The organism is Promicromonospora alba, assembly GCF_042654905.1.
GTDB classification, from domain to species: domain Bacteria; phylum Actinomycetota; class Actinomycetes; order Actinomycetales; family Cellulomonadaceae; genus Promicromonospora; species Promicromonospora alba.
The window spans coordinates 516,275-573,709 of the sequence record NZ_JBHSFI010000004.1; the positions used below are offsets into that span (position 1 = coordinate 516,275).

General features: G+C 71.9%; 46 protein-coding genes. 10 read left to right on the top strand and 36 right to left on the bottom strand.

The annotated features are described in order from the left end of the window. Nucleotides 1-10 precede the first annotated feature (10 nt). The 8 genes from ACFO6V_RS13300 to ACFO6V_RS13335 all read right to left on the bottom strand — a co-directional run bounded on the left by ACFO6V_RS13300 (nucleotide 11) and on the right by ACFO6V_RS13335 (nucleotide 12,010). Nucleotides 11-1,459: a S1 family peptidase gene (locus ACFO6V_RS13300; protein ID WP_377136090.1), complete on the bottom strand. Its 1,449-nt coding sequence runs from the start codon at nucleotides 1,457-1,459 to the stop codon at nucleotides 11-13. Between the two features lie 186 nt (nucleotides 1,460-1,645). Next, complete coding sequence (locus tag ACFO6V_RS13305) at nucleotides 1,646-2,770, bottom strand: S1 family peptidase (RefSeq protein WP_377136092.1); 1,125 nt, start codon at nucleotides 2,768-2,770, stop codon at nucleotides 1,646-1,648. A 193-nt stretch (nucleotides 2,771-2,963) separates the two neighbouring features. Next, a complete protein-coding gene (locus tag ACFO6V_RS13310) occupies nucleotides 2,964-3,905 on the bottom strand; it encodes a LysR family transcriptional regulator (protein ID WP_377136094.1) in 942 nt (313 codons plus the stop codon). A gap of 143 nt (nucleotides 3,906-4,048) precedes the next feature. After that, nucleotides 4,049-5,632 carry a DUF7059 domain-containing protein gene (locus tag ACFO6V_RS13315; protein ID WP_377136096.1) on the bottom strand — a complete coding sequence of 528 codons (1,584 nt, stop codon included), beginning with the start codon at nucleotides 5,630-5,632 and terminating at the stop codon, nucleotides 4,049-4,051. A 45-nt stretch (nucleotides 5,633-5,677) separates the two neighbouring features. Further along, nucleotides 5,678-6,937: a hypothetical protein gene (locus ACFO6V_RS13320; RefSeq protein ID WP_377136098.1), complete on the bottom strand. Its 1,260-nt coding sequence runs from the start codon at nucleotides 6,935-6,937 to the stop codon at nucleotides 5,678-5,680. Nucleotides 6,938-7,016: 79 nt separating this feature from the next. After that, nucleotides 7,017-7,349 carry a CD225/dispanin family protein gene (locus tag ACFO6V_RS13325; RefSeq protein ID WP_377136100.1) on the bottom strand — a complete coding sequence of 111 codons (333 nt, stop codon included), beginning with the start codon at nucleotides 7,347-7,349 and terminating at the stop codon, nucleotides 7,017-7,019. 67 nt (nucleotides 7,350-7,416) lie between these two features. Further along, nucleotides 7,417-9,159, bottom strand: coding sequence for a M20/M25/M40 family metallo-hydrolase (locus ACFO6V_RS13330; RefSeq protein WP_377136102.1), 1,743 nt, complete (start codon nucleotides 9,157-9,159; stop codon nucleotides 7,417-7,419). A 190-nt stretch (nucleotides 9,160-9,349) separates the two neighbouring features. Continuing rightward, entirely contained in the window at nucleotides 9,350-12,010 is a 2,661-nt protein-coding gene (locus ACFO6V_RS13335) for a M14 family zinc carboxypeptidase (RefSeq protein ID WP_377136104.1), read from the bottom strand. A gap of 156 nt (nucleotides 12,011-12,166) precedes the next feature. Between ACFO6V_RS13335 and ACFO6V_RS13340 the strand changes: the two genes are divergently transcribed. Further along, entirely contained in the window at nucleotides 12,167-12,745 is a 579-nt protein-coding gene (locus ACFO6V_RS13340; RefSeq protein ID WP_377136106.1) for a DinB family protein, read from the top strand. A gap of 96 nt (nucleotides 12,746-12,841) precedes the next feature. On the opposite strand, the gene ACFO6V_RS13345 is transcribed toward ACFO6V_RS13340, so the two are convergent. From ACFO6V_RS13345 to ACFO6V_RS13370, 6 genes are all read right to left on the bottom strand, one after another. Then, nucleotides 12,842-15,154, bottom strand: a complete 2,313-nt coding sequence (locus tag ACFO6V_RS13345) for a sodium-translocating pyrophosphatase (RefSeq protein ID WP_377136108.1) — start codon at nucleotides 15,152-15,154, stop codon at nucleotides 12,842-12,844. Between the two features lie 160 nt (nucleotides 15,155-15,314). After that, complete coding sequence (locus tag ACFO6V_RS13350; RefSeq protein ID WP_377136110.1) at nucleotides 15,315-16,067, bottom strand: HAD family hydrolase; 753 nt, start codon at nucleotides 16,065-16,067, stop codon at nucleotides 15,315-15,317. Continuing rightward, the gene (locus ACFO6V_RS13355) at nucleotides 16,064-17,581 is read right to left on the bottom strand and encodes a helix-turn-helix domain-containing protein (protein ID WP_377136112.1); all 1,518 of its coding nucleotides are present in this window, start codon (nucleotides 17,579-17,581) and stop codon (nucleotides 16,064-16,066) included. The genes ACFO6V_RS13350 and ACFO6V_RS13355 overlap by 4 nt, the downstream gene beginning before the upstream one ends. A gap of 401 nt (nucleotides 17,582-17,982) precedes the next feature. Then, on the bottom strand, nucleotides 17,983-19,317 hold the full coding sequence (locus ACFO6V_RS13360) for a M18 family aminopeptidase (RefSeq protein WP_377136114.1): 1,335 nt from the start codon (nucleotides 19,315-19,317) through the stop codon (nucleotides 17,983-17,985). Between the two features lie 89 nt (nucleotides 19,318-19,406). Continuing rightward, nucleotides 19,407-20,642: a hypothetical protein gene (locus ACFO6V_RS13365; protein WP_377136116.1), complete on the bottom strand. Its 1,236-nt coding sequence runs from the start codon at nucleotides 20,640-20,642 to the stop codon at nucleotides 19,407-19,409. Then, nucleotides 20,639-21,241, bottom strand: a complete 603-nt coding sequence (locus tag ACFO6V_RS13370) for a sigma-70 family RNA polymerase sigma factor (RefSeq protein WP_377136118.1) — start codon at nucleotides 21,239-21,241, stop codon at nucleotides 20,639-20,641. Before ACFO6V_RS13370 ends, ACFO6V_RS13365 begins: the two co-directional genes overlap by 4 nt. A 114-nt stretch (nucleotides 21,242-21,355) precedes the next feature. Between ACFO6V_RS13370 and ACFO6V_RS13375 the strand changes: the two genes are divergently transcribed. Further along, complete coding sequence (locus ACFO6V_RS13375) at nucleotides 21,356-22,750, top strand: oxygenase MpaB family protein (RefSeq protein ID WP_377136120.1); 1,395 nt, start codon at nucleotides 21,356-21,358, stop codon at nucleotides 22,748-22,750. Nucleotides 22,751-22,813: 63 nt separating this feature from the next. On the opposite strand, the gene ACFO6V_RS13380 is transcribed toward ACFO6V_RS13375, so the two are convergent. The 9 genes from ACFO6V_RS13380 to nirB form a co-directional block, all read right to left on the bottom strand. Next, the gene (locus ACFO6V_RS13380) at nucleotides 22,814-23,821 is read right to left on the bottom strand and encodes a hypothetical protein (protein ID WP_377136122.1); all 1,008 of its coding nucleotides are present in this window, start codon (nucleotides 23,819-23,821) and stop codon (nucleotides 22,814-22,816) included. Then, nucleotides 23,818-24,369, bottom strand: a complete 552-nt coding sequence (locus ACFO6V_RS13385; protein ID WP_377136124.1) for a sigma-70 family RNA polymerase sigma factor — start codon at nucleotides 24,367-24,369, stop codon at nucleotides 23,818-23,820. The genes ACFO6V_RS13380 and ACFO6V_RS13385 overlap by 4 nt, the downstream gene beginning before the upstream one ends. Before the next feature lie 150 nt (nucleotides 24,370-24,519). After that, nucleotides 24,520-26,280 (bottom strand): hypothetical protein, encoded by a 1,761-nt coding sequence (locus tag ACFO6V_RS13390; RefSeq protein ID WP_377136126.1) that lies wholly within the window; start codon nucleotides 26,278-26,280, stop codon nucleotides 24,520-24,522. Further along, nucleotides 26,277-26,855, bottom strand: a complete 579-nt coding sequence (locus ACFO6V_RS13395; protein ID WP_377136128.1) for a sigma-70 family RNA polymerase sigma factor — start codon at nucleotides 26,853-26,855, stop codon at nucleotides 26,277-26,279. Before ACFO6V_RS13395 ends, ACFO6V_RS13390 begins: the two co-directional genes overlap by 4 nt. A gap of 104 nt (nucleotides 26,856-26,959) precedes the next feature. Continuing rightward, entirely contained in the window at nucleotides 26,960-28,747 is a 1,788-nt protein-coding gene (locus ACFO6V_RS13400; RefSeq protein WP_377136130.1) for an RNA polymerase sigma factor, read from the bottom strand. 99 nt (nucleotides 28,748-28,846) lie between these two features. Beyond that, nucleotides 28,847-29,938: a uroporphyrinogen-III synthase gene (locus ACFO6V_RS13405; protein WP_377136610.1), complete on the bottom strand. Its 1,092-nt coding sequence runs from the start codon at nucleotides 29,936-29,938 to the stop codon at nucleotides 28,847-28,849. 52 nt (nucleotides 29,939-29,990) lie between these two features. Continuing rightward, on the bottom strand, nucleotides 29,991-30,791 hold the full coding sequence (gene cobA / locus ACFO6V_RS13410) for a uroporphyrinogen-III C-methyltransferase (RefSeq protein ID WP_377136132.1): 801 nt from the start codon (nucleotides 30,789-30,791) through the stop codon (nucleotides 29,991-29,993). Nucleotides 30,792-30,826: 35 nt separating this feature from the next. Beyond that, nucleotides 30,827-31,267 (bottom strand): nitrite reductase (NAD(P)H) small subunit family protein, encoded by a 441-nt coding sequence (locus tag ACFO6V_RS13415; protein WP_377136134.1) that lies wholly within the window; start codon nucleotides 31,265-31,267, stop codon nucleotides 30,827-30,829. Next, complete coding sequence (nirB, locus tag ACFO6V_RS13420) at nucleotides 31,264-33,855, bottom strand: nitrite reductase large subunit NirB (protein ID WP_377136136.1); 2,592 nt, start codon at nucleotides 33,853-33,855, stop codon at nucleotides 31,264-31,266. Before nirB ends, ACFO6V_RS13415 begins: the two co-directional genes overlap by 4 nt. Before the next feature lie 190 nt (nucleotides 33,856-34,045). Here nirB and ACFO6V_RS13425 point away from each other — a divergent pair, with 190 nt between their 5' ends. Further along, entirely contained in the window at nucleotides 34,046-34,723 is a 678-nt protein-coding gene (locus tag ACFO6V_RS13425; RefSeq protein ID WP_377136138.1) for a class I SAM-dependent methyltransferase, read from the top strand. 86 nt (nucleotides 34,724-34,809) lie between these two features. Here ACFO6V_RS13425 and ACFO6V_RS13430 read toward each other — a convergent pair whose 3' ends face one another. The 4 genes from ACFO6V_RS13430 to ACFO6V_RS13445 form a co-directional block, all read right to left on the bottom strand. Continuing rightward, nucleotides 34,810-36,474, bottom strand: a complete 1,665-nt coding sequence (locus tag ACFO6V_RS13430) for an FAD-dependent oxidoreductase (protein ID WP_377136140.1) — start codon at nucleotides 36,472-36,474, stop codon at nucleotides 34,810-34,812. Continuing rightward, complete coding sequence (locus tag ACFO6V_RS13435) at nucleotides 36,471-38,804, bottom strand: molybdopterin oxidoreductase family protein (RefSeq protein ID WP_377136142.1); 2,334 nt, start codon at nucleotides 38,802-38,804, stop codon at nucleotides 36,471-36,473. The genes ACFO6V_RS13430 and ACFO6V_RS13435 overlap by 4 nt, the downstream gene beginning before the upstream one ends. A 2-nt stretch (nucleotides 38,805-38,806) precedes the next feature. Beyond that, nucleotides 38,807-40,174: an MFS transporter gene (locus ACFO6V_RS13440; protein WP_377136144.1), complete on the bottom strand. Its 1,368-nt coding sequence runs from the start codon at nucleotides 40,172-40,174 to the stop codon at nucleotides 38,807-38,809. 226 nt (nucleotides 40,175-40,400) lie between these two features. Then, nucleotides 40,401-40,790, bottom strand: a complete 390-nt coding sequence (locus ACFO6V_RS13445; RefSeq protein WP_377136146.1) for a VOC family protein — start codon at nucleotides 40,788-40,790, stop codon at nucleotides 40,401-40,403. A gap of 89 nt (nucleotides 40,791-40,879) precedes the next feature. Between ACFO6V_RS13445 and ACFO6V_RS13450 the strand changes: the two genes are divergently transcribed. The 3 genes from ACFO6V_RS13450 to ACFO6V_RS13460 are packed head-to-tail and all read left to right on the top strand — an operon-like array spanning nucleotide 40,880 to nucleotide 43,151. After that, nucleotides 40,880-42,229, top strand: a complete 1,350-nt coding sequence (locus ACFO6V_RS13450; protein WP_377136148.1) for a molybdopterin molybdotransferase MoeA — start codon at nucleotides 40,880-40,882, stop codon at nucleotides 42,227-42,229. Further along, complete coding sequence (gene mobA, locus ACFO6V_RS13455; RefSeq protein ID WP_377136150.1) at nucleotides 42,226-42,894, top strand: molybdenum cofactor guanylyltransferase; 669 nt, start codon at nucleotides 42,226-42,228, stop codon at nucleotides 42,892-42,894. The genes ACFO6V_RS13450 and mobA overlap by 4 nt, the downstream gene beginning before the upstream one ends. Then, a complete protein-coding gene (locus ACFO6V_RS13460) occupies nucleotides 42,891-43,151 on the top strand; it encodes a DUF6457 domain-containing protein (RefSeq protein ID WP_377136152.1) in 261 nt (86 codons plus the stop codon). The genes mobA and ACFO6V_RS13460 overlap by 4 nt, the downstream gene beginning before the upstream one ends. Here the strand turns inward: ACFO6V_RS13460 and ACFO6V_RS13465 are convergent. Beyond that, on the bottom strand, nucleotides 43,120-44,466 hold the full coding sequence (locus tag ACFO6V_RS13465; RefSeq protein ID WP_377136154.1) for an MFS transporter: 1,347 nt from the start codon (nucleotides 44,464-44,466) through the stop codon (nucleotides 43,120-43,122). The two genes, ACFO6V_RS13460 and ACFO6V_RS13465, sit on opposite strands and share 32 nt — an antisense overlap. A 121-nt stretch (nucleotides 44,467-44,587) precedes the next feature. Here ACFO6V_RS13465 and ACFO6V_RS13470 point away from each other — a divergent pair, with 121 nt between their 5' ends. Continuing rightward, nucleotides 44,588-45,397, top strand: a complete 810-nt coding sequence (locus ACFO6V_RS13470; RefSeq protein WP_377136156.1) for a helix-turn-helix domain-containing protein — start codon at nucleotides 44,588-44,590, stop codon at nucleotides 45,395-45,397. Nucleotides 45,398-45,442: 45 nt separating this feature from the next. On the opposite strand, the gene ACFO6V_RS13475 is transcribed toward ACFO6V_RS13470, so the two are convergent. Further along, entirely contained in the window at nucleotides 45,443-46,420 is a 978-nt protein-coding gene (locus tag ACFO6V_RS13475; RefSeq protein WP_377136158.1) for an SGNH/GDSL hydrolase family protein, read from the bottom strand. Between the two features lie 150 nt (nucleotides 46,421-46,570). On the opposite strand from ACFO6V_RS13475, the gene ACFO6V_RS13480 reads away from it, so the two are divergent. Continuing rightward, entirely contained in the window at nucleotides 46,571-47,119 is a 549-nt protein-coding gene (locus tag ACFO6V_RS13480; RefSeq protein WP_377136160.1) for a methylated-DNA--[protein]-cysteine S-methyltransferase, read from the top strand. A 121-nt stretch (nucleotides 47,120-47,240) separates the two neighbouring features. Next, nucleotides 47,241-49,067: a gamma-glutamyltransferase gene (gene ggt, locus ACFO6V_RS13485; protein ID WP_377136162.1), complete on the top strand. Its 1,827-nt coding sequence runs from the start codon at nucleotides 47,241-47,243 to the stop codon at nucleotides 49,065-49,067. Between the two features lie 86 nt (nucleotides 49,068-49,153). Here the strand turns inward: ggt and ACFO6V_RS13490 are convergent, their stop codons facing one another. Continuing rightward, nucleotides 49,154-51,469 carry a hypothetical protein gene (locus ACFO6V_RS13490; RefSeq protein ID WP_377136164.1) on the bottom strand — a complete coding sequence of 772 codons (2,316 nt, stop codon included), beginning with the start codon at nucleotides 51,467-51,469 and terminating at the stop codon, nucleotides 49,154-49,156. Nucleotides 51,470-51,644: 175 nt separating this feature from the next. On the opposite strand from ACFO6V_RS13490, the gene ACFO6V_RS13495 reads away from it, so the two are divergent. Continuing rightward, nucleotides 51,645-54,323, top strand: coding sequence for a DEAD/DEAH box helicase (locus tag ACFO6V_RS13495; RefSeq protein WP_377136166.1), 2,679 nt, complete (start codon nucleotides 51,645-51,647; stop codon nucleotides 54,321-54,323). Between the two features lie 3 nt (nucleotides 54,324-54,326). Here the strand turns inward: ACFO6V_RS13495 and ACFO6V_RS13500 are convergent, their stop codons facing one another. From ACFO6V_RS13500 to ACFO6V_RS13525, 6 genes are all read right to left on the bottom strand, one after another. After that, on the bottom strand, nucleotides 54,327-54,560 hold the full coding sequence (locus ACFO6V_RS13500) for a helix-turn-helix transcriptional regulator (RefSeq protein ID WP_377136168.1): 234 nt from the start codon (nucleotides 54,558-54,560) through the stop codon (nucleotides 54,327-54,329). Between the two features lie 3 nt (nucleotides 54,561-54,563). Beyond that, nucleotides 54,564-55,436: an ABC transporter permease gene (locus tag ACFO6V_RS13505; protein ID WP_377136170.1), complete on the bottom strand. Its 873-nt coding sequence runs from the start codon at nucleotides 55,434-55,436 to the stop codon at nucleotides 54,564-54,566. Further along, complete coding sequence (locus ACFO6V_RS13510) at nucleotides 55,433-56,329, bottom strand: ABC transporter ATP-binding protein (protein ID WP_464719411.1); 897 nt, start codon at nucleotides 56,327-56,329, stop codon at nucleotides 55,433-55,435. The genes ACFO6V_RS13505 and ACFO6V_RS13510 overlap by 4 nt, the downstream gene beginning before the upstream one ends. A 138-nt stretch (nucleotides 56,330-56,467) precedes the next feature. Beyond that, nucleotides 56,468-56,869, bottom strand: a complete 402-nt coding sequence (locus tag ACFO6V_RS13515; protein WP_377136172.1) for an Rv3654c family TadE-like protein — start codon at nucleotides 56,867-56,869, stop codon at nucleotides 56,468-56,470. Then, on the bottom strand, nucleotides 56,866-57,210 hold the full coding sequence (locus ACFO6V_RS13520; RefSeq protein WP_357444703.1) for a TadE family type IV pilus minor pilin: 345 nt from the start codon (nucleotides 57,208-57,210) through the stop codon (nucleotides 56,866-56,868). Before ACFO6V_RS13520 ends, ACFO6V_RS13515 begins: the two co-directional genes overlap by 4 nt. A gap of 3 nt (nucleotides 57,211-57,213) precedes the next feature. Next, nucleotides 57,214-57,435 carry a DUF4244 domain-containing protein gene (locus ACFO6V_RS13525; RefSeq protein ID WP_377136174.1) on the bottom strand — a complete coding sequence of 74 codons (222 nt, stop codon included), beginning with the start codon at nucleotides 57,433-57,435 and terminating at the stop codon, nucleotides 57,214-57,216.

Below are 57,435 nucleotides of genomic sequence, written 5' to 3' on the forward strand. Positions count from 1 at the left end.
GTCTAGGCCATCAAGGGGTCGAGTAACCGCCCGTGTACGAGCCCGAACCGGAGTACGAGAGCACACGCCAGCGGTAGGTGCCCGCCGTGCCCGAGTAGCTCACGCTCTCGTCAGGGGCCGAGGTGATGCCCTGGGCGACGTTGGACCAGGTGCTGCCCGAGAGCTTCTGCAGGTAGAGGTCGAAGTCGACACCGCTGGGGCCGTCGAGGCAGCCCGTGATGGTGCCGGCCGACGACGAGAAGCCGCTGGTGCTCGGCTTGTAGGTCGAGGCGCCGCTGCTCAGCGAACCGCTGAACGCCGTCTCCTGGCTGGCGCAGCCGGGAGGCGGCGTGGTGCCACCGCCACCGGTGATCAGCGTGACGCTCGCGGCGCTGAGCGCCTCGTTGACCGGCTGGAAGTAAGTGGTGCCGCCGGACGAGCAGTTGCCGGAGCCGCCCGAGGTCATGCCCTGAGCCTGTGTGCCGGCGAGCAGCGAGCCACCGGAGTCGCCCGGCTCGGCGCACACGTTGGTACGGATCAGGCCGGAGACGGTGCCCTCGGCGTAGGTGACCGACGCGTTGAGCGCCTGGATGGTGCCGCAGTGCCAGCCGGTGGTGGAGCCCGAACGGCAGACGGACGCGCCGACGGCGGCCGCGGACGAGCCCGCGACGTTGACCGTGCCACCGCTGTAGTTGTTGACCGCCCCGATCGGGGTGTCGTCGGAGCCGACGTTGACGTACGCGTAGTCGTTGCCCGGGAACGAGGACACCTGGAAGGTGCCGCTCGGCTGGGTGGTGGTGGCGCCGCGCGAACCACAGTGTCCGGCGGTGACGAAGCCACTGGTGACCGAGAAGCCGACGGAGCAGCGTCCGCCGCCGATGTAGTAGGCGTTGCCGCCGATCACGTTGATGAGGGTGCGAGGCATCTCCGCGACCTCGACCACGGAGACGCCGGAGAGACCTGCCCGCTCGACGGCGGTGGCCACGGCGCCCTTCGCGCCCTTCGCCACCTCCATGACCACGGAGTTGGACTCGACGTCCACGTAGGCGGCGGCGACCTTGGCGTCCGGAGCCGCCCGGTAGGCCTTGGTGGCCAGTCGCTCGAGCTGGCTCAGCGACTTGTCGACGGTGACTGCGTTGGCACCGGCGGCACGGACCTCTGCGGCTCCTGCCTTGTCGGTGACGGCGACGAACAGCTCGCTGCCGTCCACCCACGCCCCCGCGTAGCCCTTGTCGAGGGACTTGATGATGGTGTGCTGCTTGTCGGACAGCGCCTTGTCGATCTTGATGCGGTCCACCGCCTGCGCGGTGGTGAGGCCGAGGTCGCGCTCCATCGCGGCGACCATGCCGGGGGCGTAACCGGTCACGTCGGGCTTGTCGGAACCGGCGGCAGTGCCTGCGGTAGCAGCGGTGATGCTGGCGGCGAGGAGCGTCGCAGCGGCTGTAGCCACGGTGATCGCTCTGAAGGATGTGCGTCTCATGTCCAGCGACTCCTTGTCGTCGGGGCAATGAATTCACCCAGTGCGGCAAAGCGTAGGGTCGCTTCCAGGAAACTCCCAGATACCGATTGGGACATATCGGAGCAATATGCGGGCATGCCGAAGAGCGGATAGGGGATGGCCCTACCCGCTCCTCGGCCGAGAAGACGCCGCGCTAGCGGGGTCCGATCACCTCGTCAGCAGGGACACACCGGCGGCGCTCAGCGCCTCGCCCACCGGCTGGAAGTACGTGGTGCCACCGGAGGAGCAGTTGCCCGAACCACCGGAGGTCATGCCCTGGGCCTGCGTGCCGGCGAGCAGCGAGCCGCCCGAGTCGCCCGGCTCGGCGCAGACGCTGGTCCGGATCAGGCCGGTGACGCTGCCCTGGGAGTAGTTCACGGTCGCGTTGAGCGCCTGGATGGTGCCGCAGTGCCAGCCGGTCGTGGAGCCCGAGCGGCAGACGGTGGCGCCGACGGCGGCCGCGGACGAGCCCGAGACAGCCACGGTGCCGCCGCTGTAGTTGTTGACCGAGGCGATGGGGGTGTCGTCGGAGCCGGTGTTCACGTAGGCGTAGTCGTTGCCGGGGAACGAGGACACCTGGAAGGTGCCGCTCGGCTGGCTGGTCGCGGCACCGCGCGACCCGCAGTGACCAGCGGTGACGAAGCCGCCGGTGGCCGCGAAGCCGACCGAGCAGCGGGATCCGCCGATGAAGTAGGCGTTGCCGCCGACCACGTTGATGAGCGTCTTGGGCCGCTCCGCAGCGGTCGACAGCGAGACGGCGGACGCGGGCACGCCCGCCTCGGCGACAGCGGCAGCGACGTCCGCCTTGGCGCCACGGACCACGTCGATGACGATCTCGTTGGTCTCCACGTCCACGTAGTACGACGTAACGTCGGACTCGGACAGCGCGCCGTCCAGGTCCGCCGTCCAGGTGTCGAGCGCCGCGAGCGAGTTCTTCACGGTCACCGGGGTCGCCCCGGCCGCCCGTACCGCCGCGGCGTCGGCAGCGTCGGTCACCGCGACGTGCAGCTCGTCGGTGCCCTCGACCCACGCGCCTGCGTAGGACGACGCACCGAGCGACCTCTCCAGGCTCCGCTGCGTTCCCGCCAGGGCCTCCTGTGCCTTGATCTGCGCCACGGCCTCGGCGGTGCTCAGGTTGAGGTCGCGCTCCATGGCCGCGACCATGCCCGGGGCGTACTGCGCCGCGGCGGCCTCGGTGTCGGGCTGGGCGGCGGCGACGGCGTTGATGGTGCCGGCGAAGAGGCCCACGGTGGCGGTTGCCACGGCGAGACCCCGGAGGGAAGTACGACTCATCTCAGCGACTCCTTGTGTCGGAGAGCAGGTGAAACTGCCACCTGAGGGCGACTATTCACCCGTGCGCTCAACCTAGGAGCAGTCGGACTTCACGTACAGATCACACTCAGGTCATACATATTTCATATGGAGTGCAAAGTGCCCCGCGCGCGTGCCTCGCACCTCGGCCCGCACCCTGCGCTGCACCTCCGGCTCAGCCGAGCATCCCGTACATCGCCAGCCACTGTTCGTACTGCGGGCTGCGCCGCACGGCGTCCCGGTGCGCACGGTGCGCGGCACCCTCGACGGCCTCGAGGTCCACGCGCAGGTCGGCGTCGTGCCGCCAGCCCAGGTAGTGGGTGCGCCGCAGGGGCGCCCCGGCGAGCGGGACCGTCACGACGCCCGGCGGGTCCAGCTGCCCGGGCTCCACGAGCGCGACGGCGCGCCCCGCACGCACCTGGTCGACGGCGGTGGTCCACTCCGCCTCGCCCATGCCACGCGGGGTGAACCCCGCACGCACGCACGCCGACACGAAGCACTCCTCGAGGCAGCCGTGCGAGGGCACGCAGAGCCACTGCTCCTCGGCCAGCTCGGCGAGCGAGACCTCGGGCTTGCCCGCGTACGGGTGGTGCTCGTCGATGAGGACGAACATCGGGTCGGTGCAGACCCGGGTCCACGCGACCTCGCCGGCGGGCGGCGGTGACATGTCCGAGCACATCCCGACCAGCCCGACGTCGATGGTGCCCCGCGCGAGCCGGGACGCCACGTCGTCCGCGAGATGGGGCATGACCGTGGTGACCTGGGCGCCGGGTATGGCGATGTGCAGCTGGTTGACGAAGAGGCCGCCCAGCGCGGTGCCGGTGATGCCTACCCGGACCGTCTCCCCCTTTGCCACGTCGCCGTTGACGAGGCGCTCGGCATCGTCGGCGAGGGCCGACATCGCCGGGAGCAGCACGCGAGCGTGCCGCAGTATCAGCTCACCGAGCTCGGTCGGGCGCGCACCGAAGCGGTCGCGGACGAACACGTTCCCGCCCAGCGACCGGTCGATGCGGTTGAGCTGCGCAGTCAACGCCGGCTGCGCGATGCCGAGAGCAGCGGCCGCCTTTGTGACGCTGCCCGACTCGGCAACAGCGACGACCATCCTCAAGTGCCGCATGTCGAGTTCCACACGGTGGAAAATATCTGTCATAGCACCAGATGTCTCTGTTCTGAACAAGATTTATCGGTGCGCGCGACCGAAAGTTACGTCCGCGAAACGGATGGAGCACCTAGGGCAGAGCGGGTGATGGTGTTCTTGCGTCATTCTGCAAGGAAACCGTCACGGACCAGACGGCGGACAGCCGGGAGAAGCTCTGCGGCAAGGTCGTCGGCGGGGACGTCGAACAGCGACGCGAGCGCACCGACGATCTGCCCCACCGACAGCTCGCCGTCGCACGCGCCCACCAGCGCGGCGAGCGGGCTCGACGCCTGCACGCCACGCCCCAGGCCGTCGCCCTGCCGCAGGATGACTATGTTCGGGTCGGCGGCGCCGGGGGTCAGGTAGCGCTCCTCGGTGATGTCGGCGGCCGTGACCAGGCGCGACGCCGCGAGTGCCGCGTCGTCCCGCGCCGCGAGCCAGTCGTGGCCCGCGAGGCTGCGGGCGATGTGCGCGCCGAGCGGCTGCCGGACCGAACCCGTGTGCTCCTCCAGGCGCCGCAGCGTGACCGGCCCGGACAGCGGCCGGCGAAGGGTCACCAGCCCGAAGCCGACCGCCTCGACGTCCCGGGACTCGAAGTCGTCGAGCCATGCGCCGTAGGCAGCCGCCCAGGCGTCCGGCTCGCGGTCGGCAGTGGTGCCGCCGTCCCGGATCCACGTCTCGGCGTACTCGGCGGGGTCGAGGACCTCGCGCTGGATGATCCAGCCGTCCAGGCCCGCCTCGTCGAGCCACGCGCCGACCCGCTCGGTCCACGGCTCGCCCCGGCGGTGCTCCCAGTTGCCGAGGAGCTGCGCGGTACCACCCGGCGCGAGCACGTCGCCCACCCCGAGGATCAGGTCCCGCACCAGGTCGTCGCCCGCCCTGCCGCCGTCGCGGTACTCGTAGTCGCCGAGCGCGTCGGCGACCGCCCGGCCCGCCGCCCCGGCGTGCGGGGTGATCACGAACGGCGGGTTGGAGACGACGAGGTCGAACAGCTCCCCCGCCACCGGCTCCAGCATCGAGCCGTGCCGCAGCTCCAGCTCCGTCCCGGCGCGGGTGTTCAGCGCGGCGTTGAACGCCGCGAAGGCCAGCGCCCGCCGCGAGATGTCCGTCGCCACCACGTGCTGCGCGTGCCGCGCCGCATGCAGGGCCTGGATGCCGCAGCCGGTGCCCAGGTCGAGCACCCTGCCCGTCGAGCTGCGGACCGTCACCTGCGCGAGCGTGAGGGAGGCGCCGCCGGCGCCCAGCACGTGGTCCGTGGCCAGGCGTCCGCCGGTGACAAGCTCGCCGAGGTCCGAGGCGAGCCACCAGCTCGCGTCGCCGACGGCGTCGACCGAGGAGTAGGGGCGCAGGTCCACGACGGCGCACACGTCGTCGTCGGCCCCCGTGCCCTGAGTGGCGACCAGGCCGAGGCGCTCCGCACCCGCGGTCCCCGTCCTGGGCAGCGCCCGGTCGAGCGCCGCGCGCGGCACCACCCCGCCCAGGAGGAACAGGCCCGCGAGGGTAGCGACCGGGCTGGGCCGCGACGACGGCGTGGCACCCAGCGCGGCGGCCAGAGCCCGGCGGGCCGGCAGGGACTGCTCGCGGTGCAGCGCCGCCGCGGCGACGGGACCCAGCAGTCGCTCGACACCGTCGACGTCGTAGTCGGAGGCGACCAGGTCGTCATGGAGGGAGTCGACGAGGGCACGGTCGGTCACGGGAGGCAGCACGGACCTATCCTGCCCGCAGACGCCCGCCCATCACCACGCGGGGGCCTACCCGCGGCAGTTGGAGGCCACGAACTCCTGCACGCGCTGGGACGCCTCGACCATCGCCTCGGTGTCGAGCTCCTGCTGCGCGCCGCCCACCGCATCGCTCACCGCGGGACCGTCGGTCGCCTTCACCTTCTCGATGTTGTTGGCGACCGTCGAGTAGTACGTGAAGGCGATCGCCCAGTCCCCCGCGATCGCCTCGGGCGGGGTCACGCCCTGCAGCGCGTTGCGGGCGTTGATGAATCCCTTGCGCAGGGTGTCGGGCTGGTCCTCGACCATCGCCGACTGCGCGTTGGCGGCCTGCGTCCATGCCATCTGCGTCTGGGCACATGATGCGGCGTCCGCGGTGGAGAGAACCTTGCCGTCGCCCTGGAACTGGGTCATCCCCCAGCCGGTGCCGAGGCCCAGTGCGGCGGCGGTCACACCGGCGAGCACCAGCACGAGCGTCTTGTCCAGCAGCTTGGGCAGACCCCGGCGCAGGGTTCGCTTGATCCGCTTCTGCTGTGCGGTGTCGGGGGCCGACAGGCGGCCCTTGGGGCGCTGCTTGCCGGCCTTGCGCGACTCGGCCTTCCGCGACTCGGCCTTCCGCGACTCGCCCTTACGGGACTCGGCCTTGCGCGACTCCGGCTCGCTCGGCCCGGCAGGCAGGGCGTCGTCGGGCTCGGGCAGGTCGGGACGGTGCACGGAACCGGCCTCGTCGGGCAGTGCCTCGACCTGGTAGTCGTCGTCCTCGGCCGCCGGACCCTGGTTCGACAGGCCCTGGTTCAACTGGACAGGACTCAGCGGGAAGCCGCCGGCCGGGGTGGGCGCGGACTCGGTCTTCGGCGCACCCTTCGTGCCGGACTTCGCGCCCTTGCCCTTCGACCGCGACTTGACGGCCTTGCCGCTCTTGCCACCGGCGTTCTTGCCACGACCGCGCGTCACGGCGGGCTCTGCGGCCGCTACGGAACCCCAGGGGTTGGCGTCGCCGTCGCTCTCGCCGTCCGCGATGACGGGCGCGGACACGTGCCCCCAGGGGGAGCCTGCCGTCTCGTCGGCAGGGGCCGGATCCACCGGGGTGCCGGCGCCCGCGGCGCTGCCCCAGGGGCTCGGTGCGGGCTCGCTCTCCGCGAGGCTCTCGGCCCACTCGAGGGCGCTGGCCCCGGGCGCGGCCTCTCCGGCCGCGAGGCTCTCCGCCCACGTGAGCGCATTCGATGCGGGGGGACCACCAGCACGAGACGCAGCACGACCACCCCGCGAACCCTTGCGCCGTGTCGCACTCATAGCCGCGCACTTTACCCGCTCGTCCCACCGGCGCAGGAGGGGCAATCGTGTGATACGTGGCGAACTGGGGGTGAAGTTGCTAGAGGTTCAGGTAGTTGATGCTCGACCAGAACACCACGACGATGACCGCGACGATTCCGATCGCGAGCGACAGGAGTCCCCAGTTGCGCGCGCGCCGCGACGCTTTCCTGGACTTGTCGTGCTCCTGGGCCTTCCACAGGGCATTCACGCGCAGCGCGCTCACCAGTGCGACCAAACCCGTCGGGGGGAAGCAGAAGATTGTCACCAGGACGGCGAACACGAGATACGTCCGCGGCGGATACTGCAGCTGCGCGGGGTACGTGTGGACGTTGACGTGCACCGGCGAACGCGACCCGCCCGGGACCGCGGGCGGCAGGGCGGGGCTGCTCATGAACGTCTCCCTCTTCTGTGTAAAGGGAGAACTTAGTCCAGTTTCGGCGATTTGTTGAATGTGCTGGTCAGCCGGGTATTTTGCGCAGTACCTCACGATAGAAATGCACGCCACGACCCAGGGAATCAACGCTCAGGTGCTCGCCCACGCCGTGAATCGACTGCCGCTGAGCGCGCGACAGAACGAACGGGCTGAACCGATAGACGTGGTCGCTGATGGGGGTGAAGGTGCGCGAGTCGGAGGCCGCGAGCAGCACGTAGGGCACCACCACCGCGTCGGGATACGACGCGCCGATCGCCTCGCTGAGCAGTGCGAACTGCTGGCTGTCCGTCGGCGAGACCTCGCTGGGCTCGCTGCTCTGCACCACCTCGAGCACTACCTTCTTGTCCCCGATGATCCGGCGCAGCCGCGCGACCGTCCGGTCCACCGTCTCGCCGAGCGCCACACGCACGTCCAGGCGAGCACGAGCGGACGACGCCGCCACGTTCGCCCCCGCGCTGCCCTGCAGCTCGGTGACCGCGACGGTCGTGCGGACCAGGGCCGCGGCCTCCGGACCGCCTCCGGCGAGCAGCCAGGCGGCGACCTTGCGCAGGGGCCCGGAGGCCAGCCTCGTCGCCAGCTTGAGGCCCAGCCCCTTCCCGCCGCTCACGCCGGGTGCGACGCGTTCCAGCATCGCCGCCGTCGGCGCGTTGACCTTCGCCGCGAAACGACGCCGGGTGACCCGCGTGACCGCGCGGGCGAGACGCACCGTGGCCGACTGCTTGCCGGGCACCGCGGCGTGCCCGCCGACGTCGGAGGTGTACAGGTTGACGCCGACGAAGCCCTTCTCCGCGACACCCACCATCGCCGCCTGCCGGCTCAGCCCTGGGAAGGCGTCCGTCACGACGCCGCCGCCCTCGTCGATCACGAGCCAGGGGCGCACACCGAGCTCGTACAGGCGCCGGACGGCGATCTGCGCGGACTCGCCCGCCGTCTTCTGGTCCGCGCCGAAGAACAGCCAGATGTCCCGCTCGGGCACGAAGCCGTCGCCGAGCAGCGTCTCGACGGCGTCGAGCAGCGCCACGAGCCCGCCCTTGTCGTCGAGCGTGCCGCGGCCGTGCACCAGCCCGTCCCGGATCTCTCCGGAGAAGGGGTTGGTCGCCCAGTCCGCGGCCTGGACCGGCGCGACGTCCTGATGGGCCATGAGGACCACGGGGAACGGGTGCAGCACGTCCTGCCGCCCGCGGCCCGGCCACCGGTAGAGCAGGCCGTGGTCGCCCGCCGGCTCGCTCTGCAGGGCGTGCACGCGGGGATAGAACGCCGCCAGCGCCGCCCGGTGCCTGGCGAACGACTCGTGGTCGGCGGACTGCGGGTCCCACGACGAGACGGTGGGGATCTGCACGAGCGAGGAGAGGTGCGCTGCCGCGATGTGGCCCGCCGAGGCGTGCCGCTCGCCGTACGGCTCCGAGGAGGCGAACGCGGACGAGCCCTTCCGGTCGCCGAGCGCGGCGTCCGGGGCAGCCGGCTGCTCGGCGATCGGCTGCGCCTTCTGCGCCGTCGGCTCGCCGGACGTCGCGCGGGCGGCCTGCGTCCGGCGCCCGTCGGACGTCGTGGACGCGGACCGCGCGAGCGAGCCGTCCGGGCGCGTCGCCGACAGCTGGGCCGGGGACGACCCCCGGCGCGGCTCGGCGGCGGAACCGGGCCTGGGCCCAGCTGCCGGCTCGGCAGTCGGTTCGGCGGTCGGCGCAGCAGTCGGCTGGACTGCCGCCTTGGCGATCATCTCGGCCGTGACCTGAGGGATGGCCTCGGTCGGGTCGATATCGGCACTCACGGGACCTTCTCCTGCTCCGGGTCTCCCACGAAGGGGGCTCCTGCGTCGGGGCTCTCGTCAGCACCCGCGGACCGCGGAGCGTTCGGGAGCACAACACCGCAGACGATAGCGGTAGCACCCGGTTTTCCCCATACCTCCGGTAATGCTGGACGGCGCAGCACCCGACCTCACGGGGGTCGCTGCGCAGTGGTCACCGTGCTGCCCAGTGGATGGCCGTCGCCGCCTGGCTCAGGCCGCCCCGGGGATGCGTACGGAAGAAGACCGAGGTGCCGAACACGAACGCCCGCGCACGTCCCACTGTGCCGGATACCGCGGCAGCCTGCCCGGTGGCGGAGCCCCGCCCGTCCGGTTCCCTGCTCAGGGGCCAGTACCCGGCCCGGAGGCTGCCGTAGGTCAGCTCCGCGGACGTCCCCACGCCCAGGTCGGTGAACCAGACGGCGGGGTAGACGAAGCCGTGGTCCTGCGCGTGGTCGTCCAGCACCTCGCCGGGGGTGCTGGTGGCGATGATGCCGTTGCTCGCCGGGTCGCCGGTCAGCACAGTGCCGCTGACCAGCCCGTACGACTCCGCGGCCGCGAACGCGCCCGCCCCGCGCCCGACGATGGCGCCGTCGTCCCGCAGCCAGGAGAGGACACGTGCGTGACCTGCCGAACCCGCCGGCAGGTCCAGGGACGAGCCGACCCACAGCACGTCGGCGTCCTCGAGCCCGGTGGGGGTGCCGTCGGCCGCGCCCGCCTCGATACCGGCCGCCGAGACCGGCACCAGGTCGTCGAACCCGAGCGCCAGGAGCGACAGCCGGTCGTCCTGGTTGCCCGCGTACGCGACGGTCAGGTCCTCGCCGCGCTCGCCCGCGGCATACTCGGCCCGCGAGACGGTCATGAAGGAGATGCCGTATCGGTCCGCGACGTCGCGCGCCGCGCGCAGCCCACGCGGTCCGACGGCGGCTCGCCCGTCCGCCGTCAGCCGCACGGTCACGCCCTGCCCCAGGAGGTCGTTCAGGGCGCGGTGGTCCTCGACTCCCGCCACGTCGAAGGCGACGTACCGGGCGCCGTCCGGGACGGTCCCGCGCGGAGCGCCACGGCGGACCGGTGCGGTCCGTCCGACGGGGCCGTCGGTGGTGGCGCCCACGCGGTCCACCGTCGCGCCCCAGAGGTAGGCCGGCGACCACGCGGAGACGTCGTACATGGCCGGGACGTCGCCGGAGATGTCCGAGCCGAGCGCGAGCAGCGTGTTCGCCAGCCCGCGCAGGGGCTGGTGCAGGTCCACCACGTAGGAGCCGGCCGGATAGGTGGTACCCGCGACGCGCGTCGATGCGGCCAGCCGCTCCACCTCGACGCCGTGGAACAGCAGCGCGTCCACCAGGTCCTCGGCGTCCGACGCCGACCGCTGGCCGGAGCCGACCGGGATCACGTACGCGCGCGGGAGACGTACCGCGCCCTGGTCGTCGGCCTCGTCCCAGAGCCATTTCCACTCGTCCGGTCCGGGCACCGCGGCGATGTTCTCGGCGGTCAGCGCGACCTTGGGCGCCCCGGCCAGCCCGCGGCGGAACATCTCTGCCTGGTCGGCGAGCATCGAGTCCGAGCTGGAGTGGACGTAGTCGATCATCGATCGCATCACGGTGGCCGCCACCTCGGTGTTCACCGCCGCGTCCGCCCGCGCGGTGGTGCCCGCCGGCTTGCGCGGCAGCTCGACCGTGCTGGACACGGCGCCGTGGAAGAGCGCGTACTGCGCGGTGAAGACCGGCGGGTAGTCGTCCCAGCCCGACGGCGTGTCCCGGTACGGGATCTTGATGGACCCCGTGTTCCCGGCCACGACCTCGCCCGTGTCCCGGTCGTAGTACGTGTTGCCCTCGATCTCGGCCGCGACGACGTCGTCCTCCACCTGGCGGGCTATCGCGTAGGCGTGCGGGAGGAAGAGGTCGTACTCGTAGTTCTCGCCGTGCGGCGGGCCGGCCGGCTCGACCTGGAGCACGTCGGTGTAGCCGTGGAAGTCCCCGGCGAACAGCGGCTGCACCGCCTGCGCGGTGCGCACGTACGAGCGCGCCTCCGGCGTGGCGAGCGTGACCATGTCCCGGTTGGCGTCGAGGCCGAGGGACGTCGAGCGCGTCGCGTGCGTACGACCGTCGGGATTGAGCGTGAGGCTGAACACGAGCCGGTGGTGCTCCAGCATGCTCCGCGTGGCGGTGTCGTCCGCCGTGGCGAGGCGTTCGACGACCCGCAGCGCGGCGTCGGTGCCCTCCCACTCGTCGCCGTGGATGTTCGCGGTGATCCAGATCGGCGTCTTGTAGTCCGCCCGCAGCTCGCGGTCCCGCAGGGCCTCGTCCGGCCGCTCCCTGATCTCCTCGCGCCACGCGGTCTGCCGGGCCGTCTCCGACCGGCGCTCGGGCGCCGTCACGGTGACGAGGTAGAGGTCGCGCCCCTCCGTCGACGTGCCCACCACCTGGGTGGAGACCCGGTCGCTCCGCTCCATCAACCTGGTCAGGTGGGGCGCGAGGTCCGCATGGCTGACGGTGCCGTTCAGCTCGGTGGCGTCCGCTGCGTCTGCCGGGAAGACACGCAGCTCCGGCTGGTACGGGTAGGACGCCGGCATGCGCAGCGGGTCGCCGCCCCGCGCCGGCAGCGGCGCCGGCGGATCGGCCGGACGGTCCTCGCCGTCCGCCGTCGGACCGGCCAGGACGTCGGCCTCGATGCCCCGGCCGAGCCCCGCCGTCGCCACCCCTGTGGTCGCGCGCCCCTCCACGAGCGCGCCGGAAGACCGCGCGGCGGCGGGTGCGGTCAGCGAGCCGACCACCAGTGCGACGCCGGTCAGTGCGACGCCCGTCAGGACGCCGAGCGAACGAGTACGAACGAACAAGAGGTGCCTCCCCAGCGGCAAGTCGGCCAAGTCTGGCCCACCGCCCGGGCAAACCGGAACAAAACATAGTGTCTACCACCTGGTTCCCCTGGCCCTACGGGGAACACCGCCCAGAATGCCGTTGACCTGGCGGTCGCCCGGCGGTGCACTGTGGCGATGAGCACCGAGCGATGGACCTCCGCAACTGTCTACCCCGACATGTGGACAGACCCGGACGACGACCCGCGCGAAGCGCTGGCGAATCCGGTCGGCGAGAAGGAAACCCTCTGGAACTATCTCAAGCACTACCGGATCACGCTGGAGATGAAGTGCGAGGGGCTCTCCGCTGAACAGCTCGCGCGGCGCTCCGTACCGCCGTCGACCCTGTCGCTGCTCGGACTCGTGCGACACCTGGCGCACGTCGAGCAGAGCTGGTTCCAGCGGATCCTGCAGGACCAGCCGGACCTGCCGAAGCTGTTCGGCAAGTCGCCGGAGAACCCGGACGCGGACTTCGACGACGTCGTGGCGGACCCAGCGATGGTTGAGGACGCCTGGGCCACCTGGCGGCGTGAGGTGCAGGCGGCCGATGCCTGGCTGGCGGCGCTGCCCGAGGACGAGCTGGGGCGCACGGTGCTGCGCGGCGACGACGTGATACCGGTCCGCGACGTGCTGGTCCACATGATCGAGGAGTACGCCCGCCACGTGGGCCACGCCGACCTGCTGCGCGAGTGCGTGGACGGCCGGGTAGGCCAGTAGCGAGGTTCGCGAAGTAGAGCGCCTGTCCGAGTCTCCCGGCTTCACCGGGAGGAGACTCGGACAGGCGCTCTACTTCGCCATGGTTCTACTTCGGCGTCAGACGACTGCTTCCTCTTCGGCGCGGTCCTGCTCCGCCTGCTGCTCGGCGTCCACCCGGCTGGCCCGCATGCGGGACCAGATGACCGCACCGAACGCCACCGCCGCAGCCACGAGGGCGATGCCGATCCGGAGCGTGTGGTTGGCGTCCGCGGGGACGCTCATCGCCACGACCGCCGGGGCGATCAGCAGCGCGACCAGGTTCATCACCTTGATCAGCGGGTTGATGGCCGGGCCGGCGGTGTCCTTGAACGGGTCGCCGACGGTGTCGCCGATGACCGTCGCTGCGTGGGCGTCGGAGCCCTTGCCGCCGTACTTGCCGTCCTCGACGATCTTCTTCGCGTTGTCCCAGGCGCCGCCCGAGTTGGCCAGGAAGATCGCCATGAGGACGCCCGTGCCGATCGCACCGGCGAGGAAGCCGGCCAGCGGGCCGACACCGAGGCCGAAGCCGACGGCGATGGGCGCGAACGCCGCGAGCAGACCCGGCGTGATGAGCTCGCGCAGCGAGTCCCGGGTGCAGATGTCGACGACCTTGGCGTAGTCGGGGCGCTCCTCGTACGTCATGATGCCCGGGTGCTCGCGGAACTGGCGGCGCACCTCGAACACGATGGCGCCGGCGGCGCGCGTGACGGCGTCGACCGCGAGCCCCGAGAACAGGAACACGGTGGCCCCGCCGAGGATCACGCCCACGAGGGTGACCGGCGAGATGATGTCGTAGTTGAGCATCGAGGTCACCAGTCCGGTGCCGACGTTCCCGACCTGCGCGAGCGCGTGGGACACGGCGTCCGCGTAGGAGCCGAACAGCGCGGTGGCGGCGAGCACCGCCGTGGCGATCGCGATGCCCTTGGTGATCGCCTTGGTGGTGTTGCCGACGGCGTCCAGGTCGGTGAGGATCTGCGCGCCCTCCTCGTCGACGTCACCCGACATCTCGGCGATGCCCTGCGCGTTGTCGCTGACCGGGCCGAACGTGTCCATGGCGACGATGACGCCGACGGTGGTGAGCAGGCCGCAGCCCGCCAGCGCCACCAGGAACAGCGCGAGCGGCACCGAGCCGCCGGCCAGCAGGAACACGCCGCAGATCGCGGCGGCGATGATGCCCGCCGTGTAGACGGCGGACTCGAAGCCCACGCCGATACCGGAGAGGACGACGGTCGCCGCGCCCGTCCGGGAGGTCGCTGCCACGTGCAGCGTCGGCTTCTTGTCGGTACCGGTGAAGTAGCCGGTCACCCAGAGGATGACACCGGCGAGGACGACGCCGATGAGCACGGCGAGCGCGGACACGACGCGCGGGTCGGCGGTCACGTCGGAGAGGTCCGCGGTACCGGTCATCTGGCCGAACGACGCCGGCAGGTAGGCGAAGGCGGCGATCCCGGCCAGCACGGCGCCGACGATCGCGGAGATGTAGAACCCGCGGTTGATCGCGGCGAGGCCGCTCTCGCTCCCGCGGACCCGGGTGATGAAGACACCGAGCAGCGCGACGAACGCGCCGATCGCAGTGACGATCAGGGGGAACACGAGACCCTGCTCACCCATGGCCGCCTTGCCCAGGATGAGGGCGGCCACGAGGGTCACCGCATAGGACTCGAAGAGGTCGGCCGCCATACCGGCACAGTCACCGACGTTGTCACCCACGTTGTCCGCGATGGTGGCGGCGTTGCGGGGGTCGTCCTCCGGGATGCCCTGCTCGACCTTGCCGACCAGGTCGGCGCCGACGTCGGCCGCCTTGGTGAAGATGCCGCCGCCCACGCGCATGAACATGGCGAGCAGCGCGGCACCGAAGCCGAAGCCCTCGAGCACGGCCGGCGCGTCCACGTCGTAGACGAGCACGACGAGCGCGGCGCCGAGCAGGCCGAGGCCCACCACGGACATGCCGACGACGCCGCCGGTGCGGAAGGCGATGCGGGCGCCCTCGGCCCGGCCGCCCGGACGGGTGGCGGCCGCGGCGACGCGGACGTTCGCCCGCACCGCGAGCCACATGCCCAGATAGCCGATCGCGGCGGAGAACCCGGCGCCGAACACGAACGCGACGGAGCGCCCGATCCGGATGCCGCTGTCCCCGGGCAGCAGGAAGAGCAGTCCGAACACGACCACCGCGAACAGCACGAGGGTGCGGAACTGCCGCTTCAGGTAGGCGGATGCGCCCTCCTGCACGGCCTGGCCGATGTCCTGCATCTTCGCGGTTCCATCAGGTGCGGCGAGCACCTGGCGGCGCAGCACGAACGCGCACACGAGTGCGAGTACCGCGATGAGGGCGATCACCGCCACCGTGGTGTAGCTCCCCGCGCCGAAAACAATGCCGTCTTCGAGCCCCATTCGTCCTCCTCGACGAGCTCTGGGAAGTCCCCAGAAAGTGTGTTGCCCTGCACGGGGTTGACCCGTACAAGGCCTAATGCGTCCCGCCAGCGACGTCGATGGCGGGAAGAAGCCAGAGTCTACCCACATGTGACGCCAGTCACTATGTCTATGGGGTCGCCTAGCGGAGCCCCGCAGCCGTGGTGAGCTCGCGGATCTCCTGGAGCAGCCGCGCGGCGTCCGTGAGGTCCGGCAGCACGACGTCGGCGCCCGCCTCCACGAGCCGGTCGGCTGACGTCGTGCCGGATGCCACGGCGATCACGCGCGCGCCGCCCTCGAGCCCCGTGCGGACGTCCTCCAGCGAGTCCCCGACGATCACCGTGTTGCCGAGGTCGAACACGGTGCCGTACCGCTCCCCCGCGCGGCCCTGCGCGACCGCCACGAGGGCCGGCCGGTGCGCGTCGTCGGACGAGAAACCACCCACCGCGGCGTCCACGTACCGGTCCATGCCGAAGACCCGCAGCTTGATGAGCGCGTTCGCCTCCAGATTGCCCGTCAGGACCGTGGTCACCAGGTCGGGCTCTGCCGCGACAGCCTTGAGCGCCTGCATGGCCCCGGGCAGGACGGAACCGAGGTTCCGCACGTCCTCGGTGTGCGCCGCGAAGCGCAGCGGCACCGCCTCGAGCATCCGCGGCAGCAGGGCCTCCGCCTCATCTGCGCTGACCCCGTTGTCCTCCAGGAGCCCGCGGATCGCCAGCGGCATCGTCACGCCGGTGCCCTTCGCCGGGAGGCGTTCGGCGGGTCGACCCACGACCTCGGCGAACGCCTCCCGGTATGCGGTCCGGTCCACCTCCCCGACGTAGACCAGCGTCCGGTCGATGTCCCAGAGCACCAGGGCCCTGGCCTCACCGCCGGAGGTGACCGGTGCGGTCACGACGTGAGTGCCGCGATCCGCTCGGTCAGCACCCGGGCGCCCACCCCGGACCGGCGCGACGAGCCGCCGCGACGGAGGTCCGCCGACAGGTCACGCAGGTGCTCCCGCAGCCGCGCGGACTGCACGGTCTCCGCGATGCTCACCGCCTCCTCGCCCGTGGCGCACGCGGCGTCGAGGTCGCCCGCCCTGGCGTGCGCCTGAGCCGCCCGGCTCAGGAACAGCCCGTGCGTGCGGCGCTCCCCCGCGCGCTCGGCCTGGATCGCGTGCCCGAAGCTCTCGACGGCGCGCGCCGTGTTGCCGAGGGCCAGGTGCGCCGAGCCGGACTGCCCGTGGATCTCGCCCTCGTTCATCCAGTACAGCCAGTGCGGGTCGTCCTCGCCGCGCCCGCGGGCGCACAGCTCCGAGGCCTCGCCGAGGGCACGGCGCGCCGCCTCGCCCTCGCCGGCCGCGGCGTGGCCGCGGGCCTGGCGCGTGAGCAGCGTCGCCGCCAGGTGGGGTGCGTCGAGGCGGGCGATCCGACGTCGGCCGGCCTCCGCGGCGCGGACCGCGTCGCGCGGGTCGCCGCTGGAGTAGCCGTGGATCGCGAGGTAGGACAGCGCCCCCGCGCCGAGCCGGTCGTCGGCAGCGGCGTGCGCGGCTCGCAGACCGGCCAGCATGTAGGCGCGCGCCGTGTCCGTGCGGCCGGCGTCGAACGCGAACCAGCCCGCCTGCGTGGCGGTGTCCGCGGCGACGGCGGCGAGCTTGCGGCCCGTGATCTCGTCGTACGTGCTGCGCTCCAGGACGCGGACCACCAGGGCGAGGTGGGCGCGGGCCAGGTCGGCCACCGCCCCGCTGCCCGAGCCCTTGTCCATGACGCGCAGCTCGTCGAGCGTGCCCTGCAGGTGGCCGCAGAGCTCGAGCGAGACGCGGGTGCCCGTGGTCGCACGGCGCAGCGGCTCGGCCTGCTCGGCGTCCCAGCTCTGGATCATCGAGTTCAGCGCGATGCCGGACGCCGGACGCGGCGAGTCGGTCCCGGCCGCGTCGCTCATCGCCGTGGCCGATACGGGGCCGTTGGCGTCCGTGGGCAGCCAGTCCGCCGTGTTGTCGGCGACGTGCGCCAGGCGGAGCGCGGTGAGCATGCGGTCCGCCGTCCACGGCAGCACCGGGTCGGGAGCCGTGGGCGTCACCGGCTCCGGCGCCGCAGCGGCCTGGCCGGACGCGGCGGTCCGTGCGGTAGCGGCGGCGTCGGGCAGCGGGCTGATCCCCGGGAGGGGGAGCCGGACCAGGTCCGGCGGCGTGCCCAGGCCAGTCAGGAACTGGACGACGCGGGAGACGTCGGTGAGGCGGCGGTCACCGCACTCGAGCATCGACAGATAGGACTGGCTCAACCCGGTCAGGGCCGCCACGTCCTCCTGACGCAGCGGGACCAGCTGCCGCACCATGCGGCTGACCTGCCCGAAGTCCCAGTCTGCGAGCGCTGACCGGACGGCTTCGTCCTGCCAGACCCGCGTCGGCACGCTGGGCAGTGAGACCACGGGCACTGACTCGGTGCGCCTGCACGCGGCGCAGCGAGCTTCGGAGTTGTAGCGGCTGAGTACACAACCACATCGGGCACAAGTGCGAACGGTGGCACGAGGCAACGGGGGCTCCTGGGGTCCGGCATTTCTCTTTTGCCGAGGTTACGGCTCGGATGACCACAGTGGTATCACCCCCCTGAGGTCACTGCATCCGGACGGTACTAGGTATTTTCTTCCACACCAACGGCCAACTGAGAGCGTACGTTTTCGCAGGTCAGCCGGGATCTTTTTTGGACAAACGTCCAACTCGTGCCCGAATTATGTAAATTGTAGACCGGGACAGAACCAACGAAACATGCATAAGCCCAGGTCACTCCGATTAACCGCCCTAGCGGCCCGTTCCGGGAGGATTCGACGTTTCAGCGTGCGAAAACAGCCTCCATGGCACGGGTCAGGTACCACGGATCGACGACGGCGGTGAGCTCGCGCGCCGAGTGCATCGATAAAATTGCTACTCCGATGTCCACAGTGCGGATGCCCAGACGCGTCGCGGAGATCGGTCCGATGGTCGACCCGCACGGCAGCACATTGTTGGAGACGAACTCCTGGGTGGGCACCCCCGCCGTCGCGCAGGCCGTGCTCCACGCCGCCGCGCCGTGCGCGTCGGTGGCGTAGCGCTGGTTCGCGTTGATCTTGAGGATCGGGCCGCCGCCCGCCACCGGACGGTTGGCCGGGTCGTGCCGCTCGGCGTAGTTCGGGTGCACCGCGTGCCCTACGTCGGACGACACGTGCAGCGACGCCGCGAACGCCCGTGCCCGGTCCTCCGCCGTGGCGCCCAGGGCTGCCGAGACGCGGTCCAGCACGTCCTCGAGGAACGGGCCTGCGGCGCCGGAGCGGGACTCGCTACCTATCTCCTCGTGGTCGAAGGCCGCGAACACCTGGATCGAACCGGCCCCGCCGGTCGCCTGGAGCAGCGCCGTCAGCCCCGCGTGGGTGGAGAGCAGGTTGTCCAGCCGCGCCGACGCGAACAGGGCCTGGCCCGCACCGAAGGCGCGGGCCGGCTGGGTGTCGGCCAGCACCACGTCGTAGCCGCCGATGTCCGCCGGGTCGACGCCGGCGTCCGCCGCGAGCGCCGCGAGGACGTCCGCGCTCTCCGCGTCCCCCAGGCCCCAGACGGGCTGCGTGTGGCGCTGCTTGTCGAGCGTGAGGCCGTTGTCGTTGACGCCGCGGTCCAGGTGGATGGCGAGCTGCGGGATGCGCAGCATCGGGCCGGTGCGTACGAGGTGCTCGGTGCCGTCATGGGTGACGATCCGCCCGGCCAGCTCGAGCTCCCGGTCGAGCCAGGAGTTGAGCAGCGGCCCGCCGTACACCTCGACGCCTACCTGCCACCAGCCGCCGGCGCCGTGCGTCGTCGGCTTGGGCTTGAGCTTGAAGCCCGTGGAGTCGGTGTGGGCGCCCACGATGGTGAACCCGGTGGTGGGGCCGGCGCCGTCGGGCACGGTGAAAGCGATGACCGAGCCGTCACGGACCACTACATAGCGTCCGCCGTGGGTCACTCCCCAGGCGGCGTCCTCCGCCAGGCGGGTGAAGCCCGCCGCCTCCGCGCGCCGGGCCACCTCCTGTGCCGCGTGGTAGGACGACGGCGACGCGGCCACGAAGGTGCCGAGGTCTTCGGCGTGGGCGCGGGCTGCGTCCGGGACCACTGAGGGCTGGCTGGGGTCGACGGACCGGGCGGGAGATGTCTGGGCAGTCACCGGGCCATTATGTCGCCCTGCCCGCACGACCCAGACGTGTCAGACGCTCAGGTCACCCGGGTGACCTGAGCGTCTGACACGTCGGTGGGTCAGCTCTCTGGCGTCGCCGGTTCCAGGGAGACCCAGGCTCGGCCTACGCCGTCGGGAATGCTGGGTAGCCGGATGTCGAGGGTCGCCCCCGCGTCCGCCGGAATCTCGATCTCGTCCCCGGCCTCGTCCCCGTCACAGGAGATCTGGGTGGACGCGAGCACGTCGCCGGTGGGCCACAGCACCACCTCGATCGGCAGCAGGACCTCCGGGTCCGGTCCGTCGCACTGGCCCACGACCCGCATCGGCGTGCCGGACGAGTAGCGGGGCCGGGTCAGCTCCGCGGTGACCCAGTCGGTGGTGCGGTCCAGGTCGAACCGCGCGACCTGGCCGTCGACCGGCTCCGGAAACTCGATCACCGACTCACCGCCACGCTCGTTGGTCGGGCTGTGGGCGCCGTCGGCGTCGATCCGGACCTGCACCGGGTCGCTCACCGCCACCGCCAGGCCGCCCGATTGGTCGGTCGGAAGCGCGACCACCCGGACGTCGTAGTCCCCCTCGGGCAGCGGTGTCTCGAAGACCGTGCTGTCACCGGTCCCGCTGGGCATGCAGGTCGAGACCGCACCGCCCAGGGCCTCGATGACATCCGCCCCGGAACCGAGCAGCGGAGCGCGCAGCTCCGACGCCACGAAGACCTCGGTTCCCACGTCCACCACCACGCCGTCCTGGCTCCACACCAGTACGGGGGCCCCCTGGAGCGTCCCATCCCCCTCCTTGACGGTCGCCGCCATGCCGCGCTGCGTCACGGGCTCGCCGCTGCTGAGGTCTCCCGGCCGCTCGTAGATGTCGCCGGCCGGCGCGACCGACCAGCCCTGCGCCGTGGACTCCAGATCGGCCACCGGCATGCCGCACGTCAGGTCGGTCCCGGCGAGCCACTCGGGCTGGTAGCCGTCCCGGATCTGGAGGTCCGGCCTGGGCGACGGCGAGGCCTCAGCCGACTGCGAGGGCGCGGACCCCCCCGGCAGCAGCACCTCGGCCTGCTCCGGAGGCGCGAGCTGCCCCGCCCCGAGCACCAGCGCGCCCGCCAGGGCGAGCGTGCCGCCGCCGAGCCCGCCCAGCTTCGCCGTCCGACGGCGCCGCACCCGCCTGCTCATCGCCGTCATGGTGGCCGCAGGGCCTGTGGGCGACTCAGGATCCACCCCGCCTGCCATCGCACCGAAGGTCTGCTTCAGGAGATCGGCCTCCGCCGGGTCCTCCCAGCCGTGGTCCTGGCCCCGGCCGTCGTCGTGCTGGTTCATCGCAATGCTCCTTCTGCCGTGGCCGATCCAGCGGCCGATCCAGCCGGTTCCAGCACGTCCCGCAGGACGTGCAGCGCGTCATGGAGGTGGCGCTTGACGGTGCCCGGGGCGTTCCCCAGCGTCTCCGCCACCTGGTTGATGGTCATGTCCTCGAAGTAGCGCAGCACCACGCACGCCCGCTGCCGGGCCGAGAGCCGCGAGAGCGCCTGCACCACGTCAGCCCGGGCGGTGATGCCCGAGTCGGGAAACCGCACCCGGTCGTCGGTCGCGACCTGCGGCTCGATGTCCGCCCACCTCTTCCGGCGGCGCCAGCCGTCCAGGTACAGGTTCAGCACCATGCGGCGCACGTACGCCTCGGCGAACTCCACGGCCTGCCGCTGGGGCCGGTCCTGCTGCCCGTCCAGCGGCACGGTCTGCATGCCCGACGCCGCAGTGCCACGCCGACCGCCCGGCCGCACCAGGCGGGAGCAGTACTTGACCAGAGCCTCCTGCACCAGGTCCTCGGCCTGCCGCACATCGCCGCACAACGTGTACGCGTACCCGACGAGCACACTGCCGCGCTGTGCGGCAAGCGTCTCCAGGTCTTCGTGCCAGCCCATTGCCGGCTCCTTCCTGCTGTCCTGACCGTATCGACGAACCAACCCGTCACGGGGTTGGGGCAGATCGACATCGGGTTTCTGTCGCTGCGGGAGCGGGCGGGTCAGGATAGGGAGATGGCCAGCACCTCGGACGACGCCGGGCAGCCTGCCGCGCCGACGTACCCCCTCCGGTTCCGCTCCGCCGAGGCACGCGGCACCCGGATCGGCCGGCCGCTGCGCCTGCTCGGCCGGGCACGCGGCGTCGACGAGGCACTGCTGGACCGGATAGGCCGCGCCTTCTTCGAGCAGGACGACGCCGGGGCGGCGCTCGCCGCGGCGATGCGGCTCCCCGCGGGGACTCCCGGACGCGTGACCCACACGCAGCTCCGGGAGGCCCTCGCGGGAGGGGCTGCCGATCCATGCCCTCAGCCTGGTGGTGCTGAGTTCGGTCCCTTGCAGGACTCCGATGTCGAGATCGGTCCCTTGCCTCGAGATCGGTCCATCAACCGACCGATCTCGAGGCAAAGGACCGATGTCGGCCGGGCACCTCAGCAACGGACCGAACTCAGCGCGCGTACGCCGGACCCCCTGCGCCGACTCCTGGACGAGGTCACCGCCGTGCCCGGCTGGGTCGACTGGGACCTCGTCGAGGAGGGCGCAGCCGTACAGCGGCGGCTCGGGCAGAACTCGTCCGACGTGCTGCTCCAGCTCTCCCTCGTCGGCGGGTACCGGTTCGGCGGCCCCACCGACCTGCTCGCGGCGACCGGCGCCCTGACCGGCGGGGCCCTGCGCCGGCTCCACGAGACGCAGGAGTGGGCGATCGGGCTGTCCGAACCCGGAGCGCTGCGGCCGTACGCCCCCGCCTGGCGGGCCACCGTGCACGTCCGCGTGATGCACGCACTGGTGAACGCGACGTTCGCGGACCCGGAGCGGCGGGACCGGCGAGATGGCTGGGATACCGCGCGCTGGGGCCTGCCGGTCAACCAGGCGGACCAGGCAGCGACGCTCGGTCTGTTCGACGGCACCCTGATCCTCGGGTGCCGGACGCTCGGGGTGCGCATCCCGCCGTCGGACAGCCGTGCCCTGATGCACCTGTGGCGGTGGGTGGGGCACCTGCTGGGCGTGCACCCGGACTTCCTGGTCGACGACGAGTGGCAGCGGCACCGACTCAACTACCACGTGCTGCTCGCCCAGGCCGGGATCTCCGAGGCAGGGCCGCGCCTCGCCCGGGCGGTGGTGGCCGCACAGGCCGAGCGGACGTACCGCGGGCCGTCGTGGTGGCAGCCGTTCCGGGCGGGGTTCGAGCGGGAACGGCTGCTGTCCATGCTGACGGCGTTCCTCGGCGTGCGCAGCATGCGCGAGCTCGGCCTGCCGCTGCGTCCGCCGTGGGCGCACGCGTACCTCCTGCCGCTCAACACGTGGCGGTACCGCGTGCTGGGCCGCACCCGCCGGGGCCGGGAACGTCTCGACCGATGGGGCCGACGCCGGAGCGCCGCGATCTTGGCGAGCTACCAGCCGGACCACCCCTGACGTGTCAGACGCCCAGGTCACTCGGGTGACCTGGGCGTCTGACTCATGGGATCCAGGGAGGGGTCAGGGAATCGTCACGGTGACCGGTTCGCTGAAGAGCAGCTCCGTCTCGCCGTCGCCGACCGTGTGCACCTGCGCGGCCCGCACCTGGTACGTCCCGGCCGCGCGGACGTTGTCGTAGCCGTACGGAGCCTCCTCCCGGTCCGCCTCGATACAGGAGCTGTAAGGGGGCACCTCCGCCACACCGGTCCACTCCCCTGTCTCGTTGAGCGCCGGCGGGATCTCGTAGCTGGCCTCTCGCCAGTACTCACCCAGGTCGACCACGCGCCCGCCCTGTGACCAGATCAGGATCGCGCCGTTCCCGATGTCATCACCATCGCCTGTAGGCCCGTTGTAGCCCGGCATCTCCCCTACGAGCCGGACCGGGATGGATCCTTCCTCCCCGCGCGCGTAGGTCAGGTCCCCGGTGATCTCGATCGACACCGACGGGCTCGTCGACACAAGGTCCGTGTCCGGCATACCGCACCACGTGGGATCGTCGTCGACGCCCCAGGGCCGGTACCCGTCGTCGAACGGCGCGGTGATCACGTCGGGCGGATCCGTCTCCACCGACGACGCGCTCGGCTCAGGCTCCGGGTCGACGTCCGCGCCTCCCGACGGCGTCGCCTCGGGCGTGCTGGACGGCGATGACGACGGCGACGGCGACGGGCTCGCGGTCACCGACGGGCTCGGCGACATGCGCGACGTCGGGATATCCGACGGCACAGGGCCCCTCTCGGTGCTCTCGATGGTGGGCCGGCCGGGCAGCGGTTCCGACCGGGTCCAGGTCGACGCCTGCGCGGTGCTGAACGCGAGCGCCCCCACCACGACGACGCCGGTCAGCCCTACCGCCCCTGCCTTGGCGATCCGCCAGGTGCGCACCCGGCGGCGCAGGAGGCCGAGGTTCTCCTCCGGCGTACTGGGCACGCCGGAGGGTGTGGCCCCCTCGACCAGCGCGCCGATGGTCTGCTTCAGGACGTCGCGGCCACGGCCGAGGTCGCCGTCGAACCCGAGATCGTCGTGCCCGCTCATGTGAGCTCTCCTTCCGCTACCAGCACCCCACGCAGCGCGTGGATCCCGTCGGCCAGGTATCGCTTGATGGTTCCCTGCGAGATGCCGAGGGTCGTCGCGATCTGGGGCACGGTCAGGTCGTCGTAGAAGCGGAGCACCACGCACGCACGCTGGCGCGGGCTCAGGGCCCGCAGCGCTGCCGTCACGTCCGCGCGGGCGGTGATGTCCGACGCAGGTGCCTTGACCTGGTCCGGTACCGCCAGCTTGGGCTCGGCCTTGCGCCACAGCGCGAACCGGCGGCTCTCGTCGACGTAGAGGTTGAGCATGGTCCGGCGCACGTAGGCCTCGATGCCCGCGTGGCTACCGCCGTCGTTCAGGGGGAACTCCGTGCGGCCGGACGTACCCGCCGCCTCGGGGCGGCGGAACCGCCGGAAGACGCGCACCAGCGCGTCCTGGACCAGGTCCTCTGCCCGCCGCACATCGCCCGTCAGCGCGTACCCGTACCCCACGAGGGCGCGCCCTCTGCTCGTGACGAGATCCGTGAGCTCATCGTCCCAGCGGGTGCTCACGATGCCCCCGTCCTCTGTCCAGACGCCTCACCGGTCATGTGTTCGTCCCGTTCGCCGCGGCGGGCCCCTGTGCCCCGCTCACACACTGATACGAGCGGGGCACAGAAAGCGTTGGGACACGATCCCGGCCGTCCGGATCGAGCGTTCACATCACGGCGTGGCGGAGTAGTACCTCCAGGCACCGGACTCGTCGATGGCGATCCGCATCCCGGTGTAGCCGAACGTCTCGTCGGCCCGTTCGGCATCAGCCTGCTCCTGGGTGAGCAGGCCCGCGTCCACCACCTCCTGCCACGCCTCGTCGGAGTCGCGGAACTCCTCGGCGACGACCCGTGGCCACACCACCGTCCGGTTGGCGGTGCCCTCCCCGCCGTTGAACGCGCCTCCGGTCCCGGCCAGCAGGGCGACCAGGGTCCGGTAGTGCTGCTCCTCGCCCTCCGGCAGAGCGAAGAAATCTTCAGCGGGTTCGGCGGTGACCATCAGCTCCGTCGGGTACACGGTGGCCAGGTCGACCAGCCGGCCGGAGTCGCAGTCCAGGGCCGCGTCCACGATGGCCCGAGCTGTGGTGCTCGCGCCCTCGCTCGGCGAACGGGCCGGGTCGTACTCCATGGTCAGGCCGCTGGCCGAGCAGTCGGCCGCGGGATCACCACCGCCACCGCCGCCCGGGGCCAGGACGGCCTCGAACCGCGCGACGCCGTCGGGCACCGCACCCAGCCGGAGGTCGAGGACCTCGCTGTCGACGTCCGGCACCTCGATCGTGGTGACCTGCTGGGTGGCGTCGCACTGGACGGAGCCGGAGTCGACCACGTCCTGGGTCGACGGCACCACTATCTCGAACGGCACCGAGTCCCCGGCGTTGACGCTCTCGCACTGAGCCGTGACGCGCGCGGGGCCGGCAGAGCTGTAGTCGCTCTGCTCCTGCTGCGCCAGGACCCAGTCGGTGGTGCGGTCGAGCACGAACCGGGTCAGCTCGTTCTCGTCGGGCGCCAGGGGTTCGATCGTCGCCGCGCCGCCGCGCGTCCCGGTGGCGCTGTGCGCTCCGGTGCCGTCGAGCTGGACCGCTACCGGCTCGCTCACCGTCATCTCCCACTGGCCCGCGGACACCTCAGGGAAGGCGATCACCTGCACCTCGTACTCGCCGTCCGGGAGCGACGTCTCGAAGATGTCGCGGCCCTCGGACTCGGTCGGTATGCACGTCGACGCCACACGAACCTGGGCCTCGACGGCACCGTCCCCGGAGGCGATCAGCGGCCCGACCTGCGAGCCCGGCGCGCCGAAGACGTTCACCCCCAGGTCCACCACCACGCCGTCCTGGCTCCACACGACGGTCGGGTGCACGTCGAGCGACCCATCCCCTCGTTGGACGGTCGCCGCCATGCTCCAGGTCGGTGACGAGACGCCCCCGTAGTTGGAGACCCTGGCGTACATGTCGCCTGCCGCTGCCACGGACCAGCCCGCAGCCGTCGACGTCAGGTCAGACACCGGCATACCGCACTCCAGGCCGAGCCCAAGATCCGCGAGCCACGAGGGCGTGTAGCCGAACTCGATGTCGTCCTGGGCGGGCGACCGGCCCGGGCTGGGCTCCGGCGCCTGGGTCGCGGAATCGCTCGCGGAGTCGTCCGGGCCCGGCGTCATGAACGAGCTCCGGGCCTCGCCGGGCAGCACCGAGTCATCGCTCCTCAGCAGCGGCGTCTGGGTGGCGCCGAAGGCGATCCCGCCCACCAGCACGAGGCTGACGCCGGCGAGGCTGCCGATCTTGGCGGCGCGACGGCGCCGCACGCGGTCACGCACCACTCCGAATGAGATGTGCAAGTCGTCCACCTCCCCACCGGGAATCTTGTCGGCGGCGTCACGGAGCGCGCCGCTCAGGAAGTCGTTGTCTTCGTTCCAGCTGTCGTTACGTTCGATGTTCATCGGGCAGCCCTCCCTTCGGCGGGTCGGAAGTCGTCGGGGCGCAGGTACTCCTGCATGTTCTTGGTGGCATCAGACAGGTACCGCTTGACAGTTCCCTGGGCGGTGCCCAGGACGTCCGCGATCTGCGGCACCGTCATGTCCTCGAAATAGCGGAGCACGACGCAGGCCCGCTCGCGGGCGCCGAGGCGCGCGAGCGCAGCCATCACGTCGATGCGCGCCGAGGCTGCCTGGTCAGCACCACGGGTGCTGAGGTCGTCGGCCAGGAGGTGCTTGATCCCCGTCCAGCGCTGCCGCTTGCGGTAGCCGTCCAGGTAGATGGTGAGCACCGCCCGTCGCACGTAGCCCTCGGCGTTCGTGAACGGGGAGTCGAGGTCGTGCGCCTGGCTGCCCGCGGGCACGCCCACCGCCCCGGAGACGGCGGGCGTGCCGCGCAGCCGCGAGTAGACCTTGACCAGCGCGTCCTGGACCAGGTCCTCGGCAAGCGCGCGGTCGCCCGAGAGCATGTAGGCATAGCGGACGAGCGCACTGCCGCGCACTCGCATGAGCTCATCGAGCTCGCTCTCCCACCCCGCCATGGCCACCACCCCCCGGGTGCGTATGTGCCGTCATCGTCTCCACACCCACCATGACGCGCCACGCGAGGGTTTCGTTGGTCAGCGGTTCCGCCGCCTGACCGGGGTCACTCCTGGACGGTAGGGGTGCCGACGCTCGTGGACATGAACTGCCGCTCGCCGCCTGAGCCGGGGTCGAGCTCCGTGAGGGCGTACACCTCGTACTCCCCGTCCGGCATCCCGGCGTCCGGGTCGGTGAGACACGTCCGGTCCGGCTCGGTGATCGGTACGACGGCGGACCACTCGCCGTTGGCGTCCACCCGGAAGCGCTCCACCGGATCGGACCACACGTCGCTGCCGACCCCGACCACGCGCCCGTCGCTGAGCCATACCAGGGTGAACGGCGTACGGGTCGTGTCGATGGACTCCCCCTCGGTCTCGGTGAGCCGGAGGGTCGCTTCGGCGTCGGAGGAATCGATGTTCAGGTCCAGGCCCGACAGCACCCCGCGCCTCCAGGAGCCGCCCGGGATATCGGACGCATGGACGCCGCAGGCCAGGCTCGTGCCCTCGAGCCACGGCGGCTGGTAACCGTCGCGGATGTCGACCGCCAACGGCGCCTCTTCCCGCACCTCGACCGCGGGAACCTCCATGGTGACCGGCTCGCTGACCGCGATGCCGCTCGCGCCGGCCGCGCCGTCCGCTCTGAACTCACTCCACGGCAGCACGACGTACACGTCATACGTGCCTGCCGGGCGCGCGTCCAGGTACTCCTCCCACGGGGTCACACCGTCCGTCGTCCACGCCCCGCACGCGGTGGTGCCGTCCGCCTCGGCGACGCGGTCCAGGGACGCGCGGCCACCGGGCAGACTGTACCCACCCTCGTTCCAGCCCCTGCCGATGTCGGTCACCAGGCCGTTCTGTGCGAAGACGAGCTGAGGGTCACCGCCGTCGAGATCCCCTTCGGGATCGGGCCGAGAGATCCTGATGGGCGCCGACAGATGGTCGTCCGGGTGCCCGCTGCCGTCTTCCACACCTTCCACGAGCTCGATGTCGCCGGTCAGCTCCAGGCGCACGGCGTCCGACGTCGACGTCAGATCCGTCACCTCCATGCCGCAGTGGTACTGCTCCCCCCGTGTCTGCCAACCGCCGGGCACCCAGCCGGCGACCGGCACGCCCGACACCTCAGGACTCGGCGTGGCCGGCGGCACCGGCTCCGACAGGAGACGGTCGGGCCACCACAGCGCCGCGAAGGCCAGCAGGCCCGCTATCACCAGCGTGGCCCCGCCGAGGGCGCCGACCTTCACTGCCCGGCGGCGGCGGACCGAACCCGAGACGGCGCCGAGGCGTTCCTCGAACGCGGTCTCCATCTCCGGCACGTTCATCTCCGCGAGCGACGTGCGCAGCAGCTCCATCGCGTTGGACAGGTGCCGCTTGATGGTGCCTGGGCTCGTCCCGAGCGTCTGCGCGATCTGGGGCACCGTCATGTCCTCGAAGAACCGCAGGACCACCGACTCACGCTGCCGCGGGGACAGGCGGGCGAGAGCCACGCCGACGTCGACCCGTACGGTCGCGGCGCGCTCCGCAGCGGGCGCGAAGGTGTCATCGACGAGCAGGTGCTTGATTCCCGTCCAGCTGCTCTGCCGCCGGTAGCCGTCCAGGTAGATGGTCAGGATCGCCCGGCGCACGTACGCCTCAGCGTTGGTCAGCCGGGGCTCGTCCTGGTCCAGGTGCAAGCTCTTTCCGATCTCACCACTGCTGTCTGCCGGGCGGCGCAGGCGTGAGAACACCTTGACCAGCGCGTCCTGCACCAGGTCCTCGGCCCGCGTCACGTCGCGCGTCAGCGTGTACGCGTACCCGACCAGTGCGCGGCTGCGCCGCGCCATGAGCTCCTCGAGCTCTGTCTCCCACTGCGCCATGTCAGACGCCCCCTCTCCCTCTTCATGCTCCCTGACGGGTGGGGAGAGGCGAACGATGATGCTGATGACGAGAAATCTCGTCGGACCTCGAGGAGAACGTCAGGCCAGCTCGATGCGGTAGCCGCGCTTGACCACGGTGCGGATGAGGTCCCGGCGGCCCGCCGCCTCGCGGAGGCGCGCGATCGCGACCTCGGCGGCATGCGTGTCCTGCGAGTCGCCCGGCAGCGCGGCGAGCACCTGCTCGCGCGGCACGACGTCGCCCTCGGCCGCGGCGAGCAGCCGCAGCACCGCTACGCCCGTCGGCGACAGGGGCAGCACCTTCCCGTCCAGCACAGCGACGCGGGCCCGGATGACCAGCGACCCGGCGACCGTGGCCAGGGCGACGGACTCGATGTGCTCGTAGTGGCCCACCAGCGCCCGGACGAGCGCCCCGAGCCGGCCGCGCTCGGGCTGCAGGGGCACGATCCCCCGGCTCTCCAGCGGCTGCGCCGTGATCGGCCCGACGGCGGCCGCCACGGTCCCGCCGTCGACGAACCGGGCGCGCACGCGATCGAGCAGCCGCTCCTCCTCGACGGTCCGGAGCCAGGCCTCGGCGCCGGGGGCAGAGGTGAAGACGACGGCGTCGATCTCGCCGTCGGCCAGCGCGTGCACCGAGGCGCGCAGCGCCGCCGGATCGGGCGCCGGACCCCATCGGTAGACCACGAGGCTGGCGACCTGCGCGCCCGCCTTCTCGAACACCTCGTCCAGGCCGTCGGCGCCCGCGCCGTGGTGCTGGATGGCGATGCGCAGACCCTGCACACCCTCGCTGAGCAGCACCTCCGCCACCTCGGCGGACGTCTCGGACTCGGCGACCCAGTCCGCCTGCAGGCCGGCGGCCTGGATGGCGCCGCGGGCCTTGGGGCCGCGCGCGACGATCCGGGTCCTGGCGAGCAGCTCGAGGAGCGGCTCGGCGAGGCCGTGCGCGTCGGCGGCCTCGATCCAGGCACGGAAGCCGATCCCGGTGGTGACCACCAGGACGTCCGGCGGGGCCGAGATGATCGCGCGGGTCGCACCGATCAGGGTCTCGTCGTCGACGTGCGGGATCATGCTCAGCGCCGGCGCGTGCCGGATCGTGGCGCCGCGCCGCTCCAGGGCCGCCGCGAGCTCGGCGGCCCGGCGTTCGGCGGTGACGAGAACCGTCGCGCCGGCCATGACCTGGCCCAGCGTCGGATGCGTCGCCTGGGCGTGCGCAGGCGCTACGACATCAGACACCGGCACCTGCCAGACGTCGCTCACTCGTACCCTCCAGGAGACCTTCTGCTGCCACGCGGCCTATGACGACCACCGCGGGTGACCGCACCCCGCGAACCCCTGCCACACCGGCCGCCTCGTCGAGGCGCGCCCGGGTGACACGCTGTTCCGCGGTGGAACCGTTCTCCACGATCGCCACCGGGGTTGCGGGATCTGCGCCTGCGGCCAGGGACTGCGCCACTATCGCGCCGAGGGACCGCACCCCCATCAGTACTACAAGAGTAGCGGTGGCATCCCGCACGCAGGCCACGGCGGCGGCATCGAGCGGTCCGGACCTCTCGGACGCGCCGTCCGACCCGGCGGCGCAGTGGCCGGAGACCACGTGAAAGCCCGTGGTGACCCCACGGTGGGTGAGCGGGATACCCGCCAGGCCGGGCACGGCGACGGCGGACGTCACGCCGGGCACCACCTCGACCGGCACGCCGGCGGCCGCGCACGCGATGACCTCCTCGCCGCCCCTGCCCAGCACGAACGGGTCGCCGCCCTTGAGGCGCACCACGTGCGCGCCCGCCAGCGCGTGCTCCACGAGGATCTCGTTGATGCGTTCCTGCGGCACGGGGTGCCGGCCGGGCTCCTTGCCGACGTCGACCACGCGGACGTGCGGCGGGAGCTCGGCGAGGATCTCGACGGGACCCAGCCGGTCCGCGACCACGACGTCCGCCGACTGCAGCGCGCGCCACGCCCGCAAGGTCAGGAGGTCCAAGGCCCCGGGCCCGCCCCCGACCAGCGTCACCCGCCCCAACTTGTCAGACACACGGGTCACCGGAGTGACCTGTGCTTCTGACAAGGTCACGGCAGCCCCACGTGGACCACGCCGTTGCGGATCTCTACCGGGTAGGTCGTGAGGTCCGGCGGCAGGTCCCCCTTGGGAGTCTTGTCCGCCGCGACCAGGCACTCGCCGGTGACCAGGGAGAAGACCTGCTTGTAGACCGGGGCCGCCACGGTCGGCACGCCGGCCCGCGTACCCACAATCCCGCGCGACATCACGTGCGCCGCGGAGAACGGGTCAAGGTTCTGGACGGCGTACACCCGCCCTCCCTGCGCCGGGTCCGCGGGGTCCTCCGCGAGGCGGAAGAGCGCCACCTGCACGTCACCGAAGAGCGCTGCCGCGCCGCGCTCGGGAAAGAGGTCGGTGAGCAGGCAGGCCCGCTCCCACCGGACGACCGCCGAGCTGTCAGACTCCCAGGTCACTCCGGTGACCTCTACTTCTGACACGTCGTTGACGCTCATGCTCGTACCTCCAGCTTCGGGCCCGCGATGATGACGCCGGACGCGCGCTCCTCCGCCGTCGCGGGGCGGCGCTGGCCGCGCTCCTCGACGTAGGCGAGCGACGGGTCGGCGTCCTTGGGGGCGTTGACGAATGACGAGAACCGGCGCAGCTTCTCCGGGTCCTCGAGCACGGCCTTCCACTCGTCCTCGTAGTTCTCGACGTGGCGGGCCATGGCGGAGTCCAGGTCGGCGCAGATGCCGAGCGAGTCCTCCATGATGACCTCGCGGACACCCTCCAGGCCGCCCTCGACCTCCTCGATCCACGGCGCGGTGCGCTGCAGCCGGTCGGCCGTGCGGACGTAGTACATGAGGAAGCGGTCGATGGTGCGCAGGAGCTCCTCGGACGTCAGGTCCTCGGCGAGCAGCTTCGCGTGCCGCGGCGTCTGACCGCCGTTGCCGCCCACGTAGATGTTCCAGCCCTTGTCCGTGGCGATGACGCCCACGTCCTTGCCGCGCGCCTCGGCGCACTCGCGGGCGCAGCCGGAGACGCCCATCTTGAGCTTGTGCGGCGAGCGCAGGCCGCGGTAGCGCAGCTCCAGCTCGACGGCCATGCCCACGGAGTCCTGGACGCCGTAGCGGCACCACGTCGACCCGACGCACGACTTCACGGTGCGCAGCGACTTGCCGTACGCATGCCCGGACTCGAAGCCGGCGTCGACCAGCCGGCGCCAGATGTCCGGGAGCTGCTCGACGCGGGCGCCGAACATGTCGATGCGCTGGCCGCCCGTGATCTTCGTGTACAGCCCGAAGTCCTTCGCGACCTGACCCACCGTGATGAGACCCTCGGGGGTCACCTCGCCGCCGGGCATCCGCGGGACCACCGAGTACGTGCCGTCCTTCTGCAGGTTGGCCAGCATGTGGTCGTTGGTGTCCTGCAGCGTGGACTGCTCGCCGGACAGGATGTGGCCGTTGCCCAGGCTGGCCAGGATCGACGCGACGACCGGCTTGCAGATGTCGCAGCCGCGGCTGTCCGGCTGCCCGAACCGGGCGACGATGTCGCTGAACGAGTGCAGGTCGGCGACCCGGACGGCGTCGAACAGCTGGGCGCGCGACATGTCGAAGTGCTCGCACAGCGCGGTGCTGACCTCGATGCCCGCACGCTCCAGCTCGGTGTCGACGAGCTTCTTCACGAGCGGCAGGCACGCGCCGCAGGTGGTGCCGGCGCGGGTGCAGGCCTTCACGCCCGGGACGTCGGTGCAGTTGTGCTCGGTGACGGCGCCGCGGATCGCCCCTGCGGAGACGTTGTTGCAGGAGCAGACGTTCGCCTCGTCCGGCAGCTCCAGGTTCGGGGCGCCGCCACCCTCGGGAAGGAGGAACGCGCTCGGGTCGTTGCCGGGCAGCTCGGCGCCCAGCATCGGGCGCAGGCTGGCGTACGGTCCGGCGTCGCCGACGAAGACGCCGCCCAGGAGGGTGCGGGCGTCGTCGGACAGGACGAGCTTCTTGTAGACGCCGGCCACGGGGTCGGCCCAGACGACCTCGACCGCGTCCTCGGTGCGGGCGTGCGCGTCACCGAACGACGCGACGTCGACGCCCGAGAGCTTGAGCTTGGTCGCGGTGTCCGCGCCGGGGAACTCGGCGAGGCCGCCGAGCAGCCGGTCCACGACGACCTCGGCCATCGTGTTGCCGGGCGCGACCAGGCCGATGCAGCGGCCCTCGATGCAGGCCACCTCGCCCACTGCCCAGATGTGCGGGTCCTCGGTGCGGCACGAGAGGTCGACGACGGCGCCGCCGCGTTCGCCGATCGGCAGGCCGGCCGCGCGGGCGAGCTCGTCGCGGGGTCGCACGCCGGTGGCCACCACGACGACGTCGACGTCGAGCCGGCCGCCGTCCGCGAAGTCCAGCCGGCCCACGTGGCCGGTGCGGCGGTGCGGCTTCATCTGGCTGGTCGCGGTCTCCGCGCGCACGCCGATGCCCTTGCCGTTGATGAGGCGCTTGAGCGCCTGGCCGCCGCCGAGGTCGACCTGCACGCCCATCAGGTGGGTGCCGAACTCGATGACCGTGGCCTGGGCGTCCAGCGCGGTGAGCGCGCCGGCCGCCTCGAGGCCGAGCAGACCGCCACCGATCACGGCGCCGCGGACCGGCTTGCCCTCGGGGTAGCTCTTGCGCTTCTGCTCCACCCAGCCGCGCAGCGCGGCGACGTCGTCGATGGTGCGGTACACGAAGACGCCTGGCAGGTCGTTGCCCGGGATGGGCGGCATCGCCGCGCTGGAGCCGGTGGCGAGCACCAGCTCGTCGTACGCGTGGATGTTGCCGAGGCGGTCGGTGACCGTCTTGGCCTCGCGGTCGATCGAGTCGATCTTGCGGTCGGTGTGCAGGGTGACGTACGGGTCCGCCCACAGGGCGGGGTCGCCCAGGGCCACGCCCTCGGCGCCGTCCTCGAACCAGCGGGTCAGGCCCACCCGGTCGTAGGGGACGCGGGGCTCTTCCGCGAAGACGGTGACGTGATAGCGGCCGGCGTCGTCCCGGGCGCGCAGGGCCTCGACGAGCCGCTGCGCGACCATGCCGCCGCCGATCACGACGAGGTGCTGAGTATTGCCCGAGTTGACCATGCCTTGACCGTAGAGCGCTGGTTTTTCGCGCTGGTGCGCCGGTCGTTACCCGGGCCGAACATCTTCCTCACAGGGCCGGGAAGGAACCGGTGAGTGCGGCACGCAGACGGCTCGCTAATCCAAGTTTCGGCGAAACTTGGATTAACGGACCTTGCCTATTCCAAGTTTCGCGCCGCTACCGTTGGGCGGCATGGACATCCGGACCGTACCCAACCCGCTGGTGCGCGCGGGCGGCCGCTGGCTGCACCGGGTCAACCAGCGGCATCCGTGGAGCCACAACGACCACTTCCACGGCTGGATCCTGCGGCGGCTCCCGGCCCGACGGCGACGGGCGCTCGACGTCGGCTGCGGCGCCGGCCTCCTGCTGAGCCGGCTGCGGGGTCGCTTCGGCGAGGTGTTGGGCGTCGACGCCGACGCCGCCATGGCCGCAGTCTCCGCCGAGCGGTTCGCCGGTGATTCCTCGGTGAGCGTGCGCCATGCCCGGTTCGAGGAGGTCGACGGCGCGTTCGACGCGATCACCATGATCGCGGCGCTGCACCACATGCCGCTGGAGGCGGCCCTGCGGCACGCGTCCGAGCTGCTCGAACCCGGAGGCCGGCTGCTCGTCGTCGGCCTGGCCCGGCCGGAGAGCCTGGCGGACTTCGTCTGGGACGTCCCGTCGTCGCTGCTCAACCCGCTGGTCGGGATGGTCAAGCATCCACACCCGGTCACGAAGCCTGTGGACGACGACGGCCCCGCGATGCCGGTGCGCGACGCCGCCGAGACGTTCGCCGAGCTCTCCCGGGTGGTGCGCCGGGTGCTGCCGGGCGCGCACATCCGGCGTCAACTGTTCTTCCGCTACACGCTGGAGTGGACCCGCCGGGTATAGCTACGGTCTACCCAGCGATCAGGCCCGTACCCATAGTGAGTTCCGGGCCCGATCACTGGGCAGCAGCGGACTTTTGATCCGCGGGTTCACGCCGGCTCCGGGACCGCCTCCTTGCTCTCCTTGAGCCAGTCGACCAGCCCGCACACCGCGTCCTTGCACGAGCCGCAGCCCGTCGTCGCCCGGGTCTCGCGCACGACCTCCTCGACCGTGTGCGCACCCGAACCGCACGACTCCGCGATATCGCCCTTGGTCACGCCGTTGCACCGGCACACCACCGCGTCGTCGGGCATGTGCTCGGGGGACGACGCCGGAGCCGCCGTCTGCATCACCGGCGTCAGCAGGAGGAACGCCGGGTCCATCGGGACCGGCGTCCGGCGCGTGTAGGCGGCGGTGAGGTCGGCGGCGACCCGTGGATCGCCCACACAGGTGGCGCCCACGAGAATCCCGTCGGACACCACTACCTCGATGTACCGGCCCGCCCTCGGGTCGGCCAGGCGGACGGCCCGCTGCGTCAGGCCGTTCGGGCGCGACGGCCCGCAGACGCCCATCGTGGTGACGCTGAGCGCCCCGGCCTTGACCTTCACGACGTCGGTCCCCCGCGTGTCGATGCCCCGGTCCGACTGCGCGCGCGAGGCGCCGCCCGTCAGCAGGGCGCCCAGACGCACGGCCATGCTGGGCTGGGCGCCGTCGTGGGGCAGGCGGAGGTGGACGGTCTCGGCAGGCCCGGTCTCAGCAGGCTCGACCGGCGCGTTGACCGGCTCGACCAGCGAGACCAGGGTCTCCGCCAGACGACGCGCCTGGTCCCAGCCCTCCGCGACGAGCCCGCGCGAGCCGTTCGGCGGCTGCGCGCAGTCGCCGATCGCGTGCACGCGCGGGTCGTCCGGGCTGGCGAGGTCATAGCCGACGACGATGCCCCGGTCCGTCGACAGCCCCGCCGCCGCGGCGAGGCCGGTCTCGGGGATGGTGCCGACGGAGAAGATGATGAGCCGGGCGGCGACCACCTCGTCGCGCTGGCCCGAGCCCCCATCGCCTGTCGAGGCCCGGTCCGCGTTGTCCTTGACCCGGATCCCCACCGCCCGGCCGCCCGCGACGAGCACCTCGCTGGAGAGGGAGTTCGGCAGTACCGTGACGCCCTGCCCCTCCAGTCCGGACCGGACGACGTCGGCGGCCTCCGGGTCGAGCTGACGCTCCATGAGCGACTGCACGTTGTGGACAAGGGTCACGCTGAGCCCGCGGCCCGCGAGCCCCACGGCGGCTTCGAGCCCCAGCACGCCGCCGCCGACCACCACCGCACGCGGCGAGTTCACGGTGGCGGCGACGATCTCGCGGGCGTCGTCGAGGGTGCGCAGCGCGTGCACGCCGGCGGGCAGGCCGCCGTCGGCGGTGCGCAGGCCCGGGATCGGCGGGATGCGGGCCGCCGCACCGGTCGCGAGCACCACGTGGTCGTACGGGTGTGTCGAGCCGTCGTCGGCGGTCACCACCCGTGACTCGCGGTCGATCGAGGTCGCGGTGACGCCGCGCAGGACGCTGACCCGGGCGCCGTCGGGCAGGGGCATGGTGATGGCGGCGACGTCGGTGCGGCCGGCCACCACGTCGCTGAGCAGCACCCGGTTGTACGGCTCGTACGGCTCGGAGCCGAGCACTGTGATGTCGAACGCCTCGGGCTCGCGGCGGAGCAGCTCGTCGACGAGCCGCGAGCCGACCATCCCGAAGCCCACCACGACGACCTTCACGGGGACACGTAGGTTCATGTCGAGAGCTCCTTCTGTATGGGACCCCGCTGGCCGAGCTTGCCGGGACCCGATGTGGCAGGGGTCTCGACCGGCTCGACCAGCGGGGTGACAGGCTCGGCCTCCGTCGGGGCCACGGAGACGTCCACGGCGCAGACCTTGAACTCCGGCATGCCGGAGATCGGGTCGGTCGCGTCGGTGGTGACCTGGTTGACGGATCCGATGCCGCTCCAGTGGAACGGCATGAAGACGGTGTCGGGGCGGACCGCGTCGGTCCAGCGGGCGGTGGCCTCGACCTGGCCGCGGGAGCTGGTGAGGCGCACGCGGGCGCCGTCGGTCACGCCGATGCGGAAGCCCAGCACCGGGTGCAGCTCGACGTACGGCTCGGCGACGAGGCGCTCCAGCTCCGCGACGCGGTGCGTCTGCGCGCCCGACTGGTAGTGCTGCAGCACCCGGCCGGTGACCAGGTAGAACGGCGCACCCGGCCGCACCTCATCGCTCGGCCCCACGTGGTCGACGGCGACCATGCGTGCCCGCCCGTCGGGCGTGGCGAACCGGTCGGCGAAGAGCCGTGGCGTCCCAGGATGCTCGGGCGTGTCAGACGTACGGGTCACCCCGGTGACCTGTGTGTCTGACACGTCGGAGGCGTGGGCGGGGACGGCGGGGACCGGCCAGAACAGGCCCGGCCCGCCGGACGCCTCGTCGGCGTCGAGCCGGGCGTGGGACAGCCCGGAGTAGTCGGCGGGGCCGCCGGCGGAGGCCCTGGCCAGCTCGTCGAACACCACCGCGGGGTCGGTCGGGAAGGCGAGGTCCTCGGACGCGCCCAGCCGGCGCGCCAGCTCGGCGAGGATCCACAGCTCGGAGCGGGCCTCGCCCGGCGGCGCCACGACGGCCCGACGGCGGATGACCCGGCCCTCGAGCGACGTCATGGTGCCCTCCTCCTCCGCCCACTGCGTCACCGGCAGCACGACGTCGGCCAGCAGCGCCGTCTCGCTCGGGACGAAGTCGCAGACCACCAGGAGGTCGAGGCTCTTCAGGCGGTCGATGACGCGGTTCGCGTTGGGGGCGCTGACCACGAGGTTGGAGCCGTGCACGAGCATCGCGCGCGGGCCGGTCGGCGTCCCGAGGGACCTGAGCAGCTGCACGGCCGGGAGGCCGGGTCCGGGCAGCGTCTCGGGGTCGACGCCCCAGACTGCGGCGACGTGCTCGCGCGCCGCCGGGTCGTCGATCTTGCGGTAGCCCGGGAGCTGGTCGGCCTTCTGCCCGTGCTCGCGGCCGCCCTGCCCGTTGCCCTGCCCGGTGATGGCGCCGTAGCCGGAACCGACCCGGCCCGGCAGGCCGAGCGCGAGCGCCAGGTTGATCGACGCCGTGACGGTCGCGGTGCCCTGCGTCGACTGCTCGACGCCGCGGCCGGTCAGCACGTACGCGCCGGCGCCGCCGTGGACCGGGGCGGCCGCGGCCAGCAGCCGCGCCACGCGCCGGAGCTCGTCGGCGGGTACACCAGAGACCGACTCGACCCGCTCCGGCCACCAGCCGGCGACCGACCGGGCGACGTCGTCGAACCCGGTGGTGCGCTGCTCGAGGTAGTCGCGGTCGGCGAGACCTTCCGCGAGCACGACGTGCAGGAGCCCGAGCAGGACCGCGAGGTCCGTGCCCGGCACGGGTGCGAGATGCACGCCCTCGGCCGGCTGTCCCGACGAGGCATCGCCCGTCAGCCGGGCCGTCGCGGACCGCCGTGGGTCGACGACGACGAGCCCGCCCGCCGCCCGCGCCCCGGCGAGGTGCTGCACGGCCGGCGGCATGGTCTCGGCGAGGTTGGAGCCGAGGAGCAGCACCGCCTGCGCGCCTCCGAGGTCGGCCAGCGGGAACGGCAGCCCGCGGTCGACGCCGAAGGACCGGTTCATCCCGGCGGCCGCCGAGGCCATGCAGAACCGGCCGTTGTAGTCGATGTTCGGCGTACGCAGCACGGTCCGCGCGAACTTGCCGAGCGCGTACGCCTTCTCGTTGGTCAGCCCGCCACCGCCGAACACCGCTACGGACTCCGGGCCGTGCTCGGCGGCCAGACCGGCGAGCCGGGACGCGACCAGGTCGAGCGCCACGTCCCAGCTCACGGGCTCCAGCTCGCCGGACTCGCCCCGGACCAGCGGGGTGACGAGCCGGTCCGAGACCCCGAGGACCGCCGCCGACGTCCACCCCTTCTGGCACAGCCCGCCCCGGTTCGTGGGGAAGTCGCGGGGCTGCACCTCGGGTGCGGCCGTCGCGTCGGCGCGGGGCCGCGTCAGCGACATCCCGCACTGCAGCGCACAGTAGGGGCAGTGTGAGTCGACGGCGGTTCCGGGGGAAGCGAGCATGTTCAGACCCGAGCCTCTGCCATGGCACCGCGGCCGTAGACGAACCAGGTCACGAGGGCCATCACGGCGTACACCCCGATGAACACCCACAGCGCGGGCACGAGCGACCCGGCCACCGTGGTGGACAGCGCGAACCCGCGCGGGATGAGGAATCCGCCGAACGCACCGATCGCGCCGGCGATGCCGATGCACCCGGCCGCCGCCTTCGCCGTCCCGCCGCTCACCTTGAAGACCGCCGGGATCATCCGGTAGACCGAGCCGTTGCCCATGCCGGTCGCGACGAACAGGATGAGGAACGAGCCGAAGAACATCGCGAAGCTCCCGGTGCCGAGGGCGTAGATCGCGCCCATCGCGCCGAGGGCCATCACGGTGAAGGACCCGAGGGTGACGGCCACGCCGCCCACGCGGTCGGCGAGGATGCCGCCGAGCGGCCGGGCGACCGACCCGACGAGGGCGCCCATGAACGCGAGTGGGATCGCGACGTCGGGGAACTGGCCCTTGAGCAGCGTCGGGAAGGCACCCGCGTACCCGATGAACGAGCCGAACGTGCCGATGTAGATGAAGCTGATGATCCACGTGTGCTTGTTCTTGACCGCCACACCGAACGAGCGGGGGTCCGCCTTCGCCTCGGTGAGGTTGTCCATCCAGCGCCAGGCGAGGAACGCGGCGAGCAGGATGAACGGGATGAAGATGAGGCCGGCCCGGTCGAGCGCGACACCCGCCCCGGTCACGATGACCAGCGGGACCGCGAGCTGCACGGCCGCCGTGCCGACGTTGCCGCCGGCAGCGTTCCAGCCGAGGGCCGCGCCCTTCTCCTTCTCGGGGAAGAAGAACGAGATGTTCGCCATCGAAGACGCGAAGTTGCCGCCGCCCAGGCCCGCGAGCGCCGCGGCGCCGAGCAGCAGGGGGAACGGGGTGGTCGGATCGCTGACGGTCAGCATCAGCGCGCCGATCGGCAGCAGCAGGAGCAGCGCCGAGACGATGGTCCAGTTGCGGCCGCCGAACACGGGGACGGCAAACGTGTAGGGGATGCGGAGCGTCGCGCCGACGAGGGCCGGCACGGAGATGAGCCAGAACATCTGGTCGACGGTGAGGTCGAAGCCCGCGGCGGGCAGCTGCGGCACGACGATCGACCACAGGGCCCAGGCGCCGAAACCGAGGAACTCCGCGAAGATCGAGAGCACGAGGTTCCGTCGGGCGGTCCGGCGTCCGCCGTCCTCCCAGAGGGTCTTGTCCTCGGGGTCCCAGTGGTCGATCCAGCGTCCGGTGTACCGCTGGACTGCTGACTTCGGCGCCGCTTCGGTGGCGGTCGAGCTCGTGGGCTCGCTCGCTGACGAGGTCTGGTCGTCGTGTGTGGTCGGAGTGGACACGCTGTCCTCCTGCATGGGCGTATGCCCGACGACGCCGGGCGCGCCCGGACCGACAAGCGCCGAATCCGGGGCCGGCCCGACGTCGGACCGACAGGTAGGAACCTAGGGAGGCGGTGTTTCATCGCCCGACAAAGAGCAGTTAATCGACCGTAAGGAAGAACGCACAGCGTACCGACTCGCCGTGTGAGGCTGTTGAAGCATCCAGATGGCGGTCCTGGTGGCTACGTCACCCGACCGGCGTCAGGACCTCCACGCGGTTGCCCGCGCCGTCGAAGGTGTGGAAACGCTCGTAGCCGTCGAAGGTGTGGCGGTCCTTCCACGTGAGCTCGAAGCCGAGCTCTTCCAGGCGGGCGGCGATGGTCTCGAGGTGCGCAACGGAGTCGGCCACGAGGGCCGGGTGGGCCTTGCGTGCGGGCTCGAACGGCTCCTGCACGCCCACATGGATCTCGGCGGTCGTGCGGCCCTCGTCGTCGAAGTCGCGGAACCAGCAGAGCGCCCGGCCCGCGAGCCCCGGCGGGCGCGGGACCTCGGTGAGGCCAAGGCCTTCGCCGTAGAAGCGGCGGGCGGCATCCTCGCCGCCGGGCGGGCAGACAACCTGGACGTGGTGAAGGCGCATGGGCCCGATTATCGCTGCTCACACAGCCCGGCGACAGGCTGTGCGGGCGCCGAAACCACCTTCGCGTCCCGCTGTCCTAAGGTCGAGCCATGGAGCCGCAGGCGCGCAGCGTCACCGAGCACGTGGAGCGTGTGCTCGCCCTCGTCGCGCCGATGCCCGCCGAAGCCCGGAGCCTCGAAGACGCGTTCGGCTCGGTCCTCACCGAGGACCTGTATGCCTCTGTGTCCGTCCCGCCCTTCGACGGCGCCGCGATGGACGGGTACGCGGTGCGGCTGGCCGACCTGCCGCCCGACGGGAGCCCGGCGACCCTCGAGGTGACCGGCGACGTCGCGGCAGGCCCGAGCGGCCTGACCGAGGTCGGGACGGGGCAGGCGGTCCGGATCATGACCGGCGCCCCGCTCCCGCCCGGTGCGGACGCCGTGATCCCTGTGGAGCGCACGTCGACCGGCCGGTTCGTCGCGGGGGCGCCCCGGGCGGAGGATTCGGTGACGCTCGCCAGGCAGTCCCGGCCGCACGTCCGGTGCGCGGGCGAGGACGTGCGCCAGGGCGAGCTTCTCGCGCGGGCGGGGACAGAGCTGACGGCGGCGCTGGTGGGTGCGCTCGCGGCATCGGGCACGGTGCGCGTCGCGGTCCGACGCCGGCCGCTGGTCGCCGTCGTCTCCACCGGGTCGGAGCTGGTGCCGATCGGCGGTGCGCTCGGACCGGGACAGATCACCGACTCCAACGGGCCCATGCTCGCGGCGGCGGCCCGTGCGGCGGGTGCCGACGTCGTCCGGCTCGGGCCGGTGACCGACGACCCGGCGGCGCTCCGCCGGGTACTCGACCAGGCGGTACGCACCGACGCCGACGGTGCGGGCGCCGACCTGGTCGTGACCGCCGGGGGCGTGTCGGCGGGCGCGGCGGACGTGGTCCGGGAGGTCCTTGCGGCTCCCGGTTCGAACGGTCCAGGAGCGACCGACGTCGACGTCGCCACCGTCGCCATGTCCCCCGGCAAGCCGCAGGCGCTGGCGCACTGGGGCGGTGTGCCGTGGCTGGCCCTGCCGGGCAACCCCGTCGGCGCGTACGCGTCGTTCGAGCTCTTCGCACGCCCGGCGATCGACCGCCTCCGCGGTGTGGAGGCGGCCTCGGGGCGACACCACCCGCCCGGAGTAGGTTGCTCTGAGTCGACAGTGTCTACGCAGAGCAACACACCCCGCGCGGTACCACTCGCCGCCGCGGCCGGCTGGTCCGGTTCACCGGGGCGGCTGCTCGTCGTCCCGGTCCGGCTCGTTCCACTGCCCGACGCCGCTGGGACCGCGCCGGGATCCACCGGCGTCGTGCCCGCCGGATCGCACCACTCGCTGGCCGCGCTCGCCACCGCCGACGGCCTGGCATTGGTCCCGCCGGACGTCGAGAAGGTATGTCCCGGGGACATCGTCCAGGTGCTGATGCTGCGATGACGAAGCACACCGGGACGTCCGCGGGGCAGATGCCCGCAGGAATCACGTACGACGCCGTCGTGCTGGCCGGCGGACGGGCTACCAGGCTGGGCGGCACCACCGCGCTGGGCGACACCGCCAAGGCGGGACTGGTCGTCGAGGGTGAGCGGCTGCTCGACCGCGCGCTCAGGGCGACCAGCCGAGCCGGGACAGCAGTGGTGGTAGGCCCGCCGGAGCTCGCCGACGTACTGACCGGCGTCCGGCCGCAACCAGTGCTCACCCAGGAGGACCCGCCGTTCGGCGGGCCGGTCGCGGGCCTCGCCGCGGGGCTGCGGGTCCTTCCCGCAGCCGGTGCGCCATGGGTTCTGGTCCTGGCGGTGGACGTACCGCACGCTGCGGGTGCGATCGCGCTCCTGGAGCAGGCTGTTTCACGTGAACCCACGGACGGCGCATACCTGGTGCGTGAGGGCCGGGCCCAGTGGCTGGTGGGGATCTACCGCCGCGCCGCCCTGGCCTCGGTGCTCGCCGGTATCGAACCGGCCGGCGCCTCGATGAAACGCCTGGTCGGCGAGCTTCGCTGCGCTGAGGTGCCGGACCCGGCAGGCTGGAGCGACGACATCGACACCCCCGCGGACGCGGAGCGCCTCGGCGCCGCGGCCGACGACTACCGGAAGGACCCGAGATGACAGACCTCAACAGCTGGGTGGAGGCGCTGGAGGCGGAGCTCGGGCTCCCGCCGGGGACGGTCGACGTCGGGGCGGTGCTCGACCTCGCCCGCGACGCGGCGCATTCAGTCGCCCGGCCGGCCGCACCGGTCACCACCTACGCGGTGGGCTTCGCCGACGGCCTGGCCGCGGCGGGAGACCTGGGCGCCACGGCGAGCAGTGGACCGGACGCCGCGGAGAAGGCGATCAGCCTCGCTGCTCGCTGGGTCGCCGACTGACCGCCGCGCAGCCCGCTCCGGCCAGGAGCACCACCGCCGTCGTGCCGAGCGCCCAGGGTAGGCCTGCCGCCAGGTAGATCCCGCCGATCGCGGCGATCGCGACTGTCTGCGCCACGAGCGGACCGGTGGTGTTGAGCGCGGAGAACGCGGACGCCCGGTGCGGCGGGACCATGCCGGACAGGCTTGCGATCAGCGGGCTGTATCCGCTCGCATGGCCCGCCCCAGCCAGGACGAGGAGCGGCGCGAGAGCCCACGGTGAGGCCCCGGTCGCGACCACGGCCACCACTACCGCCAGCACGATGGGCCCCGCCACGGGCAGCGCGCGGATGACGCGCTCCGGCATCCGGGTCCAGGTCAGGCTCATGACACCGAAGCCCATCGTGTACGGGAGGAACGCGAGGCCTGCGACGAGCGGCGTCCAGCCCAGGTCGTCCTGTACATACAGGGTGAACGTGAAGAGCAGAGCCGCATAGCAGCCCATCACGACGGCACACGCGAGCAGCCCGGACCTCATCCCGCGTGGCCGCAGCACGACAAGGTCGAGCAGGGGGTGCTCCGTCCGGAGCTGGTGCCGCACGAACCACGTGAGCAGCACTACCGAACCGCCGAGGACACCCCACGTCCACCACGGCCAGCCGGCCTCCCGGCCCAGCGTGAGCGACGTCGTGAACGCGGCCATGCCGAGCGCGAGGACGACGGTCCCGGATACGTCGAGCCGGCGGACGCCCACCCGGCCGGCCCCTTCCCCGGCGCGGGCCGGCGGCAGCACTCGCCCCACCGCCCCGAGCAGCAGCAGGCCGACCGGGACATTGACGAGGAACACGGGTCGCCACGACAGCCCGAACAGGTCCGCCGAGACCAGGAGCCCGCCGAGCAGCTGCCCCAGTGCGACGCCCAGCGCGAGCACCAGGGAGTACCTGCCGATGGCGCGCCGTCGTTCGGATCCCTGGAAGTGGTGCTGGATCAGGGAGAAGACCTGTGGGATCAGCAGCGCGGCCCCTGCGCCCTGGATCACACGGCCCGCGACCAGGACTGCCGGTGTCGGTGCGAGGCCGCAGGCCAGCGATGCGACCGTGAACACCCCGAGGCCCCACTGGAACGCCCTGCGGTGCCCGGCCACGTCCCCCAGACGTGCCCCGACGACGATGAGGCTCGCGAGGACCACCAGGTAGGCCGAGAGCACCAGCTGCTGCACCGCGCCCGTCGCGCCGAGGTCCCGCTGGATCGCGGGGAGGGCGACATTGGCGATGGAACCGTCCATCGAGGCCATGGTCTGGGCGGTGAGGAGTACCGCGAGGAGCAAGGGCTTCCGCATGGCCCCAGGGTCTGACGGCGGGCGACGACAGTCTTGAAGATCCTTGTTCGGAGCCGGTCTTGGGGCCTGGCCGGCCTTGGGGCAGGGCCGCAGTGTCGGTGACCCCGCCTACGGTGAGGTCGTGCGCCGCTCCACGTCCGTCCTCACCGCACCCGAGTACTCGGTGCGGGTCGTGGCGTGCTCGGACGACCACCGCGGATGGTCCGCGGCCGAACCGGTCGAGACGTTCGGCCTCGTCCTGGCCCGGCGGGGGCACTTCCGGCTGGTGAACGGCGGCGTCGAGCAGGCAGTGGACGTCACGCAGGGGTACACACAGATTCCAGGGCTGGACCAGCGTTTCGCGCATCCGTCCGGCGGTGACGTGTGCACGTTCGTCTCGGTCGGCGCCGCGCTCTGGCACGAGATCACCGGCGACCGGCCCACGTCCACCACGGTGCGGATCGACGGTGTGACCGAGCTGGCCCACCGGCTCCTGCTGCGAACGGCGCACGACGCCGCGGATCCCGCCGAACGCCTCGTCCGCACGGTCGCGGCCGCGGCTCGCACCTCGGCGTCGGACGACGGCGGGGCCGCCCGGACGCCCGCCGCCCGCGCTTCGCGGACGCGGCTCGTCGTGCACGCGCGCGAGGCCGTCCTGGACGACTCACCCGCATCGCACGACCTGGTGAGCCTCGCCCGGGCGCTGAAGGTCTCGCCCGCGCACCTCAGCCGGATCTTCGTGACCGAGACCGGCGTCAGCCTCACCAGGTTTCGCAACCGCGTACGCGTGAGCCGGGTGCTGGCCCGGCTGGAGGCGGGCGACGACGACCTGGCCGCGATCGCGGGCGACCTGGGCTTCGCCGATCAGGCGCACCTGACCAGGACCGTGCGGGTGACGCTCGGCACGACGCCTGCCCGGTTGCGCAGTGCGTTCACCGACGGGAACGCTTGACCAGGACCGGCGTCGGCGCCGAGGGTGCGCCGACGCCGAACCGGCTCACCCTCCGAGGTGGGCGATCACCGCACGCGCCTGAGCCTCGGCACCCGCAGAGTTCGGGTGCGCGGGAACGCCGATCGCAACCCCGTTGAGCGACAGCCCGTACGCCTCCGCGTACCGGTCGAACGGCCCGGTGCAGAGGTCGTGGCCGCCGGTCGAGGCGAACGTGTCGACCACCTCCACCGCGGCGCGCGCGGCGGCCCGGTCGATCATCGCGTTGAGCTCGCGGAACTTCCCCGAGATGTACTTCATGTCCGTGTCGGACGCGGCGAGACGGGGGAAGCAGCCGTGGTCGGGCACGACGTCCATGTAGTTGACCGCGAGGATGCGCGCGTTCGGCGAGATCGCCCGGACGCCCTCGAACGCCGCGACGAGCTTGTCCTCCGACGCGCCGATCTGCTGGCTGAGCTGGTCCACCCCGCCGCGCGTGTACTTGGCCTTGCAGCCGCCCAGCGGCAGGCCGATGCCGATGTCGGTGATCGGTGTGAGCGGCACGAGTCCGAGGCAGTCGAGCCCCGCGGCCGCGATACCGGCGTCGTTCCCGCCGATGCCCACGGTGACGAGGTCGGTGGTCGGCGTGAGGCGCGCGAACTGTGGCTCGTTGGTGCCGAGCAGCACGCTCTGGCTGTTCACGAAGTGCTCGGTGGTCGCAGCCCCGCACGAGGCGTCGCGGAACGTCGTCGGCCGGATCGTCTGCTCGACGAGCTTGGGGTAGTTGACCTTGGACTGTGCGCAGCCGAGCGGCGCGTAGCGGGTGTCCGGGGTGCCGCGGCCGTCGAGCAGGACGACGTCGGCGGTCCAGGAGTCACCGAGGGCGACGTACTCCTCGTAGCGGGGCACGGAGCCCGGTAGTGCGGTGACCGCGCCGGCCTCCTCGGCCTGCGACGGCGGAGCCACTCCGACGGCGAGGCACGTAGAGGCGAACGAGGTAGCGAGGGCGAGGGCCAGTACACGGAACACCGCGCTGTGCTTCGTCATGCGCTGAGATTAGGTCGGTGGCCCTGGTGCGGGATATCACAGCTCCGCTCGCACATCCGGCGTCATGTGCCGGGTCCGGGACGCCGGTGATTCCGCGGGCTGCGCAGCGTTACGGGCCGCATGTCAGTGTGCCCGCATATCGTGTGGCGCATGGACCGGAACAGGCTCGAGTTCGCGGTGATCCCGACCGCGATCGGCGAATGCGCGCTCGTCTGGAACGAGGACGCGGAGATCGTCGGATCTGCACTGCCCCACGGCGGCGCCGAGCAGGTGCGGGGCGCCGTGCGCGGCTGGTACCCGGACGCCGTCGAGGCCTCGCCCGCGGCGGTGGAATCGGCCGCCGCGGCGCTCGTCCGGCTGCTCGACGACGGCGTCGGGGACCTCGCGGAGGTCCCCCTGAACATGAGCGCCGTGCCCGACTTCGACCGCCGCGTCTACGAGGTGGTACGCGCCATCCCTCCGGGCGAGACCCGCACGTACGGCGAGGTCGCGGCCGCGCTGGGCGCGCCCGGAGCCGCCCAGGCCGTCGGTCAGGCCATGGGCCGCAACCCGTTCCCGCCCATCGTGCCGTGCCATCGCGTGCTGGCAGCGGGCCGCCGTATCGGCGGGTTCTCGGCGCGCGGCGGGCCCCGCACCAAGGTGCGGATGCTGGAGACGGAAGGCGTTTACCTGGAGCAGCCCACGCTCTTCGATCTCTGATCCGATTCGACCCGATTTCATCCGGCCCACCAATTTCATCCACCCCACAACTTTTCGGGCACACTGTGCGTCTTAGTCGGTGCCATCCCGCTATACGCACACCTCAGGAGCCCGGAACCCTATGCGCAAGAAATTCCCTGTTCGTTCATCGGCAGCCACGGGCGCGCTCGCCCTGCTGCTCGCCGGTGCCATCTCGGCAGGCCCGCTCGATGCCGCGGCCACCGAGACGAAGGCCGAGCCGCCGAAGGTGCCGACCTCTACCGGGTACGGCGGCGCCGTGAGCTCGCTCGACCCGGTCGTCTCCGAGATAGGTCTGCAGATGCTCCGCCGCGGTGGCAACGCCACCGACGCCGCCGTCGCCATGGCAGCGGCGATCGGCGTGACCGACCCGTACAGCGCCGGGATCGGCGGTGGCGGGTTCTTCGTCCACTACGACGCCGCATCCGGTGAGGTCGAGACCATCGACGGGCGCGAGACGGCGCCGTCGGCGATCGAGCACGACGCCTTCATCGACCCGGCGACCGGCAAGTCGTATCCGTTCTATCCGGACCTGGTCACCGGCGGCGTCAGCGTCGGTGTCCCCGGAACTCCCGCCACGTGGGAGCGCGCACTGGACCGGTGGGGCACCAGATCCCTGAGCGAGGCGCTGCGCCCGGCGACGAACGTGGCGGAGGAGGGCTTCGTCGTCGACAAGCTCTTCTACGAGCAGACGCTGCTGAACCAGGCGCGGTTCCAGGCCCTGACGTCCACCAGCGATCTGTTCCTGCCGGGCGGGCAGGCCCCGGCGATCGGATCCGTGTTCCGCAACCCGGACCTGGCTCAGACCTACCGGACGATCGCCAACGGCGGCGTCGAGGCGTTCTACGAGGGAGCACTTGCGCAGGACATCGCGGCCGCGGTGCAAGCTCCGCCCGTCGCGGCCGGGACCACGCTCCCGGTGCCCGCGGGATCGATGACCGCCGAGGACCTCGCGGCGTACGAGGTCGTGGACCGGGACCCGGTCTCCGTCTCCTACCGCGGGTACGACATCTTCGGGATGGCGCCGCCGGCGTCCGGCGGGACCACCGTCGGCGAGACGCTCAACATCCTCGAGCAGTTCGACCTGGGCTCGCAGGACGACCCGGCCGTGCTGCACCACTACATCGAGGCGAGCGCCCTGGCGTTCGCGGACCGTGCCGCCTACCTGGGCGACGGCGACTTCGTCGACGTTCCGGTGGCCGGGCTGCTGGACGACACCTTCGCCAAGGAGCGAGCCTGCCTGCTCGACCCCACGACGGCGGCTGCCAAGCCCGTGACGGCAGGTGACGCCAGGTCGTACGACGGCGTGTGCGCCACCCCCGGCGCGGAGGGCATCGTCCCCGAGGACACCGAGAGCCCGTCGACCACCAACCTGACGGCGGTCGACCGGTGGGGCAACGTGGTCGAGTACACGCTGACGCTGGAGCAGATCGGCGGTTCGGGGATCGTCGTGCCCGGGCGCGGGTTCATCCTGAACAACGAGCTCACGGACTTCAGCATCGAGTACAGCGCCACCGACCCGAACCGGCTCGAGGCCGGCAAGCGTCCGCGCTCGTCCATGGCGCCGACGATCGTCCTGGAGGACGGGCGCCCGGTGCTCGCGCTCGGTTCGCCGGGCGGGTCCCAGATCATCAACACGGTCACGCAGATGCTGATCAACCGGATCGACCTGGGCATGACCATCGAGGAAGCGATCGCCGCCCCGCGGGCTGCGCCGCAGAACTCGGTGCGCACGATCGCCGAGCAGGCCTTCGTCGACAGCTACGGCACGGCGCTGACCGGGTACGGGCACACGCTCCGGCCGACGGCCAATGCCATCGGTGCGGCGACCGCCATCGAGATCGGCCCGGGCGGCCGTCTCACCGCCGTCGCCGAGCCCACCAGGCTCGGCGGTGGATCGGCCCGCGTGGTGTGGCCGGCAGGGTCCTGACATCGGTCGAGCGGCTGGTGCGCCGATGGCGCGCCAGCCGCTCGAGGTTTCTCAAGGGAGCGCTCGGGCACCCGCCCCACCTGCGCTCAGCGGATCAGACCGGTCGACTTGGACACCGACTTGGTCGTGTAGCCGGCAAGCGATCCCGTTACCACGACGGAGACCCGCTTACCCCTGGCGGAGGTCGGCACCCTGAACGTGGAGCGCGTCGCACCCGCGACCGCCCTCCCGTCGATCTTCCACTGGTGCGTCACCGTCGACGGCAGCGGCGTCCACGTCCCGCGATACACCTGGAGCGTCGAACCGACCGTGGCGGAACCCGCGATCGTGGGCGTCGGAGCGACGAACACGCCCGCCATCACCGCGGTCGTCGCGGGGCTCACCACTGTCTTCGTCGCGTAGCCCGTCCTGGAACCGGTGATCGCGACCGTGACCGTCTTTCCCTTGGCGGTGGCCGGGAGCTTCCAGTTGTACGCCGTCGCCCCGGAGACGGCTCGCCCGTCCAGGCGCCACTGGTACTTGACCGTCGTAGGCTCCGGTGTCCAGGGACCTCGCGTCGCTGTCAGAGTCCTACCGACCCGGGGCGTGCCGGAGACCGACGGCCCGCTGGCGATCGAGAACGCCAAGGGCTTGATCGTCACCGTCCGCTGTGTGCTCCACGCCGGCGCGTTGGGGAAGGCGCGGTACGTGAACGTCAGCGTCTTGCTTCCCGCGCCCAGCGCTCGCCCGTCGAGCGACAGCTGCTCGGTGCGCTCGTCGAAGGACGCACTCCCGACGGTGGCCGAGCCGTACGTGACCGTCACGGTCCCGTAGGGGGTGACGGCGTCCTCGCTGAGGGTGACCAGGGCCGTGGGAACGTCCCCGAACGTGAACGACGTCGGACCGGTCACCGTGATGGCGGCCGGCGTCGGCGCTGAGGTGTCGAACGCGACGTCGAACCTAAAGATGGTCTCGTTGCTGCGGTTGCCCGCGGCATCGAGCGCCTCGACCGAGATGTAGTTCGGGCCGGGTTGAGTCGGCGTGACGCTCAGGACCGTGTTCGCACTGGCGTCCACGACCTTCGACCTCGTCTGCGTATTGACGCCGTACCGGTACGTCACGACATCGTCTGACGTGCTCGTGAGCAGGAAAGAACCCGGGACGCCCACCCCACCACGCAGAGTGCCCTCGACATAGACAGCCTCCCCACCGACGAGGGGCGTCACCACGGGGAGCGCCGGGCGCTCGATGTCGACGGAGAACGTGCATGAGGCAGCGGGACCGACCAGGCCGCCGCCATCCGTACCGAACACCGACCAGACGTAACGACCGTCACCTTCCAGGGTCTCGGAGCCCACCGAGACTGTGTACCTGTGGTCGATCGAGCTGGACGAAGATCCCTGCCAGAGCACGACGTCGGGCGCATCCGCTCGTGCGATGCTGAACGTCGCTGTGACGGGGCCTCCGTTGTCCGGGTCAGGGTCCCGGATGTCCGCGGACAGGTACGGAGACGTGGTGCGCAGCGTTTGCTCGACGGTGCACGCCTGCAACGATCCGTGGCTGCCACCGACCTGCAGGTTGGTGGGCGCGAGCGGCGTCCTGTTGAAACGGATGATCAGGGTCGTGTCCGGCTTGAACGAGGTCCAGCCGCAGGTCATGCACGTCTCGTCCGCGGCCCGAACACCGACGGTCACTGACGAGCGGTCGGCACGCGCGGCATTGACCGCGAGCTGCGTCGCATCGAAGTCGAAGAAGCCCGTGTATCCGGGGGTCTGCTCACACGCCGGCCAGTAGAACGCACTGCCGCCGACCCGTCGTTCTTCCGTCCACGCCGCGGTGCTCGCCCAGTCGGTGCTGGCCGAGATCCGCGGAATGTCGTAGAGGTCGAGGCGACTCGGGGTGCAGTTCACGTCGTCGAGCCACGCGACGGCGCTGTTCGCGAAGAGCTCGGCCGACGTGATGTCCTCCGGCTCCAGATCAGCGAGCAGATCGATGCCGTCGAACTGCCAGACAAGTCGTTGAACGCCTGCCGCAGCACAGCCCTCGGCGTACTCGGCGGGGTCGCAGTAGCCGACCCACTGGGTGCCAGGCCAGCCGTAGCCCGAGGGCCCGGCCGGCCTGAGAACGGTGCGCGCCGTGTGCTTCCTTGAGATGGAGGGGTCAACCGCCGACGCCTCGAGCCGCATCGAACCATCGGGCTCGGCGAACAGTGCCGCCCCGTCCTCGGTAGCGCTGAGCACCCGGACGTCTTCGGCGCACGCGGCGGCAAGCGCCGCAGCCGCCGTCTCGTCTTCAGCGGTGCCATCGCACTCGGCCGCAGATGCAGCCGAGACTTCAGCGGAAGCCGCGACCGTGGCGGGCGTGGCAAACGCCGCGAACACCAACCCGACCGCTGTTGCTCCGGCAATCAGGGAGCGTTTCATCATGTCCTCCTGCGGCTATGACGTGGACCGGTGTGACGGCGCGAACCTACCTGCGCCAAGGCGCACGATTTAGCCATTTAACGGGTGAACTATTCGGACTTGAACGAGTCCCTACCGGTCACCTCGGACATCCTGACCACGTCTTGGGGGAAGCCCCGGTGCGAGACTGTGCACCGTGTCCGACACCTCCACCCATCCCCTCCTCGACGTGCTGCTCGCCGGTGGCGCGCGCGCCGAGCGGCTGACGGCGTCGCGCATCTTCCCGGAGCGCACCGCCGAGCACGCCGACTGGCCGCGCTGGGCCGACGCCACGGTGGTGCAGGGGTACCGGAAGCTCGGCGTCGAGCGGCCGTGGACCCACCAGGCCGTCGCCGCCGACCTCGTCCACCAGGGCCGGCATACCGCTCTGGCCACCTCGACGGGGTCGGGCAAGTCGCTCGCGTTCTGGCTCCCCGCGCTGTCCGCCGTCCGGACCGCTGCTGCTGCCGCCACGCTCGATCCCGGAAACATCGAGTCGGCGCACGTCCGGCCCACGACGATCTACCTCAGCCCCACGAAGGCCCTGGCCGCCGACCAGCTGAACGCGCTCGAACGGATCCTCGATGCGGCGGGCACGCGCGACGTCCGCGTCGCGACCTGCGACGGCGACACCTCGCGCGAGGAACGCTCCTGGGTGCAGGACCACGCCGACGTCGTCCTGACGAACCCCGACTTTCTCCACTACGCCCTCCTACCGAACCATCGCCGCTGGTCGCGGCTGCTGAAAGGCCTGCGGTACGTGGTGGTCGACGAGGGACACGCCTACCGCGGCGTCTTCGGCGCGCACGTCTCGCTGGTGCTGCGCCGGCTCGCGCGCCTCGCGGCGCGGTACGGGGAGGGTTCGCCCACGTTCGTCGTCGCCTCGGCCACGACGGCGCAGCCGGCGGTGAGCGCGGCCCGCCTCATCGGCGTCGCGCCCGACGACGTCACCGCCGTCACCGAGGACGCCTCGCCCTCCGGACGCCGGACGGTCGTGCTCTGGCAGCCGCCGGAGATCGTCGGCTGGCGGCCACCCGCCGGCGACGGCGCCGACGGCACTGGCGCGGACGCCGGAACGGAGGCGGGCGCATCCCGGCGCGATCTGTCTGTCGAGGAGCCGACGTCGATGCGCCGGGTCGCCGTCGCCGAACCCGACCCCTGGGCGCTGCCGGCCGGCGGGCCAGATGCGGCGCCCACCTCGGAACCCGATCCGGAGGCCGAGCCGGTAGCGACCGAGGCGCCGCCGGAGCATCCACGCAGGTCCGCGACCGCGGAGGTCGCCGACCTGCTCGCCGACCTGTCCGCAGCCGGCGCCCGCACCCTCGCGTTCACCCGGTCCCGGCGCGGCGCGGAGTCGGTCGCCCAGCAGGCCCGCGACCACCTGCGGCACGCAGCCCCGGACGCCGCCCGCCGCATCGCGGCCTACCGCGGCGGCTACCTCCCCGAGGAGCGCCGCGAGCTGGAGCAGGCTCTGCGCACCGGTGACCTGCTCGGCCTCGCGACGACCAACGCACTCGAGCTCGGCGTGGACATCTCCGGCCTGGACGCCGTGCTGATCGCCGGCTGGCCCGGCACGCGCATGTCGCTCTGGCAGCAGGCGGGGCGCGCCGGGCGCGCGGGCGCGGACGGCCTCGTCGCGTTCGTCGCGCGCGAGGACCCGCTCGACACCTACCTCGTGACGCATCCAGAGGCGGTGTTCGACGCCCCGCTCGAGGCCACGGTGTTCGACCCCGCCAACCCGCACGTCCTCGCGCCGCACCTGTGCGCGGCGGCGCAGGAGGCTCCGCTCCGGACCGAGGACCTCGCCACGTTCGGTCACCCCGACCACGTCCGCGGGATCCTCGACGTGCTGGTCGCCCGGGGTGCGCTCCGGCGTCGGACGTCCGGGTGGTACTGGACGCATGCCCAAGGCGCCGCGGGCCTCACCGACCTGCGCGGGGCGGGCGGCACGCCGGTGCGCGTGGTGGAGCAGGGCACCGGCCGCATGCTCGGAACGGTCGACGCGGCGTCGGCGGACGGCCAGGTACACGACGGCGCCGTCTACGTGCACCAGGGCACCACCTACGTGGTGGCGCATTTCGACCTGACCGACCACACCGCCGTCGTGCAGCGGCGCAAGCTGGACTACGGCACGTGGTCGCGTTCCGTGATGTCGGTGGCCATCGAGGGCTGGGGCGAGGACGCCGAGGCGTCCGGCGACCCGGGTGGCGAGGCCGGGGGCGGGCACGCGGACGGCCCTGGCCATGACCTGGTCACCCGGGAGTGGGGGCCGATCACCTGGGGCCTCGGCCCGGTCGAGGTGACGTCGCAGGTCGTGAGCTTCCAGCGGCGGCGTGTCCCGGACATGCAGGTGCTCGGGACCGAGCAGCTGGAGCTGCCCGAGCACACCCTCGGCACGGTCGCCGTCTGGTGGTCGGTGCCCGAGTTCGTGCTGCGCGCCGCGGACATCACGCCTGAGCAGACGCCGGGTGCGCTGCACGCCGCCGAGCACGCCTCGATCGGCCTGTTGCCCCTGCTCGCGACGTGCGACCGATGGGACCTCGGCGGGGTGTCGACGGAGCTGCACCCGGACACCGGCGAGGCGACGGTATTCGTCTACGACGCCTATCCGGGCGGCGCCGGCTTCGCCGAGCGGGCCTACGACCTGGGTGCGACATGGCTCCGGGCCACCCGTGACGCGATAGCGGCCTGCCCCTGCGCCGACGGGTGCCCGGCATGTGTCCAGTCGCCGAAGTGCGGCTCGTACAACGCGCCGCTGGACAAGGCCGCCGCCGTGCGACTCCTCGACGCCGTGCTGTCGCACGACCCCCGCGCCACCCTCGCCGAGGCCCGCTGAGCCCTACTCGCCCAGGCGCTTGAACGGGGCCGTCGAGAACACCACCTCGACTGCGACGCCGAAGTACTCGGCGATGCGCAGTGCGAGGTACAGCGACGGGCTGTACTCACCCCGTTCGAGGTACCCCACCGTCTGGTAGTGCACCCCGAGCGCCTCCGCCAGCTCACGCCGCGAGATGCCCCGCTCCGCACGCAGCATCGCTATGCGGTTATGGACGACGTCGGACTGCTCTGCCACCACTCAGTACCCCTTGGTCATGTAGCGCTCTCGCGCCGCCGCGACCGTGGAGCCCGACTCGCGCCTGGCCATCCTGCGGAGCACGATCGGCGCGAGCACCATACCCACGACCGCCCAGACCCCGAGCACCGCGAACATCTCGACCGTGCGCCACGACTCCCCGATCTCCGCCGTGACCATGGCCTCCGGGAGCATCGCCGACCGGGCACCGAGCCCCAGCCAGTAGTAGGGGAACGCCTGCCCCACCCACTGCAGCCACTCGGGCAGCGCCGTGATCGGGTAGAAGATGCCGGACGGCACGATCAGGAGCATCGACCCGAGGAACAGCAGCCCGGTCTGGGACGCCGTCTTGAACAGCGACCCGAGCGCCACGCTGATCGGGACCGTCGCGACCATACCCACCACGAAGATCAGCACCAGCAGAATCCCGGTACGGGCATCCAGCCGCAGGTCACCCGCGACCGTGAAGGCCGGGATCACCAGCGCGACGAGGCTCACGAGCGTGGTCAGCGCGAACAGCAGGATCTTGCCGACGAGGTAGCCGATCATGCCGTTGGGTGTGGCCTTCGCCCGCAGCAGCGTCCCGTCCTCACGGTCGACCGCGATGGTGCTGGCGGGCCCGGTCAGTCCGCCGAACGCGATCGACATGCCGACCAGGCTGGGCAGCACCATGGCACCCAGCGCGAAGTCGGTACCGGGCACGGTGCTGCCGCGCATGAACAGCAGCACGACCGCGTAGATCACCGGGAAGGCGATGATCCAGACGACGTCGCCGGGCTCCTGGAGCGAGTACTTGGTCTCGAGCCAGCCGCGGGAGAGCCCTGCCCGCACGGCTGCCCATCGCACGTCGGTCGGGGTGGACGTCGGTGTGGTCATGACTGCGCCTCCTCGGTCTGCTCGGTCTGATCGGTCTGCGTCGGCCCTGTCCGTTCGGCCCGGCGCGCTGGGTCGCTCTCGGCCCGGTGGACGAGTGACATGTACGTGTCCTCGAGGCTCGCTCGCTTGACCTCGAGCTCGCTGGCCCCCGAATCATGCGTCAGGAGCTCGCGGACGAACTGGGTCGGGTCGCCCTCGGTCACGGCGTGCACGTGCCGGCGACCTTCGGACATCCAGCGCACCTCCGCCTGAGTGGTCAGCTCGCGGGCGAGCTGCTCCGGGGACCCGTTGGCGACGATGGTGCCCTCGTCGAGCACGAGGATCCGGTCGGCCAGCTTCTCGGCCTCGTCCAGGTCGTGCGTGGTGAGCAGGACCGTCGTGTTCTCGAAGTCGGCAAGGCGGTGCACCAGGTCGTGGAACTCCCGGCGGGCGTGCGGGTCGAAGCCCGCCGTCGGCTCGTCGAGGAAGACGAGCTCAGGCCGCCCGACGATGCCGATCGCCACGTCCAGGCGGCGGCGCTGCCCTCCGGACAGCTTCTGCACCTTCACGTTGGCGTGCTCCGCGAGGCCGACCACACCGATCAGCTCCTCGACGTCCCACGGCCGCTTGACCTCGGGGGTCGAGTACGGGCCGTAGAACCGCGCGAGATACCCGAGCAGGTCCCGCACCCGCCAGCGACCGTGGTCCCGCCACGACTGGAGCACCACACCCAGCCGCGCGCGCCATGCCTCGTCGGCGTGCGCCGGATCCTGTCCGAGCACCGACACCTCGCCGGCCGACCGCATGCGGAAGCCCTCGAGGATCTCGATGGTGGTGGTCTTGCCGGCGCCGTTGGGGCCGAGCAGGGCGAGGACCTCTCCCCGGTACGCCTCGAACGAGACCCCCGTGAGCACGTCTTTCGTCCCGTATCGCATTCGTAGGTCACGCACATCGAGCGCCACATCGCCCGACGGCGGAGGTGCGTTCCGCGCACTCATCGCATCTTCCGTACTTCTCATAGCAGGAATACTACGAGTCGTACTGAACACATGTCACTCCCTTTCCGTACCGGGTTCGCCAGGATCACCCGCTCGAGGTCCGGCCCGCGCGCTCGCCCGCGCCTCGCCGAGGGCACCGCCCGGGCCTGCCGCGGCCCGGGTCGCGACCACCCGCACCACACCTCCGCCGAGCTCCTCGCAGGCGGCGACCACCGCCCCGTTGCGTGCCACAGCGGTCCTTGCCGTCCCGCACGGATCGAAACCGTCCCGCAGCGCGGTCGCGCCGGCGAGCGCGCCGAGATCTGCCGCGGCCTGCGCCGCCCCGCGCGCGTTCTGGGCAGCGCCGAGAGCGGCGATCCCGAACGCGAGCACCAGGATCGCGGCGATGACCCCGAGCACGAGTACGGTTCCGGCTCCACGCTCGGGGCATTGTTCGGTGCACTGCTCGGCGCTCACGGCTCCACCCATGCCGTCGCCGCGCCCGTGGCCTGCAGCGTCCCGGACAACCAGCCGCCTGCCACCGGCCGCGTCACCGTGACCCGTACCCATCCACCCTCGTGCGCGAGCGCCAGCTCCGCCTCAGGACCGCCGACCCTGGCCACTACCGCGCTCACCGCCGGCCCCTGCTCTCCGATCGCCAGCGCCCGCGCTCCCGCGCGGGCCGCGTCCATGGCGCGCATCTGCGCCGTGGACGCGGCCGCGAGGGTGAGCACGGCGACGAGCACGAGGACCACGACGGGCAGCCCGATGGCCAGCTCCGCCGTCACCGTGCCCCGCTCCGACTCACGCTCCGTCATGGGTCAGCCGATCGTGAGCGCCGACTGGACCAGCGACGTGAGCATCGACTTCACGTCTCCGCCCCTCAGGATGACCGTCAGGACACCCGCGAACCCGGCGGCCGCGATCGTCGCGATCGCGTACTCCGCGGTAGCCAGCCCGCGCTCCGACTCACGGTCGTCGGCCTCCGCCTGCGACCGGTCGTCCGGCTCGGGACAGGCCACAGCAGTCTTCGTCGTTGTCAT

Bases quoted from the DNA above. Each gene is read 5' to 3' on its own strand.
- ACFO6V_RS13340 (WP_377136106.1), top strand. From the start codon at position 12,167: ATGAGCACCGAGCGATGGACCTCCGCAACTGTCTACCCCGACATGTGG.
- ACFO6V_RS13310 (WP_377136094.1), bottom strand. From the start codon at position 3,905: ATGCGGCACTTGAGGATGGTCGTCGCTGTTGCCGAGTCGGGCAGCGTC.
- ACFO6V_RS13525 (WP_377136174.1), bottom strand. From the start codon at position 57,435: ATGACAACGACGAAGACTGCTGTGGCCTGTCCCGAGCCGGACGACCGG.
- ACFO6V_RS13465 (WP_377136154.1), bottom strand. From the start codon at position 44,466: ATGCGGAAGCCCTTGCTCCTCGCGGTACTCCTCACCGCCCAGACCATG.
- ACFO6V_RS13505 (WP_377136170.1), bottom strand. From the start codon at position 55,436: ATGACCACACCGACGTCCACCCCGACCGACGTGCGATGGGCAGCCGTG.
- ACFO6V_RS13445 (WP_377136146.1), bottom strand. From the start codon at position 40,790: ATGCGCCTTCACCACGTCCAGGTTGTCTGCCCGCCCGGCGGCGAGGAT.
- ACFO6V_RS13430 (WP_377136140.1), bottom strand. From the start codon at position 36,474: ATGAACCTACGTGTCCCCGTGAAGGTCGTCGTGGTGGGCTTCGGGATG.
- nirB (WP_377136136.1), bottom strand. From the start codon at position 33,855: ATGGTCAACTCGGGCAATACTCAGCACCTCGTCGTGATCGGCGGCGGC.
- mobA (WP_377136150.1), top strand. From the start codon at position 42,226: ATGACGAAGCACACCGGGACGTCCGCGGGGCAGATGCCCGCAGGAATC.
- ACFO6V_RS13435 (WP_377136142.1), bottom strand. From the start codon at position 38,804: ATGCTCGCTTCCCCCGGAACCGCCGTCGACTCACACTGCCCCTACTGT.
- ACFO6V_RS13320 (WP_377136098.1), bottom strand. From the start codon at position 6,937: ATGAGTGCGACACGGCGCAAGGGTTCGCGGGGTGGTCGTGCTGCGTCT.
- ACFO6V_RS13300 (WP_377136090.1), bottom strand. From the start codon at position 1,459: ATGAGACGCACATCCTTCAGAGCGATCACCGTGGCTACAGCCGCTGCG.
- ACFO6V_RS13375 (WP_377136120.1), top strand. From the start codon at position 21,356: ATGGCCAGCACCTCGGACGACGCCGGGCAGCCTGCCGCGCCGACGTAC.
- ACFO6V_RS13395 (WP_377136128.1), bottom strand. From the start codon at position 26,855: ATGGCGGGGTGGGAGAGCGAGCTCGATGAGCTCATGCGAGTGCGCGGC.
- ACFO6V_RS13365 (WP_377136116.1), bottom strand. From the start codon at position 20,642: ATGAACCAGCACGACGACGGCCGGGGCCAGGACCACGGCTGGGAGGAC.
- ACFO6V_RS13405 (WP_377136610.1), bottom strand. From the start codon at position 29,938: ATGGCCGGCGCGACGGTTCTCGTCACCGCCGAACGCCGGGCCGCCGAG.
- ACFO6V_RS13480 (WP_377136160.1), top strand. From the start codon at position 46,571: ATGGACCGGAACAGGCTCGAGTTCGCGGTGATCCCGACCGCGATCGGC.
- ACFO6V_RS13415 (WP_377136134.1), bottom strand. From the start codon at position 31,267: ATGAGCGTCAACGACGTGTCAGAAGTAGAGGTCACCGGAGTGACCTGG.
- ACFO6V_RS13305 (WP_377136092.1), bottom strand. From the start codon at position 2,770: ATGAGTCGTACTTCCCTCCGGGGTCTCGCCGTGGCAACCGCCACCGTG.
- ACFO6V_RS13520 (WP_357444703.1), bottom strand. From the start codon at position 57,210: ATGACGGAGCGTGAGTCGGAGCGGGGCACGGTGACGGCGGAGCTGGCC.
- ACFO6V_RS13450 (WP_377136148.1), top strand. From the start codon at position 40,880: ATGGAGCCGCAGGCGCGCAGCGTCACCGAGCACGTGGAGCGTGTGCTC.
- ACFO6V_RS13460 (WP_377136152.1), top strand. From the start codon at position 42,891: ATGACAGACCTCAACAGCTGGGTGGAGGCGCTGGAGGCGGAGCTCGGG.
- ACFO6V_RS13475 (WP_377136158.1), bottom strand. From the start codon at position 46,420: ATGACGAAGCACAGCGCGGTGTTCCGTGTACTGGCCCTCGCCCTCGCT.
- ggt (WP_377136162.1), top strand. From the start codon at position 47,241: ATGCGCAAGAAATTCCCTGTTCGTTCATCGGCAGCCACGGGCGCGCTC.
- ACFO6V_RS13490 (WP_377136164.1), bottom strand. From the start codon at position 51,469: ATGAAACGCTCCCTGATTGCCGGAGCAACAGCGGTCGGGTTGGTGTTC.
- ACFO6V_RS13400 (WP_377136130.1), bottom strand. From the start codon at position 28,747: ATGGCGCAGTGGGAGACAGAGCTCGAGGAGCTCATGGCGCGGCGCAGC.
- ACFO6V_RS13370 (WP_377136118.1), bottom strand. From the start codon at position 21,241: ATGGGCTGGCACGAAGACCTGGAGACGCTTGCCGCACAGCGCGGCAGT.
- ACFO6V_RS13325 (WP_377136100.1), bottom strand. From the start codon at position 7,349: ATGAGCAGCCCCGCCCTGCCGCCCGCGGTCCCGGGCGGGTCGCGTTCG.
- ACFO6V_RS13345 (WP_377136108.1), bottom strand. From the start codon at position 15,154: ATGGGGCTCGAAGACGGCATTGTTTTCGGCGCGGGGAGCTACACCACG.
- ACFO6V_RS13380 (WP_377136122.1), bottom strand. From the start codon at position 23,821: ATGAGCGGGCACGACGATCTCGGGTTCGACGGCGACCTCGGCCGTGGC.
- ACFO6V_RS13390 (WP_377136126.1), bottom strand. From the start codon at position 26,280: ATGAACATCGAACGTAACGACAGCTGGAACGAAGACAACGACTTCCTG.
- ACFO6V_RS13425 (WP_377136138.1), top strand. From the start codon at position 34,046: ATGGACATCCGGACCGTACCCAACCCGCTGGTGCGCGCGGGCGGCCGC.